This is a genomic window from Polaromonas sp. OV174, assembly GCF_900112285.1.
Classification (GTDB): domain Bacteria; phylum Pseudomonadota; class Gammaproteobacteria; order Burkholderiales; family Burkholderiaceae_C; genus Polaromonas.
In genome coordinates, this window is the sequence record NZ_FOKZ01000001.1 from 1 (window position 1) to 55,755 (window position 55,755).

54 protein-coding genes and 1 other RNA gene (1 of these 55 only partly in view) are annotated in these 55,755 nt (G+C 61.2%); 38 read left to right on the top strand and 17 right to left on the bottom strand.

Features of this window, described 5'->3' with window-relative positions; all coding sequences use genetic code 11:
• Positions 1-425: 425 nt before the first annotated feature.
• The 19 genes from BM160_RS00005 to BM160_RS00095 all read left to right on the top strand — a co-directional run bounded on the left by BM160_RS00005 (position 426) and on the right by BM160_RS00095 (position 20,582).
• On the top strand, positions 426-1,778 hold the full coding sequence (locus tag BM160_RS00005) for an oligosaccharide flippase family protein (RefSeq protein WP_177218860.1): 1,353 nt from the start codon (positions 426-428) through the stop codon (positions 1,776-1,778).
• Positions 1,779-1,781: 3 nt separating this feature from the next.
• Entirely contained in the window at positions 1,782-2,438 is a 657-nt protein-coding gene (locus BM160_RS00010; RefSeq protein WP_091998429.1) for a class I SAM-dependent methyltransferase, read from the top strand.
• Positions 2,438-2,620 carry a hypothetical protein gene (locus BM160_RS00015; protein WP_091998431.1) on the top strand — a complete coding sequence of 61 codons (183 nt, stop codon included), beginning with the start codon at positions 2,438-2,440 and terminating at the stop codon, positions 2,618-2,620. The genes BM160_RS00010 and BM160_RS00015 overlap by 1 nt, the downstream gene beginning before the upstream one ends.
• Positions 2,620-3,447: a glycosyltransferase family 2 protein gene (locus BM160_RS00020; protein WP_218156566.1), complete on the top strand. Its 828-nt coding sequence runs from the start codon at positions 2,620-2,622 to the stop codon at positions 3,445-3,447. Before BM160_RS00015 ends, BM160_RS00020 begins: the two co-directional genes overlap by 1 nt.
• Complete coding sequence (locus BM160_RS00025; RefSeq protein WP_091998438.1) at positions 3,444-4,253, top strand: glycosyltransferase family 2 protein; 810 nt, start codon at positions 3,444-3,446, stop codon at positions 4,251-4,253. The genes BM160_RS00020 and BM160_RS00025 overlap by 4 nt, the downstream gene beginning before the upstream one ends.
• A complete protein-coding gene (locus BM160_RS00030) occupies positions 4,241-5,020 on the top strand; it encodes a glycosyltransferase (RefSeq protein WP_091998441.1) in 780 nt (259 codons plus the stop codon). The genes BM160_RS00025 and BM160_RS00030 overlap by 13 nt, the downstream gene beginning before the upstream one ends.
• 8 nt (positions 5,021-5,028) lie before the next feature.
• On the top strand, positions 5,029-5,964 hold the full coding sequence (locus BM160_RS00035; RefSeq protein WP_255368480.1) for a UDP-glucose 4-epimerase family protein: 936 nt from the start codon (positions 5,029-5,031) through the stop codon (positions 5,962-5,964).
• Positions 5,961-6,521 carry a sugar transferase gene (locus BM160_RS00040; RefSeq protein ID WP_091998447.1) on the top strand — a complete coding sequence of 187 codons (561 nt, stop codon included), beginning with the start codon at positions 5,961-5,963 and terminating at the stop codon, positions 6,519-6,521. The genes BM160_RS00035 and BM160_RS00040 overlap by 4 nt, the downstream gene beginning before the upstream one ends.
• Before the next feature lie 149 nt (positions 6,522-6,670).
• On the top strand, positions 6,671-8,635 hold the full coding sequence (locus BM160_RS00045) for a polysaccharide biosynthesis protein (RefSeq protein WP_091998450.1): 1,965 nt from the start codon (positions 6,671-6,673) through the stop codon (positions 8,633-8,635).
• A 99-nt stretch (positions 8,636-8,734) separates the two neighbouring features.
• On the top strand, positions 8,735-9,646 hold the full coding sequence (gene argB, locus BM160_RS00050; RefSeq protein ID WP_091998453.1) for an acetylglutamate kinase: 912 nt from the start codon (positions 8,735-8,737) through the stop codon (positions 9,644-9,646).
• 171 nt (positions 9,647-9,817) lie between these two features.
• Entirely contained in the window at positions 9,818-10,468 is a 651-nt protein-coding gene (slmA, locus tag BM160_RS00055; protein WP_091998456.1) for a nucleoid occlusion factor SlmA, read from the top strand.
• Positions 10,469-10,686: 218 nt separating this feature from the next.
• Positions 10,687-11,382 (top strand): TetR/AcrR family transcriptional regulator, encoded by a 696-nt coding sequence (locus tag BM160_RS00060; RefSeq protein ID WP_091999363.1) that lies wholly within the window; start codon positions 10,687-10,689, stop codon positions 11,380-11,382.
• Positions 11,383-11,442: 60 nt separating this feature from the next.
• A complete protein-coding gene (locus BM160_RS00065; RefSeq protein WP_091998459.1) occupies positions 11,443-13,239 on the top strand; it encodes an acyl-CoA dehydrogenase C-terminal domain-containing protein in 1,797 nt (598 codons plus the stop codon).
• Between the two features lie 152 nt (positions 13,240-13,391).
• Entirely contained in the window at positions 13,392-15,833 is a 2,442-nt protein-coding gene (locus BM160_RS00070) for a 3-hydroxyacyl-CoA dehydrogenase/enoyl-CoA hydratase family protein (protein ID WP_091998462.1), read from the top strand.
• Positions 15,834-15,945: 112 nt separating this feature from the next.
• Positions 15,946-16,455: a DUF4442 domain-containing protein gene (locus BM160_RS00075; RefSeq protein ID WP_091998464.1), complete on the top strand. Its 510-nt coding sequence runs from the start codon at positions 15,946-15,948 to the stop codon at positions 16,453-16,455.
• Positions 16,456-16,490: 35 nt separating this feature from the next.
• A complete protein-coding gene (locus BM160_RS00080; protein WP_091998467.1) occupies positions 16,491-17,690 on the top strand; it encodes an acetyl-CoA C-acyltransferase in 1,200 nt (399 codons plus the stop codon).
• Between the two features lie 201 nt (positions 17,691-17,891).
• Entirely contained in the window at positions 17,892-18,719 is an 828-nt protein-coding gene (locus tag BM160_RS00085; RefSeq protein WP_091998470.1) for an acyl-CoA thioesterase, read from the top strand.
• A gap of 71 nt (positions 18,720-18,790) precedes the next feature.
• Complete coding sequence (locus BM160_RS00090; RefSeq protein WP_177218862.1) at positions 18,791-19,570, top strand: enoyl-CoA hydratase; 780 nt, start codon at positions 18,791-18,793, stop codon at positions 19,568-19,570.
• Between the two features lie 184 nt (positions 19,571-19,754).
• Positions 19,755-20,582, top strand: a complete 828-nt coding sequence (locus BM160_RS00095) for an SDR family oxidoreductase (RefSeq protein WP_091998475.1) — start codon at positions 19,755-19,757, stop codon at positions 20,580-20,582.
• Positions 20,583-20,678: 96 nt separating this feature from the next.
• Here the strand turns inward: BM160_RS00095 and BM160_RS00100 are convergent, their stop codons facing one another.
• Both BM160_RS00100 and BM160_RS00105 read right to left on the bottom strand, forming a co-directional pair.
• Positions 20,679-22,088, bottom strand: a complete 1,410-nt coding sequence (locus tag BM160_RS00100; RefSeq protein ID WP_091998478.1) for a phospholipase D-like domain-containing protein — start codon at positions 22,086-22,088, stop codon at positions 20,679-20,681.
• A gap of 71 nt (positions 22,089-22,159) precedes the next feature.
• On the bottom strand, positions 22,160-23,671 hold the full coding sequence (locus BM160_RS00105) for an L-piperidine-6-carboxylate dehydrogenase (protein ID WP_091998481.1): 1,512 nt from the start codon (positions 23,669-23,671) through the stop codon (positions 22,160-22,162).
• A gap of 257 nt (positions 23,672-23,928) precedes the next feature.
• Here BM160_RS00105 and BM160_RS00110 point away from each other — a divergent pair, with 257 nt between their 5' ends.
• Together BM160_RS00110 and BM160_RS00115 are read left to right on the top strand one after the other, a co-directional pair.
• Positions 23,929-24,636 carry a TetR/AcrR family transcriptional regulator gene (locus BM160_RS00110; RefSeq protein ID WP_091998484.1) on the top strand — a complete coding sequence of 236 codons (708 nt, stop codon included), beginning with the start codon at positions 23,929-23,931 and terminating at the stop codon, positions 24,634-24,636.
• A 34-nt stretch (positions 24,637-24,670) separates the two neighbouring features.
• On the top strand, positions 24,671-25,165 hold the full coding sequence (locus BM160_RS00115) for a thioesterase family protein (protein ID WP_369821736.1): 495 nt from the start codon (positions 24,671-24,673) through the stop codon (positions 25,163-25,165).
• Here BM160_RS00115 and BM160_RS00120 read toward each other — a convergent pair whose 3' ends face one another.
• The 3 genes from BM160_RS00120 to BM160_RS00130 form a co-directional block, all read right to left on the bottom strand.
• Positions 25,166-26,452 carry a multifunctional CCA addition/repair protein gene (locus BM160_RS00120; protein ID WP_091998489.1) on the bottom strand — a complete coding sequence of 429 codons (1,287 nt, stop codon included), beginning with the start codon at positions 26,450-26,452 and terminating at the stop codon, positions 25,166-25,168. It lies immediately after the preceding gene.
• A 45-nt stretch (positions 26,453-26,497) separates the two neighbouring features.
• Positions 26,498-27,181 (bottom strand): glutathione S-transferase family protein, encoded by a 684-nt coding sequence (locus BM160_RS00125; RefSeq protein WP_091998492.1) that lies wholly within the window; start codon positions 27,179-27,181, stop codon positions 26,498-26,500.
• Between the two features lie 129 nt (positions 27,182-27,310).
• Positions 27,311-28,267, bottom strand: a complete 957-nt coding sequence (locus tag BM160_RS00130; RefSeq protein ID WP_091998495.1) for a complex I NDUFA9 subunit family protein — start codon at positions 28,265-28,267, stop codon at positions 27,311-27,313.
• 200 nt (positions 28,268-28,467) lie between these two features.
• On the opposite strand from BM160_RS00130, the gene BM160_RS00135 reads away from it, so the two are divergent.
• Positions 28,468-28,911: a hemerythrin domain-containing protein gene (locus tag BM160_RS00135; RefSeq protein ID WP_091998498.1), complete on the top strand. Its 444-nt coding sequence runs from the start codon at positions 28,468-28,470 to the stop codon at positions 28,909-28,911.
• Positions 28,912-28,976: 65 nt separating this feature from the next.
• On the opposite strand, the gene BM160_RS00140 is transcribed toward BM160_RS00135, so the two are convergent.
• Complete coding sequence (locus tag BM160_RS00140) at positions 28,977-29,423, bottom strand: acyl-CoA thioesterase (RefSeq protein ID WP_091998500.1); 447 nt, start codon at positions 29,421-29,423, stop codon at positions 28,977-28,979.
• A 43-nt stretch (positions 29,424-29,466) separates the two neighbouring features.
• On the opposite strand from BM160_RS00140, the gene BM160_RS00145 reads away from it, so the two are divergent.
• From BM160_RS00145 to rnk, 7 genes are all read left to right on the top strand, one after another.
• Positions 29,467-31,332 carry an ABCB family ABC transporter ATP-binding protein/permease gene (locus BM160_RS00145; protein ID WP_177218863.1) on the top strand — a complete coding sequence of 622 codons (1,866 nt, stop codon included), beginning with the start codon at positions 29,467-29,469 and terminating at the stop codon, positions 31,330-31,332.
• Between the two features lie 101 nt (positions 31,333-31,433).
• Positions 31,434-32,378 (top strand): LysR substrate-binding domain-containing protein, encoded by a 945-nt coding sequence (locus tag BM160_RS00150; protein WP_091998502.1) that lies wholly within the window; start codon positions 31,434-31,436, stop codon positions 32,376-32,378.
• 407 nt (positions 32,379-32,785) lie between these two features.
• The gene (locus tag BM160_RS00155; protein ID WP_091998505.1) at positions 32,786-33,685 is read left to right on the top strand and encodes a transporter substrate-binding domain-containing protein; all 900 of its coding nucleotides are present in this window, start codon (positions 32,786-32,788) and stop codon (positions 33,683-33,685) included.
• A 105-nt stretch (positions 33,686-33,790) separates the two neighbouring features.
• A complete protein-coding gene (locus BM160_RS00160) occupies positions 33,791-34,513 on the top strand; it encodes an amino acid ABC transporter permease (RefSeq protein ID WP_091998509.1) in 723 nt (240 codons plus the stop codon).
• A gap of 1 nt (position 34,514) precedes the next feature.
• Positions 34,515-35,183 (top strand): amino acid ABC transporter permease, encoded by a 669-nt coding sequence (locus BM160_RS00165; protein WP_177218864.1) that lies wholly within the window; start codon positions 34,515-34,517, stop codon positions 35,181-35,183.
• A 51-nt stretch (positions 35,184-35,234) separates the two neighbouring features.
• Complete coding sequence (locus tag BM160_RS00170; RefSeq protein WP_091998512.1) at positions 35,235-35,972, top strand: amino acid ABC transporter ATP-binding protein; 738 nt, start codon at positions 35,235-35,237, stop codon at positions 35,970-35,972.
• Positions 35,973-36,273: 301 nt separating this feature from the next.
• A complete protein-coding gene (gene rnk, locus BM160_RS00175; RefSeq protein WP_091998514.1) occupies positions 36,274-36,684 on the top strand; it encodes a nucleoside diphosphate kinase regulator in 411 nt (136 codons plus the stop codon).
• 67 nt (positions 36,685-36,751) lie between these two features.
• Here rnk and BM160_RS00180 read toward each other — a convergent pair whose 3' ends face one another.
• Genes BM160_RS00180 through BM160_RS00190 form a run of 3 tightly spaced genes read right to left on the bottom strand, consistent with a single transcriptional unit; the run spans position 36,752 to position 39,637 of the window.
• A complete protein-coding gene (locus tag BM160_RS00180) occupies positions 36,752-37,780 on the bottom strand; it encodes a DctP family TRAP transporter solute-binding subunit (protein WP_091998517.1) in 1,029 nt (342 codons plus the stop codon).
• 34 nt (positions 37,781-37,814) lie between these two features.
• Positions 37,815-39,113, bottom strand: a complete 1,299-nt coding sequence (locus BM160_RS00185) for a TRAP transporter large permease (protein WP_091998521.1) — start codon at positions 39,111-39,113, stop codon at positions 37,815-37,817.
• Positions 39,110-39,637, bottom strand: coding sequence for a TRAP transporter small permease (locus BM160_RS00190; protein ID WP_091998524.1), 528 nt, complete (start codon positions 39,635-39,637; stop codon positions 39,110-39,112). Before BM160_RS00190 ends, BM160_RS00185 begins: the two co-directional genes overlap by 4 nt.
• Before the next feature lie 203 nt (positions 39,638-39,840).
• On the opposite strand from BM160_RS00190, the gene pyrC reads away from it, so the two are divergent.
• The 4 genes from pyrC to htpX all read left to right on the top strand — a co-directional run bounded on the left by pyrC (position 39,841) and on the right by htpX (position 43,469).
• The gene (gene pyrC / locus BM160_RS00195; RefSeq protein ID WP_091998526.1) at positions 39,841-40,902 is read left to right on the top strand and encodes a dihydroorotase; all 1,062 of its coding nucleotides are present in this window, start codon (positions 39,841-39,843) and stop codon (positions 40,900-40,902) included.
• A gap of 9 nt (positions 40,903-40,911) precedes the next feature.
• Positions 40,912-41,703 carry an NYN domain-containing protein gene (locus BM160_RS00200; protein ID WP_091998529.1) on the top strand — a complete coding sequence of 264 codons (792 nt, stop codon included), beginning with the start codon at positions 40,912-40,914 and terminating at the stop codon, positions 41,701-41,703.
• A 17-nt stretch (positions 41,704-41,720) separates the two neighbouring features.
• Entirely contained in the window at positions 41,721-42,452 is a 732-nt protein-coding gene (locus BM160_RS00205; RefSeq protein ID WP_255368484.1) for a DUF3025 domain-containing protein, read from the top strand.
• Between the two features lie 138 nt (positions 42,453-42,590).
• On the top strand, positions 42,591-43,469 hold the full coding sequence (gene htpX / locus BM160_RS00210) for a protease HtpX (protein WP_091998535.1): 879 nt from the start codon (positions 42,591-42,593) through the stop codon (positions 43,467-43,469).
• A gap of 9 nt (positions 43,470-43,478) precedes the next feature.
• Here htpX and BM160_RS00215 read toward each other — a convergent pair whose 3' ends face one another.
• From BM160_RS00215 to BM160_RS00230, 4 genes are all read right to left on the bottom strand, one after another.
• Entirely contained in the window at positions 43,479-44,342 is an 864-nt protein-coding gene (locus tag BM160_RS00215) for a hypothetical protein (RefSeq protein WP_091999375.1), read from the bottom strand.
• A gap of 475 nt (positions 44,343-44,817) precedes the next feature.
• Positions 44,818-45,531: a ProQ/FINO family protein gene (locus tag BM160_RS00220; RefSeq protein WP_091998538.1), complete on the bottom strand. Its 714-nt coding sequence runs from the start codon at positions 45,529-45,531 to the stop codon at positions 44,818-44,820.
• 12 nt (positions 45,532-45,543) lie between these two features.
• A complete protein-coding gene (locus BM160_RS00225; RefSeq protein ID WP_091998541.1) occupies positions 45,544-46,167 on the bottom strand; it encodes a queuosine precursor transporter in 624 nt (207 codons plus the stop codon).
• Positions 46,167-47,828: an NAD(P)/FAD-dependent oxidoreductase gene (locus BM160_RS00230; protein WP_091998544.1), complete on the bottom strand. Its 1,662-nt coding sequence runs from the start codon at positions 47,826-47,828 to the stop codon at positions 46,167-46,169. The genes BM160_RS00225 and BM160_RS00230 overlap by 1 nt, the downstream gene beginning before the upstream one ends.
• An 81-nt stretch (positions 47,829-47,909) precedes the next feature.
• Here BM160_RS00230 and rnpB point away from each other — a divergent pair.
• Positions 47,910-48,263: RNase P RNA component class A (gene rnpB / locus BM160_RS00235), an RNA gene on the top strand.
• Positions 48,264-48,292: 29 nt separating this feature from the next.
• Here the strand turns inward: rnpB and BM160_RS00240 are convergent.
• Complete coding sequence (locus BM160_RS00240; protein WP_091998546.1) at positions 48,293-48,832, bottom strand: Rrf2 family transcriptional regulator; 540 nt, start codon at positions 48,830-48,832, stop codon at positions 48,293-48,295.
• Positions 48,833-48,989: 157 nt separating this feature from the next.
• Between BM160_RS00240 and nhaR the strand changes: the two genes are divergently transcribed.
• The gene (nhaR, locus tag BM160_RS00245; RefSeq protein ID WP_091998549.1) at positions 48,990-49,904 is read left to right on the top strand and encodes a transcriptional activator NhaR; all 915 of its coding nucleotides are present in this window, start codon (positions 48,990-48,992) and stop codon (positions 49,902-49,904) included.
• A gap of 27 nt (positions 49,905-49,931) precedes the next feature.
• Here nhaR and BM160_RS00250 read toward each other — a convergent pair whose 3' ends face one another.
• The 3 genes from BM160_RS00250 to BM160_RS00260 all read right to left on the bottom strand — a co-directional run bounded on the left by BM160_RS00250 (position 49,932) and on the right by BM160_RS00260 (position 53,165).
• Positions 49,932-50,447 carry a DUF2127 domain-containing protein gene (locus tag BM160_RS00250; protein ID WP_091998552.1) on the bottom strand — a complete coding sequence of 172 codons (516 nt, stop codon included), beginning with the start codon at positions 50,445-50,447 and terminating at the stop codon, positions 49,932-49,934.
• A 44-nt stretch (positions 50,448-50,491) separates the two neighbouring features.
• On the bottom strand, positions 50,492-51,361 hold the full coding sequence (locus BM160_RS00255) for a basic amino acid ABC transporter substrate-binding protein (protein ID WP_091998557.1): 870 nt from the start codon (positions 51,359-51,361) through the stop codon (positions 50,492-50,494).
• 169 nt (positions 51,362-51,530) lie between these two features.
• Positions 51,531-53,165, bottom strand: a complete 1,635-nt coding sequence (locus BM160_RS00260) for an MBL fold metallo-hydrolase (RefSeq protein WP_091998560.1) — start codon at positions 53,163-53,165, stop codon at positions 51,531-51,533.
• A 96-nt stretch (positions 53,166-53,261) separates the two neighbouring features.
• Here BM160_RS00260 and dapF point away from each other — a divergent pair, with 96 nt between their 5' ends.
• The 3 genes in view from dapF to BM160_RS00275 are tightly spaced (at most 38 nt apart) and all read left to right on the top strand, a layout consistent with a single transcriptional unit that may run on beyond the window.
• Positions 53,262-54,134 carry a diaminopimelate epimerase gene (dapF, locus tag BM160_RS00265; RefSeq protein ID WP_091998563.1) on the top strand — a complete coding sequence of 291 codons (873 nt, stop codon included), beginning with the start codon at positions 53,262-53,264 and terminating at the stop codon, positions 54,132-54,134.
• A gap of 7 nt (positions 54,135-54,141) precedes the next feature.
• On the top strand, positions 54,142-54,828 hold the full coding sequence (locus BM160_RS00270) for a DUF484 family protein (protein WP_091998565.1): 687 nt from the start codon (positions 54,142-54,144) through the stop codon (positions 54,826-54,828).
• A gap of 38 nt (positions 54,829-54,866) precedes the next feature.
• Positions 54,867-55,755: the 5' portion of a tyrosine recombinase XerC gene (locus BM160_RS00275; RefSeq protein WP_091998568.1), read on the top strand. The gene runs 110 nt beyond the window's last position; only the first 889 of its 999 coding nucleotides appear in the window; the start codon lies at positions 54,867-54,869; its stop codon lies beyond the right edge, outside the window.

The window sequence follows — 55,755 nt, forward strand, 5'->3', positions numbered from 1 at the left end:
CTCAGCCATTGGCATTCAATGGCCGGCCGATGCCGTGCCACAACTCTCGGCCAAAGACATGCTGGGCAAGTCGCTGACAAGTGCTGAGGTTTTTGCTTGAATATTTGGCCCTTGAGTCTTGCTTGAGGAAGGCGTTGTGCGACACTTTGGCCCAGCCTGTCGGGCTGGAGGAGGTGTTCAGGTTGCCAAACGAACTGCGCATGTGGGCGGTGCCAGCATCACGAATAGAATTGATGTTGCGCTTCTTGGCCTGTGATAGCGAGCGCTTGTCCTTGAGTCGCGGATTCGGGCCGAGTCAAGGTTGAAACGGCGCTTGCAAGGCCCAGCGACCGTCTCGATGAGGGCAATGCACGCTCTCCCCGTGGCAGACGGGGCCCGGTGGGGCGACCGATTGGTTTTGTCGTTCATTCTCATAAATTTAGATCTTGATTCGCTCCGCCCCAATTCCCGCGCTATATAAATCAGCTGTCTGGTCTTTGTTGGGCAATGTGCTGCCTATGTTTGCGGCGCTGGCTGCCGTGCCGTTTCTCATGCATTACTTGGGGCAGGAGCGTTTGGGCGTGCTGTCTCTGGTGTGGGTCATCGTCGGCTATTTCAGCTTTCTGGACATGGGCTTGGGCCGGGCGGTGACTGTGACCGTGGCGTCTTGTCGTCACGGCGGCGAGTTGGGGCGGGTTGATGAGCTGCATGTCGTGGGCACCGCTGCTGTGTTGCTGGTCTGCGTTGGCAGCGCCATGGCCTTGCTGGTAGGCTTGGGCATCGCGGTTTGGGGCGTGCCGGTTCGTTTGTCATCGCCAGCATTTCTTGAAGAGGTCAAGCAGGCTTTGCTTTGGATGCTGCCAAGCCTGCCCTTGCTGCTGGTGTCATCGGCTCTTCGGGGTCATCTGGAAGGGGCCGGGGCGTTCCGATCATTGAATCTGCTGCGTATCCCGACGGGTGTGATGTTGGTGGCAGGCCCATGCCTGACAGCGCTTTATTCGCCAGACCTCGTTTGGGCCTGTGCCAGCATTCTGGCGGTACGGCTGGTGCATGTGTTTGTCTTGCTGTGGTTGGTTGCACGGGAGATGGGGTTTCGTTTTCGGGACTTTGCACGGGCACTGGTGCGCGCAAGCGGTGTGGCCTGGCTGCGGCAGTTGCTGTCTTTTGGTGGGTGGGTGACCGTGAGCAATATTGTGGGCCCCGTGATTGTTTATGTGGATCGCTTTGTCATCGGTGCGGTTCTTGCCGCGAGTTCGGTGGTGATCTATGCCGTGCCGTTTGACGTGGTATCGCGCTTGCCCGTGCTGGTCGCGTCTTTGTGCAGCGTGTTGTTGCCTGAGTTGGCGCGCCTGTCTCGGAGCGTTTCAAATGAACCGGGAAATATTCACCTGCTTCGCCGTCTGGTAAGGCGCTCCAGCATGTTCAGCGCCTGGGTGGTTGCCGCGGTGGTTGTGATCGGTTGGGTGGCAACGCCCTGGGCCTTGCGCTGGTGGGTGGGGGCGGCTTTTGAAGAGCAAGCCACGCAAATCACTCAATTGTTGTTGCTGGCATTTGGCGTCAATGCGTTGGCCCAGATTCCGTTTACGGCGCTGCAGGCTGCGGGGCGAGTGCGCGCAGTTGCTTTATTGCACATGGCTGAGCTTGTGCCGTATGGGGCAGTGGTGTTTTTGGCGATTTCCTGGTTGGGCATCGCGGGGGCGGCCTGGGCGTGGTTGCTGCGAAGCGTCATAGACTATGCCGTCTTGGCCTGGATGTGGCACCGCCATTCCGCCCGGTTGAAAGCTGGTATCACGGTTTAATTCATGCAAAGCTACATTGACAAGTCAGCCGATTATTTTGCGCATGCACGCAAGGAAATAGTCCCGTTGTTGCCGCCGCAATGTGGCCGGGTGCTGGAGATCGGATGTGGATCGGGGGCTACGCTTGGCTGGTTGCGGCGGGATCACCGGGCATCCAGCACTGTCGGGGTTGAAATTTCCGAGGCGGCAGCCCAGTGCGCCAGAGCCCATGCGGATGAAGTGCATTGCCTTGATTTCGAGCGTGTCGAACTTCCGGTAGCAAACAGCCGGTTTGACGTGATCTTGTGCTTGGATGTTCTGGAGCATATGGTTAATCCCTGGCTGGTAATCGATCGCTTGGTTTCCCGATATCTTGCGCCAGGCGGCACGTTGATTGTGAGTTTGCCGAATGTGCGGCATTACAGCGTGGTGCTGCCATTGCTCTTTCAGGGGCGATGGGACTATCAGGATGCGGGCCTGCTTGATCGGACGCATTTGCGTTTCTTTACGCGTGACACGGCTGTTGGACTGCTCTCACACTCCCTGCTGGGGGCCGTTCACTGCACGGCGACCGGTTTTGACTGGCCCTCGCGCAAAGGGATCTTTAATACTTTGACGGCGGGTGTATTCAGGGAGTTTCTGACGTACCAGTATTTTTTGGCCGTGCACAAAAAAGATTGATGGCCACGCTTGAAAAAAAATATCTGGACCTGCTGTGTCTGGTGGCGACCAAGGGGCAGGGCTGGCACTTTGGCGTTTGCTTTTCGCTTTCGCGCCTGCTGACGGAGGGGCTCGCCTTTGCTTCCTGGCACCTGGTCGAGAAACGGGCTTGGCATTTCAATCCCGGATTTAGGGCTGCATGATGAAGCGCGTAGACGTGGTCGTACTGAACTGGAATGGCTGGCAAGATACCCTTGCCTGTCTTGTCTCCTTGCAGCGGCAGGATTACCCCTATTTCAATCTGCTGGTCGTCGACAACGGTTCGACCGATGGTTCGGTTGAAGAAATCAAACAGGCCATGCCAGCGCTTGAGTTGTTGCAAACCGGGGCCAATCTGGGCTTTGGCGGCGGCTGTAATGCCGGTATCAAGCTTACACTGGCCCGTGGCGCAGACTATGTCTGGTTGATTAACAGTGATGCCACGGTGGATCCTGGTGCGCTTTCAGCCCTGGTTCGTGTCGCTGAGAAAAACCCGGCGCTGGGCGCGGTCGGTTCCGTTTTGTATGAGGCGGACCAGCATGACCGGATTCAGTTGTGGGGTGGCGGCACCGTCAACCTTTGGCTGGGTCGATCACAACACCGTACATCCCCGGGGCCGCTTGATTTCATCTCTGGGGCTTCGGTGTTGCTGCGGCGGGAGGTTCTTGAAGAGGTCGGCTTGTTCGATCAGGCGACCTTTTTCATGTATTGGGAGGATACCGACCTCGGTTTTCGCTTGCGCAGGGCGGGTTGGCAACTGGCTGTGGCTGACGACTCGCGGGTGTGGCACAAGCAGTCGGCAAGTTTGGGAAAGCGCAGTCCTGTGCTGGATGCTTATTTCACCCGATCAGGTGTGCGCTTTCTCAGACGCCATGCCCCGGTGCCATCTATCGCCATTGCACTCCTTCTAGGCAGGATGATGGCAAAACGGATGCTCATAGGCAGTTTTGGTCGCGTCAGGGCGGTGTTCAAAGGGTTTCTTTCCGCATGACGACTGTACCAGTTTCTGTAGTCATCCCTTGCTACCGCTGCGTCAGGACCATTGAGCGGGCGGTGGCCTCTGTTGCGGCGCAAACGGTGCTGCCGTCGGAGTTGGTTCTGGTCGATGACGGCAGTGCGGACGACACCCGAGCCATGTTGAATGACTTGCGCGACAGACATCAACCGGGCTGGATTCTGCTCGTTCTGCTGGATCAAAACGTGGGCGCGGCGAGTGCACGCAATGCGGGTTGGGCCGTAGCGAATCAACCGTATATTGCGTTCCTGGATTCGGATGATGCCTGGCATCCGAGAAAAATCGAGATTCAGCATGCGTACATGAAAGAACATCCCGATGTCGTGCTGTGCGGCCATGGGTATCGGCGTCTTAACCCAACCGCACTGCCGGATTGGAACGTGGTTCAGGGCGATGTACAACGGATTCGGAAATGGGCGATGATTCTATCCAATCCCTTCGTAACGCCTTCAGTCATGGTGCGGAGCGATGTTGGGCAACGTTTCGTCGAAAAACAGCGCTATATGGAAGACCATATGCTCTGGCTAAAAATCATCTGCAGTGGTGGTCGCGTCGTCAAGCTGGGTACTGAATTGGCTGCTATCTACAAGGAGCCATTTGGTGTAGCTGGATTGAGTGCTCAGGTTTGGCTGATGGAGCGAAGCGACTTGGGAAATTATCGTCGTCTCTATGACGAGAATTTTATTAAGGGCTATCAGCTTGCTATCCTTGATATTTACTCGATATTGAAGTATGTGCGTAGGTTGCTCATCTATGGGGGCTATTTGCGATGGAAAAAATAGATTGCGATAGCACAACAGATATTTCTATCTCTATAGTTAGTCATTCTCAGATGGGTCTGGTCGTCCAACTTCTGGTTGATATAGAGGAGCGTTGCAGGGATTCGAACTTCGAATTGATACTCACGCTTAATGTGGACGAAACGTTGCCATTCACTCTGGACCGTTTCTCGTACCCGATAAAGCTGCTGCGTAACGCGACCCCCATGGGTTTTGGTGCCAATCACAATCAGGCATTCATGCATGCGACGGGGCGATATTTTTGTGTAATGAATCCGGATATCCGTCTGAGTAGTAACCCGTTCAACGCTTTGCTCGCATGCCTTGAGGGTTCATCTCTTGGCGTGGCGGCGCCGCTTGTGCTGGGGGCCGATGGTGAAGTGGAGGATAGTGCCCGCCGTTTTCCGGTTCCGCTCAAAATACTGCGCAAGGCCTTGGGTCTATACGTGGGTCCTGACTATGTAATAAAAGAAGCGCCAATCTTTCCTGATTGGGTGGGCGGGATGTTCATGGTGTTCCCACATAGCATCTTCGAGAGACTGGGTGGGTTCGATGAGCGTTATTTCCTTTACTATGAAGACGTGGATATTTGCGCCCGGCTGAGGTTGCTGGGTTATGACGTGGTGGTATGCCCGCTAGCCAAGGTGACTCATCACGCGCAGCGCAGTAGTCATCGAAGTTTCAAGTATTTACGCTGGCATGTTCGAAGTATGGCGCGCTTCTTTCTTTCATCTGTGTACTGGCGATTGCGGTCCCGCCCCCAGTTATGAAATTTCTCATGACCGGCGCGAATGGTTTTGTGGGGAAACCGCTGTGTGCCGAATTGTTCCGGCACGGGCATGCGGTACGTGTGGCATCACGTTCTGCTCATGCTCAACTCTATGATTTTGAGCAGAAGATAGTGGGCTCGATAGGCCCTGAGACGGAGTGGTCCGCAGCGTTAAGTGATCTGGATATAGTGATCCACCTGGCCGCTCGGGTGCATGTCATGAATGATCCCGCGATCGATCCGCTCGCCGAGTTTCGCAAAGTCAACGTGGCGGGTACCTTGAACTTGGCTCGGCAGGCTGCTGCAATGGGGGTAAAGCGGTTGGTATTTTTGAGCTCGGTCAAGGTCAATGGCGAATACACGTTGCCTGGCCATGCGTTTACCGAGTCGGATCTACCCGCACCGCAGGATGCCTATGGCATAAGCAAACATGAGGCCGAGCTGGGTTTGAGGAAAATTTCCGCAGAAACCGGCATGGAGGTGGTCATTATTCGTCCACCGCTGGTGTACGGTCGCGGTGTCAGGGCCAATTTTGCGGCTCTCATGCGGGCCGTGCAGCAGGGCTGGCCCTTGCCTCTGGGGGCGGTACACAACCAGCGCAGCCTCGTGGCTCTCGATAATCTGGTTGATTTCATTGTGACCTGTTCAACCCATCCGCGGGCAGCCAACCAGACCTTTTTGGTGAGCGACGGACACGATCTGTCTACCACCGAGTTGGTGCGAGGTCTGGCGGATGCTACCGGCATGTCCGCGCGCCTGCTGCCGGTGCCTTTCCGGGTTCTGGAGGCCGGTGCGGCTTTTTTGGGCAAGCGTGGCGCGGTGCAGCGGCTGTGCGGTAATTTGCAGGTGGATATTTCCAGAGCACGCTGTCTTTTGGGTTGGGTTCCTCCCGTTTCGGTGGACGAAGGCTTGCGCCGTGCAGCGGCGGGGACGCAAAAATCATGAAAAGAATATTCGATCTGGTGCTGGCGATCTTGGCAGGCGTTGTGTTGTTGATCCCCGTTTTCCTGGTCGCGGTAGGGGTGCGCTTGACGTCCAAAGGCCCGGTGCTGTATTGGTCTGATCGGGTCGGGCGTAACAACAGAATTTTCAAAATGCCGAAGTTTCGTAGCATGCGCGTCGGCACACCAACTGTGGCCACGCATCTGCTGGCAGATCCCAAGGCGCACCTCACGCCGATTGGCAGCTTCCTGCGCAAAAGCAGCTTGGACGAATTGCCCCAACTGTGGAGCATTTTGGTGGGTGACATGAGTTTTGTGGGGCCTCGGCCTGCGCTTTTCAATCAGCATGACCTGATTGCCTTGCGCACCCGGCACCGGGTGCATGAACTGGTGCCTGGGTTGACGGGGTGGGCACAGATCAATGGGCGTGATGAACTGCCCATTCCTGACAAAGTGAAGCTGGATGTGGAATACCTGCAGCAGCAATCACTTTGGTTTGATAGTTGCATTCTCTGGATGACTTTTGTGAAGGTATTGCGCCGCGATGGTATTACCCATTGATGAATGGTGCGCCCGCCGTGAAAGCTTGTTAATGGCAGCTGCGGCGGCACCTGGGCGCAGCCGGGATATTTGTTGTGGGTCTGGCATCAGAATTGATGCGGGGCTGGTGCTAGAGGCCGGCAAGACGGCAAGTGAAATAAAAAGTAGAAATGTCATTCAATAAATCACTCGTGGATCCCTTGCTAGCGCTGCCACGTTCCATCAAACGCTTGATGGTGGTCACGCTTGATCTGGCGCTGGCGTTGGTTTCGGTATGGCTCGCCTTCTATTTGCGGATTGACCAGACGGGATGGCCTCAACTTCAGCAGAAGTATGTTTACCTGTTGGCGCCTTTGCTAGCATTCCCCTTGTTTGCGCGCTTCGGCTTGTACCGTGCGATCTTTCGCTACACCGGGCTGGCGGCCCTGGCCACTACCGCCAAGGCCGTAGGGGTGTATGGGGTCTTGCTCTTCATCGCCTTGCTGTTGTTCAAGTGGGGCGGTGTGCCGCGCAGCGTCGGGCTGATTCAGCCCATCCTGTTTTTGCTGCTGGTCGGCACCAGTCGTGCGTTGGCCCGGTTTTGGCTGGCGGGAGGGCCCGGCAAGTCTCGTCAGGCCGAGGGGCGTTTGCTTATTTACGGTGCCGGGGAGGCAGGGGTGCAAACGGCTTCTGCCTTGGGTATGACCCGCCAGTTTGTGCTACGGGGCTTTATCGATGACGACAGGGCCAAGGCGGGGCGAAGCATCAACGGCGTCGACATCATCGGCCCGGATGATGTGGCGGCTGCGGTAGAGCGCATGGGCGTGACCGACATTCTGCTGGCCATGCCGTCCCTGGATCGCGCGCGGCGCAATGAAATCATTGCCAGCCTGCGGGAGTTGCCGGTTCACGTTCGCACCTTGCCGGGTATGGGGGATCTGGCTTCCGGACGGGTGACGGTCCAGGACTTTCAGGAGCTGGACGTCGAAGACCTTTTGGGCCGCGCCCCGGTGCCGCCCGATTCCACCTTGCTGGCGCGCAACCTGGCCGGCAAGACGGTGCTGGTGACGGGCGCTGGTGGCAGCATAGGCGGCGAGTTGTGCCGCCAGATCATTCTGGAGAATCCGCGCCAGTTGGTGCTGGTCGAGCACAACGAGTTTGGCCTTTACACCATTCATCGCGAGCTGGAGGGCCTGTGCGCCGAGCATCGGTTGCCGGTGAACGTGGTCCCGTTGCTCGCCAGCGTGGGAAACTTTGGGCGCCTGAAGGAAATTTGCCTGCTTTACCGGCCGGTCACCGTCTACCACGCGGCCGCTTACAAGCATGTGCCGCTGGTGGAGAGCAATCCCGCCGAAGGCGTGTTGAACAATGTCTTCGGCACCCTGAACATGGCCCGCGCGGCCATGGAAAGCGAAGCCGCGCACTTTGTGCTGGTGTCCACCGACAAGGCGGTTCGCCCCACCAATGTGATGGGGGCCACCAAGCGCATGGCCGAGCTGGTGTTGCAGGCCCTGGCGGCCACCACCTCGGTGCGCTTTCATTTACCGGATGGCACGCAAAGCGCTGAATTTCGGAACAACACCGTGTTCTCCATGGTGCGTTTCGGCAATGTTCTGGGCAGCAGTGGCAGCGTGGTGCCGCTGTTTCGCAAGCAGTTGCGCGATGGCGGCCCGCTGACAGTAACTCATGAGGAAGTCACCCGCTATTTCATGACTATTCCCGAGGCGGCTCAATTGGTGCTTCAGGCCGGAGCCATGGCCAGGGGCGGTGATGTTTTCGTGCTGGACATGGGCCAGCCCGTGAAAATCATTGACCTGGCGCGGCGGATGGCTCAACTCTCGGGTTTTACCTTGCGCGATGAGCGCAACCCCGAAGGGGATATAGAGATCAGGATCACCGGCTTGCGCCCTGGCGAAAAGCTTTACGAGGAGTTGCTGATTGGCGACAACCCTGAAAGCACCGCGAATGAGCGCATCATGAAGGCGCGGGAGGAGTTTTTGGCTTGGTCCGAGCTTGCTCCCCTACTGGTAGGGATGCGCCAAGCAGCCATTCAGGACGACGTGGCGGTGATCAAGCGTATCCTCATGCAACTGGTGCAGGGCTACAACCAGCAGCTTGCCAAGACCGATGAGACCCGTTTTTCCGTTGATGTGTAATGTGTCCTGGTGCCTGTACTTGGCGTTCTGCAGCGCATAACTGCAGCGGGTGTAATGGGGCACAATTCGCGCATTTCCATTTTCTAAGTTGTTGACACCATGACCCACCCAGCTTCCACTGACCCCGATCTCTCCCATGTGGGCCCCCGCGACAAAGCCGAAATTCTGGCGCAGGCGCTGCCCTATATCCGCAAGTTCCATGGCAAGACCCTGGTCATTAAATACGGCGGCAATGCCATGACGGATCCGGCGCTGCAGGCTGACTTCGCCGAAGACGTGGTGCTGCTCAAACTGGTGGGCATGAATCCGGTCGTGGTGCATGGCGGCGGCCCGCAGATTGAAGCGGCGCTGAACCGGCTGGGTAAAAAAGGTCATTTCATCCAGGGTATGCGCGTCACCGACGAGGAAACGATGGAAGTGGTGGAGTGGGTGCTGGCCGGCCAGGTGCAGCAGGACATCGTGGGACTGATCAATCAGGCCGGCGGCAAGGCGGTCGGCCTGACCGGGCGCGACGGTGGCCTGATTCGGGCGCGCAAGCTCAAGATGCCGGACATGAACGATCCCAATACCGAGCATGATCTGGGCTTTGTCGGCGACATCGTCAGCATAGATCCGAGCGTGGTCAAGGCGTTGCAGGATGATGCCTTCATTCCCGTCATCAGCCCGATCGGCTTTGGCGAAAACAACGAAAGCTACAACATCAACGCCGACGTGGTGGCGGGCAAACTGGCGACGGTGCTAAAGGCGGAAAAACTGGTGCTGCTGACCAATATTCCCGGCGTGTTGAACAAAGCCGGCGAGCTGCTGACCGACCTGACGGCGCGCGAGATTGACGGACTGTTTGCCGACGGCACGATTTCGGGCGGCATGCTGCCCAAAATTGAAGGCGCACTGGATGCTGCCAAAAGCGGCGTGAATGCGGTTCACATCATCGATGGCCGTGTGCCGCATGCCATGCTGCTGGAGATCCTGACCGACCAGGCCTACGGCACCATGATCCGTTCGCACTGAGTCTGACGAGCCCTGTTGCTCGGTTCTGGCAAGCCCTTGAACCGGAAGACTAGGCGCCCGGCCTTGGGCCATGGGTGAAGCCTGCCCGTAGCGCCTGGCGCTAGCGCTGGGCTGTGCGAGAATCATTTGCAACGATCCCCTGTTTTTTGAAACATTATTTGTCTGCCCCCTATGTCCGACCTGGTGTCTGAACCCGAACTGAGCCCGCCTGCCACACTGGCCGCCGCCGAGCCTGCGGCGCGCAAGCGCCCCAAGCCGGGTGAACGCCGGGTGCAGATCCTGCAGGCGTTGGCAGCCATGCTGGAGCAGCCGGGCGCAGATCGCATTACCACCTCCGCCCTGGCCGCCAGGCTGGAAGTCAGCGAGGCAGCGCTGTATCGCCATTTCGCCAGCAAGGCGCAGATGTTTGAAGGCCTGATCGAATTCATAGAGCAAAGCATTTTCACGCTCGTCAATCAGCTCGCCGAGCGCGAGCCCGATCCCAGGGCGCGTACCCGCAAGCTGGTGCTCATGACCTTGCAGTTTGGTGAAAAAAACCCGGGCATGACGCGCGTCATGGTGGGCGATGCGCTGGTGTTTGAAAACGAGCGCCTGCAAGAACGCATGAATCAGTTTTTCGACAAGCTGGAGTCCAGCCTCAAGCAAAGCCTGCGTGATGCGGCGGCAGCGGCCGGGGCGGCGACGCCCACGGTGGATGCACAGGTTCGCGCTTCGGTGATCGTGGCCTTCGTGGTGGGCCGTTTGCAGCGCTTTGCCCGCTCCGGCTTCAGGCGTTTGCCATCCGAGCATCTGGAAGCCAGTCTGGCAACGATTCTGGCCTGAGCCTGATCATTGGCGGTGGCTCCCTCAAGATGGGAGCGCCTTGAGACCTTCAAATTTTCGCCAGGACTCTGCTCCCGAGTCTGCGCAGGTGCAAGGGTTTACCCGTTTTCTGACTAGACCTGGTTCTCTATTTGTAGCGGTCTGATAGCGATCCTTGAATGTTTGGCCCTAAATTGAAGCAAAATAGAACGACCGTTCGTTTTATTTTCTTCGATGCCATGTCTACTCCTGAACCTTTTGTGAAAGCCGCCCGCACCCCGTCCGTGGGTGTGGCCGTGTCCAGGGGGCAGCAAAAAGGCCAGCAGACCAAGGCGGCCATCGTCGATGCGGCGTTGGGCCTGGCAACGCAGATAGGCCTGGAGGGGCTAAGCATAGGTGCGCTGGCCGAGGTCATGCATATGAGCAAGTCCGGCGTGTTTGCCCACTTTGGCTCGCGCGAAGAGTTGCAGATCTCGGTGATACGCGAATACCACCTCAGGTTCGAGGAAGAGGTTTTCTTTCCGGCCTTGCAGCAGCCGCGCGGCTTGCCCCGCCTGCATGCGATGTTTCATCACTGGATGAGCCGGACTTCGATTGAAATCGATTCTGGCTGTCTCTATATCAGCGGCGCTGTCGAATTCGACGACCGGCCCGGCCCGGTGCGCGATGCGCTGGCGGGTTCGGTGCGCACCTGGCTGGCCGCCATGTACCGAGCCGTGGTGCAGGCCAAGGAGGCCGGCCATTTGCAGGCGGACGCCGACGAGCAGCAGATGGCATTTGAGATTCACGGCCTGATTCTGGCGCTGCATTACGAGGCACGTTTTCTGAAAACGCCAGGTTCCATAGAGCGCGCCAATACCGGTTTTTCCAACATCCTGGCGCGTTACGGCAGTCCCGCCGCGCCCGCCAGTTCTTCTTCCCCTACTGCTGCTTAGTCGCCCATCGTTCAGGTGCAAGCGCTCCCCTTCAAACCGTCTTAACGCTAAAGGATTTCCATGCCCCAGTACAGCCCACCCCTGCGCGACATGCAGTTCGTCATGCACGAAGTGCTCAAGGTCAGCGATGAGTTCAAGGTCTTGCCCCGGCACGCCGACATGGATGCGCAAACCATCAACGCCGTGCTCGAAGAGGGTGGAAAATTTGCCACCGAGGTCATCTTTCCGCTCAACATCAGCGGCGACGAAGAGGGTTGCACACTGGACAAGTCCACCCACGAGGTGACCCCGCCCACGGGATTCAAACAGGCTTATGCGCAGTATGTGGAAGGCGGCTGGGCCGCGCTGAGCTGCGATCCCGACTACGGCGGTCAGGGCCTGCCCCTGGTGGTCAACCAGTGCTTTTACGAGATGCTGAACTCGGCCAACCAGGCCTGGACCATGTACCCCGGCCTGTCGCACGGCGCCTACGAAGCGCTGCATGCCCACGGCACCGAAGCGCAGAAAAAGCTCTACCTGCCAAAGCTCACCAGCGGCGAATGGACCGGCACCATGTGCCTGACCGAGCCGCATTGCGGCACCGACCTGGGCCTCTTGCGCACCAAGGCCGAACCACAGCCCGACGGCAGCTACCAGCTCACCGGCAACAAGATCTTCATCAGCGCCGGCGAACACGACATGGCCAGCAACATCGTGCACCTGGTGCTGGCGCGCCTGCCGGACGCGCCGCAAGGCAGCAAGGGCATCAGCCTGTTTGCCGTACCCAAGTTCAATGTCAATGAAGATGGCGCCATGGGGTCGCGCAACGGTATTTACTGTGGCGGCCTAGAGCACAAGATGGGCATACACGGTAACGCCACCTGCCAGATGGTGCTGGAGGACGCCGTCGGCACCCTGGTCGGCGCACCCAACAAGGGCCTGGCCGCGATGTTTGTGATGATGAACACCGCCCGCCTGGGCGTGGGCAACCAGTCGCTGGGCCTGACCGAGGTGGCTTACCAGAACGCCCTGGCCTATGCCAAGGACCGCATCCAGATGCGCTCGCTCTCGGGCGTGAAGGCCAAGGACAAACCGGCCGACCCCATCATCGTGCACCCCGATGTGCGCAAGATGCTGCTGACCGCCAAGGCCTACGCCGAAGGCGGCCGCGCGATGGCGATTTACTGCGCCATGATGCTGGAGCGCGAGCTCTACCACCCCGACGAGAAGGTGCGCAAGGATGCCGGCGAGATCGTTGCGCTGCTCACGCCCATCGTCAAGGCCTTCCTGACCGACAACGGCCATATCGCCACCAACGCCTGCATGCAGGTCTTTGGCGGCCACGGCTATATCAAGGAATGGGGCATGGAGCAGTTTGTGCGCGACAACCGCATCAACATGATTTATGAAGGCACCAACACCATCCAGTCGCTGGATCTGCTGGGCCGCAAGGTGCTGGGCAACAACGGCGCCACGCTGAAGAAGTTTGGCAAGCTGATAGGCGCGCTGATTGCCGAAGAAGGCGTGAACGAGAAGATGGCCGAGTTCATCAACCCGCTGGCCTACCTGGCCGACCAGATGACCAAGTTCACCACCGAACTCGGCTTCAAGGGTTTTCAGAATCCGGATGAAGTCGGTGCCGCTGCGGTGGACTATCTGCGCGTGGCCGGCCACCTGGTGTTTGCCTACTTCTGGGCGCGCATGGCGCAAGTCGCGCTGCGCGAAATTGCCGATGGCAATGCAGATCCGTTTTACCTGGCCAAGGTGCAGACCGCCCGTTTTTACTTCGCCAAGCTCTTTCCTGAAACCGCCACGCTGATGCGCACGGCGCGCAGTGGCAGCCAGGCGCTGATGGACACCGACGCGGCCCTGGCCTGATATTTAAGCTTTTTATGCCTCTAGCCCTTATGCAGATTGCGCAAGCAGCTATCTTTTTGATAGTTTCTCGGGCCGTGCTGCTGGGCGCCAGGCAGGCTGCTGGTGCGTAGCTCTCGAGCGGCAATCATTTAGACACTTGAAGAAAGAAATCCATGTCACCTTTATCTCGCTTCCAGGTTAAAAAAGTCGCCGTGCTGGGCGCGGGCGTGATGGGCGCGCAAATCGCCGCTCATCTGGTCAACTGCAAGGTGCCGGTGCTGCTGTTCGACTTGCCGGCCAAAGAGGGGCCGAAAAACGGCATCGTCAGCAAGGCCATAGAGGGGCTGAAAAAACTCAAGCCGGCGCCACTGGGCGTGGTGGAAGACGCTGCCTTGATCCAGCAGGCCAATTACGAAGAGCACATGGACCTGCTCCTGGGTTGCGATCTGATCATCGAGGCCATCGCCGAGCGCATGGACTGGAAGACCGATCTGTATCACAAGATCGCGCCCTTTGTGGCCGAGAACGCCATCGTCGCCAGCAACACTTCGGGCCTGTCCATCACCATGCTGAGCCAGGCGTTGCCCGAAGCCATCAAGCCGCGCTTTTGCGGCATTCACTTCTTCAATCCGCCGCGCTACATGGCTCTGGTTGAGCTGATCAACACGCCCACCACCGAGCCCAAGGTGCTGGACGACCTGGAAGCCTTTGTCACCAGCGCCATCGGCAAGGGCGTGATACGCGCGCATGACACGCCCAACTTCATCGCCAACCGTGTCGGCATCGCCGGCATGCTGGCCACCATCAAGGAGGCCGAAGCCTTTGGCTTGACGTATGACGTGGTCGATGACCTGACCGGCAAGAAACTGGGCCGCGCCAGCTCGGGCACCTTCCGTACCGCCGACGTGGTGGGCCTGGACACCATGGCCCATGTCATCAAGACGCTGCAGGACAACCTCGGTCCCGTCGGTGGCGGTGATACTGGCAAGGTCGAAGACCCGTTCTCGGACATCTACGGCACGCCGCCCGTGCTGGCCAAACTGCTGGAAGCCAAGAGCCTGGGCCAGAAAACCGGCGCGGGCTTTTACAAAAAGGTCGGCCGTGACATCATGCGCCTGGACCCGGTCAGCATGGAGTACGTGGCTGGCGGCGCCAAGGCCAACGAAGTGGTCGGCCGCATGCTGAAAAAGCCGGCCGGCGAGCGCCTGAAACTCTTGCGCGAAGCCGAAGGCGCGGAAGCGCGTTTCCTCTGGGCCATCTTGCGCGACCAGTTCCACTATGCCGCCGTGCATCTGGCCAGCATTGCCGAAACCGCACGCGACATTGACTTCGCCATGCGCTGGGGCTTTGGCGCCAAACAAGGGCCCTTCGAGCTGTGGCAAGAAGCCGGCTGGCTGCAGGTCGCCAACTGGATCAAGGAAGACATCGCCGCTGGCAAGGCGCTCAGCAGCGCGCCGCTGCCGGACTGGGTGTTCACCGGCCCGGTCGCCGCGGCCGGTGGCGTGCACACGCCCCAAGGCTCGTGGAGCGCCTCGGCCCAAACATTCATACCGCGCCGCAATCTGCCGGTCTATGAGCGTCAGTTCTTCCCCGAGAACGTTCTTGGCGCCAATGCGCCGGCGTTTGAAACTGCCGGCACCACGTTGCACGAAGACGACGCGATCCGCCTCTGGACGCTGGACGGTGATCAGGGCGACGTCGTGATCGCCAGCATCAAGACCAAGATGCACGCCATCAGCCCGGATGTGGCCGAAGGCCTGGCCCTGGGCGTGGAGCTGGCCGAGAAAAGCTACAAAGGCCTGGTGATCTGGTCCAACGACGAGATGTTCTCGGCCGGTGCCGACCTGCAAGCCATGCTGCCGGCCTTCATGATGGGCGGCGCCAAGGCGATTGAGGGCGCCGAGGCCGAGTTGCAAAACGTCATGCTCAAGCTGCGCTATGCCGCCGTGCCGGTGGTGTCGGCGATTCGCGGCCTGGCACTGGGCGGCGGCTGCGAAATGGCGGTCTATTCGGCCAAGCGCGTGGCGGCCATGGAAAGCTATATCGGCCTGGTTGAGGTGGGTGTGGGCCTGGTGCCCGGCGCCGGTGGCCTGACCTACATCGCGCGCCGCGCTGCCGAGAACGCCAGCAAGTCGACCAACAAGGACTTATTGCCCTTTCTGACCGAAGGCTTTACCGCCGCCGCCATGGCCACGGTGGGCACCGGTGCCATCGACAGCCGCAGGCTGGGCTATCTGCTCGACAGCGATGTGATTGTGCCCAACAAGGACGAGCTGCTGTTCGTGGCACTGAACGAGGCGCGTGCGCTGTTCAACTCCGGCTACCGCGCGCCGCACAAGCGCCCCTTCCCGGTGGTGGGCCGCAGCGGCCTGGCCACCATCAAGGGCCAGCTGGTCAATATGCGCGACGGCGGCTTCATCAGCGCCCACGACTTTCACATTGCCAGCCTGATTGCCAATGTGGTCTGCGGCGGCGACGTCGATGCCGGCACCCTGGTGACCGAGGAATACCTGATGACGCTGGAGCGCAAAGCGTTCTGCTCCTTGCTGGAGAATGCAAAAACTCAAGAGCGGATCATGGGCATGATGAGCACCGGCAAGCCGGTTCGGAACTGATGAGCACCCCTATCGGACGCTCACTGCGTGTAGCGCCTTTCCCCCTTGCAGGGGGCAACACCTGCGGCCCGGCTAAGCCGGTTCCGCGGCGTTTACTGGCTGGGGATGGATCATGAGTAACGACCATCAACCGAACCGGCTGGAGCGCCAACTGGAGCGGCTCGATGAAGTGCCGGCCTTTGCGCGGCCCTGGTTTCGCAGCGTGGTGCTGCGCCGCGCCGTCCCTTTCACCGGAACCGCCGGCCTGGATTTCATCGAGATGAGCCGCGAGCGCGTGGAGATCGGCATCAAGAATGAAAAGAAGGTACAGAACCACATAGGCGGCGTGCATGCTTCGGCCATGAATTTGCTGGCGGAAACCGCTACCGGCATGGTGGTCGGCATGAATGTGCGCGACGACTGTATTCCGCTGGCCAAGGAGCTGAAGATGGCATTTAAAAAACGCGCCACCGGCGCGCTGCGCGCCGTCGCCACGCTCACACCGGCGCAGCAGGCGCTGATGCAGGCCAGTGACAAGGGCGAAGTCAATGTGGCGGTCACCGTGCTGGATGAGGCCGGCGTGAACCCGGTCGAGTGCGAATTTGTCTGGGCCTGGATACCGTCCGGCCCGCGTAACAGTTGAAGCGCTCAGGCGCGAAAAAATCAAAGGAAACCATCATGGCCAAACAAGTCCAGGAAGCCTATATCGTTGCCGCCACGCGCACGCCCATAGGGCGCTCGCACCGCGGTTTTTTCCGCAATACCCGACCCGATGAGCTGCTGGTCCAGGCCTTGCAGGCGGCACTGGCCCAGGCGCCTACGCTGGACCCGAAAGCGATTGAAGACATCATCTGCGGCTGCGCCATTCCCGAAGGCCCGCAAGGCCTGAACATCGCGCGCATAGGCGCGGTGCTGGCCGGTTTGCCGACCAGCGTGGGCGGCATCACCGTTAACCGTTTTTGCGCCTCGGGGCTGTCCGCCATCCAGATGGCGGCCGACCGCATCCGTGTCGGCGAGGCCGACGTGATGATTGCCGCCGGCACAGAAAGCATGAGCATGGTGCCCATGTCGGGCAACTCGCCCTCGCTGTCGCCTGCCATGTTTGCCAATGATGAAAACATAGGCATCGCCTACGGCATGGGCCTGACGGCCGAGAAGGTGGCGCAGCAATGGAAGGTCTCGCGCGAGGCGCAGGACCAGTTCGCCTACGAGTCGCACATGAAGGCGCTCAAGGCGCAGCAGGCGGGTGAGTTCACCAATGAAATCACGCCGGTCCAGGTGACCGACCGCACGGCCAATCTGGACACCGGTGAAGTCATCGCCACCAGCCGCACCGTGAGCCTGGATGAGGGCGCGCGCCCCGACACCACGGTGGAAGGCCTGGCCAAGCTCAAGACCGTGTTTGCTGCGCGCGGCTCGGTCACGGCCGGCAACAGCTCGCAAACCTCGGACGGCGCCGGCGCCCTGATTCTGGCGAGCGAAAAAGCCGTCAAGGAACACGGCCTGAAACCACTGGCGCGTTTTGTCAGCTACGCCGCCAAGGGGGTGCCGCCGCACATCATGGGCATTGGTCCTATCGAAGCGATTCCGGCCGCCTTGCGTTATGCCGGTTTGCAGCAGGACGACATTGACTGGTTCGAGCTCAACGAAGCGTTTGCGGCCCAGTCGCTGGCGGTCATCAACACCCTGGGTCTGAACGCTGCCAAGGTCAACCCCATGGGCGGCGCGATTGCCCTGGGCCATCCGCTGGGCGCCACCGGCGCGATTCGCGCGGCGACGGTGATTCATGCGCTGCAGCGTCATCAGCTGAAGTACGGCATGGTGACCATGTGTGTAGGGATGGGACAAGGCGCAGCCGGCATCTTCGAACGCGTTTAAAGGCTAGCGAGCGGGCGATCTGCGGCGTTGCGGGTCCCGTCAGGAAATCCTCATGCACCTGAAGTGCACTCCGGTTTCCTGCCACCCGCGCCTTGCACCTCATCCTGCTCGCTACGCCCTTGAGTTTGACTGTTTCAATTCGGAGTCGGGTGCGTCACCTGTATGACTGTCCGAGCTGCTGTTTTACTTCACACTACGCTCATGGAACAACATCCTTTTGACCAGGCCCTGCGGCTCGAAGCTGCCGGTAGTGCGCAACCCGATACCTGGCTGGGTGCGAGCAGTGCGGCTTACTGGAATATGGTCGGCCCGTTTGGCGGCACCACGGCGGCCACGACCTTGCGGGCCATCTTGCTGCATCCGGCGCTGCTGGGTGAGCCTATCGCGCTGACCGTGAACTACGCCAGCGCGCTGGCCGCGGGGGCTTTCAGCGTCACGGCCAGGCCGGTGCGCACCAACCGCTCTACCCAGCACTGGATGGTGGCGCTGTCGCAAACCGACGCTTCCGGTGTCGAGGGCGTGGTGATGACGGCCAGCGCCGTGACGGCGGCGCGGCGCGAGACCTGGAGCGCCAACGACACGCCCATGCCGGCGCTGCGCTTTTCGGAGGCGCTGCCGCGCTTTGATTTCGCCACCTCCGAGTGGACCCAGCGCTATGACATGCGTGCGGTGTCTGGCCGCATCCCCGAGACCTGGGACGGCCGCGAGGACGACAGCCTGACCCGGCTCTGGGTGCGTGACGAGCCGCCGCGGCCGCTGGACTTTTGTGCGTTGGCGGCCATGTCCGATGTGTTTTATCCGCGCGTCTGGTTGCGCCGCGCCACCCGGGTGCCGGCGGGAACCGTCTCCATCACCACATACTTTCATGCCGACAGCCGGCAGCTGGCGCAATGCGGCGAGGGCTATTTGCTGGGCCAGGCCAGGGCCCAGGCCTTTCGCAACGGCTTTTTTGACCAGAGCGCCCAGCTCTGGAGTGCGGCGGGCACGCTGCTGGCCACCAGCAACCAGCTGGTTTACTACAAGGAATAGGCTGCGGTGGACAGGGCGACTTGGCGCCCGCACTGGCCTACACTTTGCACTTCAACACCGAACATTCCATCATGAGCACCTCCACCATTCCAGAAATCCTGACCCATGTTGACGCCGGCGTGATGACCATCACGCTGAACCGTCTGGAGCGGAAAAATTCCATCACCTCCGCCATGTATGGCGCCATGGCCGATGCGCTGGAATCGGCCAATCACGACGCGGCCGTGCGCGTGGTGGTGATTCAGGGCCACGAAAGCGTGTTTTCGGCCGGCAATGACATTGGCGACTTTCTGGGCAAGCCGCCGTCCACGCCGGACGCTCCGGTGTTCCGTTTTTTGCGTGGCATCAGCAGCTTTCCCAAGCCCATAGTGGCGGCGGTCTGCGGCCCGGCCGTCGGCATAGGCACCACCATGCTGCTGCACTGCGACCTGGTGTATGCCGGCGACAACGCGGCCTTTTCCATGCCCTTTGTGAACCTGGGTCTGTGCCCGGAAGCGGCATCGAGCTTTCTGGTGCCGCAGCTGATGGGTTACCCGCGTGCCGCGGAAGCCCTGCTGCTGGGTGAGCCCTTCATGGCGGAGAGCGCGCTGGAAATGGGGCTGATCAACCGCATCGTGCCGCCTACCGAGGCCAACGCGCTGGCCCAGCGACAGGCGCTCAAGTTGGCGGCCAAGCCGCTAGGCCCATTGATGGAGACCAAGCGCCTGATGAAAAAAGGCAACGCCGCCATTGTGGCCGAGCGGATGAGCGAAGAGGCCGCCAGCTTTGGCCGCATGCTGCAGGAACCGGCAGCGCGCGAAGCCTTCACCGCCTTCATGGAAAAGCGCAAGCCAGACTTCAGCAAAGTCTGAAGTCTGCGGCCTCAGGACGCCCGCGCAGCGGGGCTGGTGGTTTCGCCAAAAGCGCAAGCCAGACTTCAGCCAGGTCTGAAGTCTGCGGTGAGCGGTCAGTTTTTGAAATTTCAAGTAAAAAGGCCTGAAGCCTAGTTGGTATGAGCGGAGTCAGCTATTTTATTGATAGCAAAGGGAGTGCGTCATGAACCTGCAAGGCAAAACCCTCTTCATTACCGGCGCCTCGCGCGGCATTGGCCTGGCCATCGCCAAACGCGCGGCGGCTGACGGTGCCAACATCGTGATCGTGGCCAAGACCACCGATGTCAATCCCAAGCTGCCCGGCACCATTTACAGCGCCGCCGAGGAAGTGAAGGCGGCCGGCGGCCAGGCGCTGCCGCTGGCGGTGGATATACGCGATGAAGACGCCGTGCTCGCCGCCGTGGCCCAGGCGGTGCAGGCCTTTGGCGGCATTGACATGCTGGTCAACAATGCCAGCGCCATCAGCCTGAGTGACACCGAGCACACGCCTATGAAGCGCTATGACCTGATGAATGGCGTCAATGCCAGAGGCACTTATCTGTGTACCCAGGCCTGCTTGCCGGCACTGAAACAATCCGCTGCGGCTGGCCACAATCCGCATGTGCTCAGCATGTCGCCGCCGCTGTCCATGAAGCCGCACTGGTTTGAAAACCACACGGCCTACACCGTGGCCAAGTACGGCATGAGCATGTGCACCCTGGGCCATGCGGGTGAGTTCAGGAAATACGGTATCGCCGTCAACAGCCTGTGGCCGCGCACGGCGATTGCCACCGCCGCGCTGCAGATGAGTCCCGGCGTCGACATCGGGCTGTGCCGCAAGCCGGAGATTCTTTCCGATGCGGCTTATTTCATACTCACCAGCCCAAGCGCCAACACCGGCAACTTCTACCTGGATGATGAGTTGCTGGCTTCGCACGGCGTGACCGACCTGGAGAAGTATTCGGTGACGCCTGGCACCCGAAATTTTGTGCCCGATTTCTTTGTGGACTGACAGGCCAGCATGCGCGGCCATGGATGGTGGCCGCTGGGCAAGGAGTCCCGGCATCAAAAGGCCGCATTGACGAGTTGCTCGGCCCCGAGGCGCCATTTAAAGCTGGAAGGTCAGCCAGCGCATCAGGCCTTCGGAAAATTCACGCACCACGCCTGGGGGCCGCGCTATGAACAGCTTGGCTTGTGCACGCTGCCGCTCTATCCACTGCGCGAAGCGATGCACATCGGCCGACTCGAAAAAGGCAATCATCAACTCGTAGTTCAGGAACAGGCTGCGTTCATCCAGATTGGCCGAGCCGGCCAGCGCCAGTTCGTTGTCTATGACGATGGCCTTGGCATGAATCATTCCATCGACCAGCCAGACCCGCGCGCCCGCCGCCGCCAGCTCGCGCAACGCAGCAGGGCGAGCCAGGTCGGCCAGCCTGTGGTTGGAGTGGCGCGGCAGGACCAGATCCACGCTCACCCCGCGTCTGGCCGCCAGCGTCAGCGCCATCAGCAGCGTTGCGCCGGGCACGAAGTAGGGGGTGACGGCCAGGATTCTGGTTTGCGCGGTGAAGCAACTGGCAATCAGCAGTGAATACAGCGTGTCATCGGCCTGGTCAGGGCCGCTGGCAATCAGTTGCGCGCCCGTTTGCGCTGGAATGGGCGCGGGCAACTCTGGAGCGGCGTCAAGCGGGGGCGGCGCTTGCGTGGCAAAGCCCCAGTCCTGCTCAAAGCGCAGCTGGGCCTGCCGCGCCAGGTCGCCGTGCAAGTCAAAGCTGAGATCTATCCACGGCGTTTGCTTGCCTAGTGCGTCTGGGTCGCCGACAAAGTACTCGGCCGCCAGATTGCGACCGCCGGTCCAGAGGTGCTTGCCGTCGGCAATCACCATCTTGCGGTGATTGCGCAGATTGGTGCGACCGCGCAGCGGGGAGCGAAAGGGTGAGACGAACAAGGCCACTTGCACCCCGGCCGCCGACAGCCGTTTGAGCTTGGGGCGCCCGCCCAGATACATCCCTATGCCATCAATCAGCAACCTGACCCGCACGCCCTCCTGGGCTCGCCGTATCAGCAAGTCCATGACTTCATTGCCTAGCGCGTCCCGCCCCAGCAGAAAGGTGCACAGGTCGAGCTTGCTGCTGGCGCCCAGAATCACGGAGCGCAGTGCCTGCAGGGCCGCCAGCCCATCCTGATGAATGGCCAGCTGTTGATACGACGACGCGCGCGCCAGTCCCATGGCCGCGGCGAGATGCTGGAACCTGGCGGCCAGTGTGTCAGAGTGGCTGGCCTTGAAGGCTAGCGCTGGCGGGTGTGTGGATGGCGCGCGAGCAACTTTTCGGTTGCCGAAAAGCAGATAGAGCGGCAGTGCCAGGTAGGGCATGAACGCGAGAGAAACCACCCAGGCAATGGCGGCCGACGGGTGGCGGCGCTGGCGTCCGGCGTGCGTAGCCAGCACGTAAACGACCAGCCCTAATAGGGCGACGAGGCCGTGCAGCGTGAGTCCACGGCTCAGGAGTTCAGACGGCATGGCGCAGTTTGTATCGGGTGCTGCTTGCGCCTGGGCTCGAATCCATTGCTTTCATGGCTTGCAACAGCGGCCTAAATCTCGAAGCGAATGCCCTGGGCCAGCGGCAGGCTGTTGCCGTAGTTGACCGTGTTGGTGGCGCGGCGCATATAGGCCTTCCAGGCATCCGAGCCCGACTCCCGGCCGCCACCGGTTTCCTTCTCGCCACCGAAAGCGCCGCCAATCTCCGCGCCGCTGGTGCCTATGTTGACGTTGGCAATGCCGCAGTCCGAGCCGCGCGCCGAGGTGAACTGCTCGGCTTCGCGCAAGTCCTGGGTGAAGACCGCCGACGACAGGCCGTGCGCCGCGGCGTTGTTCAGGGCAATGGCCTCATCGAAGTCGTCATAGGGCACGACATAGAGAATGGGCGCGAAGGTTTCCTGCAGCATGGGCCCGGCCTGTTCGGCCAGCTCGACGATGGCGGGCCGCACATAGTGGCTTGGACCAGGAGCTGCCTCGCGCTGGCCGAAATGCACCTTGGCCTGGAGCGCTTGCGCGCTGGCCAGCGCGGCTTGCATGGCCTCGAAAGCGCGGCCGTCTATGAGTGGGCCGACCAGCGTGCCCTCGGCCAGCGGGTTGCCCACCGGCAGGCGGGCAAAGACGGCGACCAGGCGCTCCACCAGCGCCGGGTAGATGGAGCGGTGCACGATCAGCCGGCGCAAGCTGGTGCAGCGCTGGCCAGCGGTGCCGGCGGCGGCAAAGGCCGCGCCGCGCACCACCATTTCCAGATTGGCCGAGGGGCAGACGATGGCCGCGTTATTGCCGCCCAATTCCAGCAGCGAGCGCTTGAACAGACCAGCGCAGACGATCGCCACGTTCTTGCCCATGGCGGTGGAGCCGGTGGCGCTGACCAGTTTCACTTGCGGGTGGGCGACCAGCGCCTCGCCGACAGCACGCTCGCCTATCAGCAGCTCGCTCAGGCCCTCGGTTTCCAGTCCCAGCTCGCTGGCCGTGCGCAGCAGCAGACCGTTGAGCGCGATGGCCGACAGCGGGGTTTTCTCCGAGGGCTTCCAGGCCAGGGTATTGCCGCAGACCAGGGCCAGCGCGGCATTCCAGGCGAACACCGCCATCGGGAAATTGAAGGCCGAGATGATGCCGACCACGCCCAGCGGATGCCAGGTTTCCAGCAGCTTGTGGTCTGGCCGCTCGCTGGCAATGGTCAGGCCGTAGAGTTGGCGCGACAGGCCGACCGCGAACTCGCAGATGTCTATCACCTCCTGCACCTCGCCCAGGCCTTCCTGCAGGATCTTGCCGGTCTCCAGCGAGATCAGCCGGGCCAGTTCGGGCTTGTGGCGCCGCACCGTGTCGCCAAAGGCGCGCACCAGCTCGCCGCGTTTGGGCGCCGGCACATTGCGCCAGTGCAGAAAGCGCTGCTGCGCCCGGCTGAGCGCGGCATCGACATCGGCCGGGCTGCTGACCGCGATGCGCGCGAGCCGGCTGCCGTCAATCGGCGTGTGCACCGTTATGGCCCCGGCGGCCTGGCTGTCGAGGTCGGCGCTGAGGCCCAGGGCCTGCAGTAGGGATGAGACATCGTTGGCGTGCGTCATGGGGGAGTCCTTTGGGGGTGGGCACTAGCTTGGTGGGCCGTGAGGCGAGGGCTGGCGCGCTCAGCAACTGGCGCAGTCCGCGGCCCAGGCAGGCCATCAGGGTCATCTTCGATCAGTGTAATGTGCCGTGCGGCGAGTTGGCGCATTCGCGGCGGCGGGTGATTTCTTTCCGGCTGGACATTTTTTAAATGCACTGATCTTATTTTTGAAAAGCAAATGCTTGCTAAAAATGGTGGGTTTTGCTATGGTCGGCTTCCATGAAAAAGCCCGTTGCGCCTGGTCGCATTTCAGCGCTGGCCGTCGCGGCTGACACCATCACCGAAGCCCTTGTCGCCGATAAGCGGCCGCGCGGGCGGCCGCGCAAAACAGCCGATGAGCGCGACGAGGGCAATCGGCGTGTCGGTTTGCTCCATGCCGCCGCCAGGCTGTTTCGCGAAAAGGGCTTCGCGGCCACCAGTACGCGCGATATCGCCGCCGCTGTGGGCATGCGCAGTGGCTCGCCGTTTTATCACTTCGAAAGCAAGGGCGCGCTGCTCTACGCCGTGATGGAGCAAGGCATGCAAGCGGCCTTGCGGCGACAGGCGGCGGCGCTGCAGGTTGCTGAGTCCTCGGCGCCCGATGCATCGGCGCTGCTGCGTGTGCTGATACGCAACCATTTCGAGGTCTTGCTGGGCCCCGGCAGCGATTTCGTTCCGGTGACGCTGTACGAGTCGCGGTCCCTGACGGCGCAGCAGCGCGGCGCGCTGGCCAGCTTGCGCAGCGATTACGAAGGCGTCTGGGTGCCCGTGCTTGAAGCCTTGAGCGCGACCGGCCGGCTCAAGGGGCCGGTCAAGTTGGCGCGCCTGCTGATCCTGGGGGCGCTCAACTGGGCGGTGCAATGGTTTGATGCCAACAAGCCTGCCACGCTGGATGATTTGACCGACGCCGCCATGGCGCTTTTTGTGCAAGAACCGTCGTCGCCATGAGCGCGATATCAGTGAAATTTTCAACCCATTCATGATGACAAAAACACCTCTCACCCTGGTATCGCCGGCGCCCGAATTTGAAGCGGAGTTCGTCGCCGGCGTGACCGAGATTTTCGAAGAGCAGATTGCTTTCAACCAGCTACTGGGTTTGAAGATCACCTCATTCAGGCCGGAGCGGGTCACGGCGCGAATTGAGATGCGGCATGAACTGCTGGGCAACTACGCGCACAACCGCATTCATGGCGGCGTGATCAGTGCCGGACTGGACACCATGGCCGGGCTGGCCATCATGGCTGCCATTGGCGCTCGCCATATGGACGAGGCGCCGCAGCAGCGCCTGCAGCGTTTTTTCAAGCTGGGCACGATTGACCTGCGGGTGGATTATTTGCGCCCCGGTATCGGCAAGTCCTTTGAGTTGCGCGCCGAAGTGCTGCGCCTGGGCTCGCGGGTGGCGAGTACGCGCATGGAGTTTCTGGGCGCTGACGGCAAGCTGCTGGCGGTGGGGTCTGCCGCCTACATCGTGTCCTAGTCAGGGCTGGACTGGCGGCTCGGCGCCAAACCCCGCTTGCTGGCTCACGGCGGTCACCCGCGCCTGGTGAATCAGTTCGCCAATTTGCGGGCCGGTTTTTCCGTTGGCCTGGGCCTGGTCCGCGATGACATTTGTGGCCACCGATTGCGCCGCGGCCAGGGCTTGCAGCAAGCGCGGGCGCTGCGGATAGGGCGATTGCTCCAGGCCGAGACGGCCGCGTGCGTCGCATTCGCAGGCCAGCAACACCTCGGCAAAGCGCTGCGGCTTGCGCAAGGCGTCGCAACGCTCCAGCAGGCGCACCACGGCGGCCGCGTTGAACTCGGCGCTGCGGTGAATATTGCCGTGTTCTCGCGCCACCACGTCGGCCAGTTCGCGGCAGTCGGTGGGCACGCGCAGGCGCTGGCACAGGCCTTTGAGCAGGCGGGCGCTACGCTCTTCGTGGCCGATGTGACGGGGCAGCATGTCGACGGGCGTGGTGCCCTTGCCCAGATCGTGGCACAGGCAGGCAAAGCGCACGGCCAGGGACGTATCCAGCTGCGCCGCCATGTCCAGCACCATCATCAGGTGAATGCCGGTGTCGACCTCGGGGTGATACTCGGCGCGCTGCGGCACGCCCCAGAGCCGAGCGACTTCAGGCAGCAGCTTTTGCAGTGCGCCGCAGTCGCGCAGCACTTCGAACAGTCGCGAAGGCCGGCTGGTCATCAGGCCGCGCGCCAATTCCTGCCAGACCCGCTCGGGCACCAGCGCGTCGACCTCGCCGTCCTCCACCATGTGCTGCATTAGCAGCCCGGTCTCGGGCGCCACGGAGAAATCCGGAAAGCGGGCGGCAAAGCGGGCCAGCCGCAAAATGCGCACCGGATCCTCGCGAAAGGCCTCGGTGACATGGCGCAAGACCTTGTGTTGCAGATCGCGTTGTCCGCCGTAGGGATCGATCAGCGCCTCAAAATCGGGCTCAAATATGGCCTCGGCGCTTGCTGCACGGGCGGGAGCAGCTATTGAATTGATAGTTAAATCGCGCCGCGCCAAATCTTCTTCCAGTGTCACGTCGGGTTCGGCGTGAACCACGAAGCCGCGGTAGCCGCGGGCGGTTTTGCGCTCGGTGCGCGCCAGCGCGTATTCCTCGCGGGTTTGCGGGTGCAAGAAGACCGGAAAGTCCTTGCCCACCGCAACGAAGCCGCGCGCCACCAGTTGCTCGGGCGTGGCACCCACCACCACCCAGTCCTTGTCTTGCACCGGCAAGCCGAGCAAGGCATCGCGCACCGCGCCGCCCACCATGTAAATCTGCATGGCGGCAGTTTAGCGGCTCAAGGGCTGCAGTTCATGATCGCGGCTTCAGCGTTGCAGGCGGTAAGGCTCTTCAAAATCGCGGAAGTCGTTTTCCGCCAGCGCGCCGTCAATCCAGGCCTTGACGCCGGGCAGGGCGCTGAGGCGCTGGATGTAGTCCGTGATAGCGGCCGGTACCGGCAAGGCATAGCTTTTCAGGCGCATGCAGACCGGTGCAAAAAAAGCGTCGGCCGTGCCGAACTCGCCAAACAGCATGGGGCCGTGATAGGTTTGCAGCAACTCGCTCCACATGGCGACGATGCGCGCCACATCGGCGCGCACGGCGGGCTGGTCGCGCCAGATCAGCCGGCCGGCATCGGCCAGGTCGGCCTCTATATTCATGGGGCAGGCGGAGCGCAGCGCGCCAAAGCCGCTGTGCATTTCGGCGCAGATGCTGCGCGCCCGGGCCCGTGCCGCCACGCTTTGCGGCCAGAGCTGCTTGTCGGGGAAGCGCTCGGCCAGGTATTCGGCAATGGCCAGGGTGTCCCACACCAACAGGCCGTCGTCGTCCAGCACCGGCACCTTGCTGGCCGGGTTGACGCTGCCGATTTGTTTCCTGAATTCGGAGTGGGCGTCAAAGGAGTCAAAACGGATGTTGATTTCCTCAAAGGGAATGCCGGCCTGCTTGAGCAGCACCCAGGGCCGCATGGACCAGGAGGAGTAGTTTTTGTTGCCGATATAGAGTTTGAGCATGGGGGGGTCTCCAGAATCTGTTGGGGAGGATAGCAGGGGACTGGCGCTGCTACAGCGCCGCACTGCTGTCGGTGCTGCCAAGGGTGCGTCGGGGCTGCCGCTGGCCGGCGCAAGAGCCGGCCGGGCGTCTCAAAAGCGGCCGGCCATGGTGCGCTTGGCCATGAGGCCGCTGCGCGGACCACGTTCACCCAGGTAGGTGGGGGCAATGGCCTGCAGCGCGGCCGGCTCTATGCCCAGGGCCGGCAGGCCGGGCAGCTTGCCGCTGGCCACGTTGTCGGTGCTCATGGCGGCCAGGTTGTCGCGGCTCAGCAGCGGCGCGCCGGGCGCCAGCTCCATCAGCCTGGCCTGCAGCTGCGCCAGCGTGTCAGGTAGCGCGAGTATCGGCCGGCCCTTGCCGTCATTGACACCGGCGTAGCGGCCGGCCAGCGTCACCAACTGCCGCAGGCTGAAGATCTCGGGTCCGCAGGCTTCATAAATCTGGCTGCTCGGGGCGGGGCTTTGCAGGCAGCGCAGCACGGCGCTGGCCACGTCTTCGACCCAGACCGGCTGAAAGCGCGCCTGGCTGGCGGCCAGTGGCAGCAGCGGCACCCATTGCTGCAGCCGGGCAAAGGTATTGAGGAATTTGTCTTCGGCGCCAAAAATCACGCTGGGCCGCAGCACCGTCACGTCCAGCCCGCTGCTGAGCAGCACGGCTTCGCCGCGCGCCTTGCTGCGCTGGTACATGGAGGCCGAGCTGAGCGAAGCGCCCAGCGCGCTGATATGGACGATGCGGCGCAGGCCGCTGGCCTCGCAGGCGCGTGCCAGTTCCAGCGGCAGCTGCACATGGGTTTTGTCAAACGCGGCTTGCGAGCCGTGCAGTATGGCGATCAGGTTGACCACGGCATCGTGGCCGGCCAGCAGCGATGCCAGCGAGGCGCTGTCATGTACGTCGATCTCGACCAGGTCCAGCAGGGGGAATATTTGCAGGTGGCGCGCACTGTCCAGGCGGCGCGTGGCCACGGTCACGCGGCACTGCTGTCGGGCCAGTTTTTCGCACACATGGCGGCCCACAAAACCGGTTCCGCCAAGAAGCAGGACTTTTTCCATAAGTCCTAATTTAGCGCGTTTGCAGCGCTGTGCCTGCCAGCAATTGTTTTTCTGGCGATTTAAGGCTTTTGCGCATATGGAGCGGGCGCTTGTAGCTACTTAATCGATAGCAAATCAGGCACGCAACATCGGCGTCAGCCCATCGTCTCAGCCGTCATTGGCCTACAGGGCGCGGCGCCCATGGTTCGCATAATTCTTGAATGAATATCTTCGAAGCATTGCGTGTCAGCCACGAGACCCAGCGTACGCTGGCCGACCACCTGATCAAGACCCAGGGCAACAGCCAGGATAGGGCCTCGCTGTTCAATGAGCTCAAGCTTGAACTGGCGGCGCATGCGGCCGCCGAAGAGCGGTTTTTTTATGTGCCGCTGATCGCTCACGACATGACCCAGGAGCCCTCGCGTCACGGCATCGCCGAGCACCACCAGATGGACAAGCTGGTTGCCCAGCTGGAGACCATCGATTTCAGTTCAGCCGGCTGGCTGACCACGGCCAGGGAATTGCAGCACAAGATCCATCACCATCTTGAGGACGAGGAGCAGGCTGTTTTCCAACTGGCGGGAAAGGTGCTGAGTGAGGCCGAGAAGCTGTCGCTCGCCAAGGGCTATGAAGGGGAGTTCGTCTCGCAGCGAACCAAGGCCTGATGTCAAGCAAAAAGAGGCTTCGCCCCTTTTGTGATGTGCGTGTAAAGCTATTAAGTAAATAGCAATCAGGGGTGAGAAATCTTGCGTGGCTTGCCCGAATCGTCAATCGCCACATAGGTCACGCTGGCTTCGGTGACCTTGATGTAACGGCCCTGCGCAGCAAAGCGCTCGGCATAGACCTCGACCTGTACCGTGACCGAGGTCGTGCCAAGACGGGTGACGCTGGAAAAAAAAGACAAGATGTCGCCGACCCGGACCGGCTGCTTGAAGATGAACTGGTTGACGGCCACGGTGGCCATGCGGCCGTTGGCGTAGCGGGCTGGCAGCACCGAGCCGGCCAGGTCCACCTGGGCCATGACCCAGCCGCCGAAGATGTCGCCATTGGCGTTGCAGTCGCCGGGCAGGGGAATGACCTTGAGCACCAGTTCCTTGTCGGTGGGCAGGTGAACACTGAGGTTGTCCGCCCCGGCATCGGCGGGAATGCCCGTACGGGCGCTAGATTCGGAAGACATAGGCACAATCTGTAAGTTAGTACAAGCCTCACGATTGTCACCCATGCGCTCCCGAGCTTCTCCTGCCGACTCATCCCTGGCCGTGCCTCCTGTAACAACGGTTGGCGCCCGACCGGCGCCGGCCCCTGCGCGCTCGGACTGGGCCACGCTCAAGCGCCTGTTCCCCTATTTGTGGGAGTACAAATGGCGCGCCATGGCGGCGCTGGCCTTCATGCTGGGTGCCAAGCTGGCCAATGTGGGCGTGCCGCTGCTGCTGAAAAATCTGGTCGACACCATGAATTTGAAGCCCGGCGCGGTGCAGGCCGTGCTGGTCGTGCCCGTTGCCCTGCTGCTGGCTTACGGCCTGCTGCGACTGTCGACCACGCTGTTCACCGAGCTGCGCGAACTGGTGTTCGCCAAGGCCACCGAAGGCGCGGCGCGGCGCATTTCGCTGGAGGTGTTTCGGCATCTGCACGCTTTAAGCCTGCGCTTTCACCTGGAACGGCAAACCGGCGGCATGACGCGCGACATCGAGCGCGGCACACGTGGCGTGCATTCGCTGATCTCGTATTCGCTCTACAGCATCATCCCGACGCTGATCGAGGTGACGCTGGTGCTGAGCCTGCTGGCGATCAAGTTCGACGTCTGGTTTGCCGGCATCACGCTGATTGCGCTGGCCTTCTACATCTTCTTCACGGTCACCGTGACCGAGTGGCGAACCCAGTTTCGCAAGACCATGAACGAGCTCGACTCATCGGCCCACAGCCGCGCCATCGATTCGCTTTTAAATTACGAGACCGTCAAGTACTTCAACAACGAAGAGTTCGAGGCCCAACGCTACGACGAGAACCTCAAGCGCTACCGCCAGGCCGCCATCAAGAGCCAGAAAACGCTGAGCATGCTCAACGCCGGCCAGCAACTGATCATTGCGCTCGGGCTGGTGGCGATGCTGTGGCGGGCCACGCAGGGCGTGGTCGATGGTCACATGACCCTGGGCGACCTGGTGATGGTCAACGCCTTCATGATCCAGCTCTACATTCCGCTGGGTTTTCTGGGGGTGATTTACCGCGAGATCAAGCAAAGCCTGACCGATCTGGAAAAAATGTTCACCTTGATGGAGCGCGAGCGTGAAATTGCCGACGTCGCCGGCGCGCCGCCCTTGCATATAGACGCTTCGCCAGCCGTGCGTTTCGATAATGTCAGCTTTGCCTACGACCCCGCGCGGCCCATATTGCACCAGGTCAGCTTCGAGATTCCGCCCGGCAAAACCGTGGCGGTGGTGGGCTCCTCGGGCGCCGGTAAATCGACGCTGGCGCGTCTGCTCTACCGCTTTTACGATGTGCAGCAAGGCCACATCACGATTGCCGGGCAGGACATCAAGCAGGTCACGCAGGCCAGCGTGCGCCAGGCCATAGGCATAGTGCCGCAGGACACGGTGCTGTTCAATGACACGGTCGAATACAACATCGCCTACGGCAAGCCCGGCGCGACGCACGAAGAGGTGGAAGAGGCCGCCCGCGCCGCCCGCATCCACGATTTCATTGTGTCGACGCCGCTGGGCTACCAGACCATGGTGGGCGAGCGCGGCCTGAAACTCTCGGGCGGCGAAAAGCAGCGCGTGGCGATTGCCCGCACCCTGCTGAAAAATCCGCCGGTGGTGATTTTTGACGAAGCCACCTCGGCGCTGGATTCGGCCAACGAACGCGCTATCCAGAGCGAGCTGCGCACCGCCGCGCAGAACAAGACCACGCTGGTGATTGCGCACCGGCTCTCCACCGTGGTCGATGCCCACGAAATCCTGGTGATGGAGGCCGGCCGCATCATAGAACGCGGCAAGCACGCCGCCCTGCTGGTCGCCAACGGACGCTATGCCGAGATGTGGGCGATGCAGCAGGCCAGTGAAGGCGTTTTTGACGAAATCGGGGTCTAGGGCATGTGTGGCGGGCGCAGGCAGCTATAAAAAACGGAGTAATTTGGGCTTTCACGCAACTTTTTAGGTTTCATCCATAGGCCCGCGCAGATAATCGCCGCATGGAAACCAAATGGCTGGAAGATTTCGTCTCGCTTGCTGAAACCCGCAGTTTCAGCCGCTCGGCCCAATTGCGTCACGTGACGCAACCGGCTTTTTCGCGCCGCATTCAGGCGCTGGAAGCCTGGGCCGGTACCGATCTGGTGGATAGGAGTTCTTATCCGACGCGGCTGACGCCGGCCGGTGAAACGCTTTACAGCCAGTCGCTGGAAATGCTGCAAGGCCTGCAGTCGACCCGGGCCATGCTGCGCGGCCATACCTCGGCGGGGCAGGATTTCATCGAGTTTGCGGTGCCGCACACGCTAGCATTTACCTTTTTCCCAGCTTGGGTCAGCAGCCTGCGCGAGAAGTTTGGCCCGATCAAGAGCCGGCTGATCGCGCTCAATGTGCATGATGCCGTGCTGCGTCTGGTGGAAGGCAGTTGCGACCTGCTAATTGCCTACTACCATGAGTCCCAGCCTTTTCAGCTGGACCCGGCCCGCTATGAAATGGTGTCGCTGGGTCAGGAAGTGATGGCACCGTTTTCCCGGCCCAATGCCAGCGGCGAGCCCGAATTTTGCCTGCCGGGCCGCGCCGGTCAGCCGCTGCCCTATCTGGGCTATGCGCCAGGCGCTTACCTGGGGCGGGTGGTGGATTTGATCCTCAAGCAGTCCGCCACTGCCATCCACCTGGATAGAGTTTATGAAACCGACATGGCCGAAGGCCTCAAGGCGATGGCGCTGGAGGGCCATGGCATCGCCTTTTTGCCGCTCAGCGCCGTCAGAAAAGAACTGCGGGCCAAAAAGCTGGTCAGCGCCGGCAGCGGCCTGGAAATGACCATGGACGTGCGCGTGTACCGCGAGCGACCCAGCGCCAAGAAAACCCCCAGCAGCCATGCCGAGGCGCTTTGGTGCTATTTGCAGTCCTCTAGCAGCAAGGACAAGGCGGCGGGGAGTCCGTTTGTCTGAAACCAGGCAATAACCCTATGTGATTATAAAAGAAATGCATAATCCGCCGCTGAAACAGCATTTGCGTTTTTGAATCTGAAAATTTACAGTGTGTTACGTTCTGTTTTCGAGAGTGGCCGTGTGGCCAAGTCTGAACAAGCTGCTGTCAGCCCGGTGCTTGGTGAATTGACTGGAGCTGGCATAAAGACTGCTTGCACTGGTGTCATATAGTTCGGCTCTTTATGTATGCACCATTTTGGTGAAAGTCAAAAAAAAGAGTGCTTGTAGCTGTTTAGTGATTTACCCAGGGCGCCGATCAGTCCAGGCGGTCCTCAGTTCGAGAGACCGGGTAAACCTTGGCATGAGCTCGGTACCGACTCTCTAGAATAGATTTCGCCGTTTCGTTTAGTTTTATTACAGGAGATCTCATGAAATTTAAGTTAGTCGCTCTGTCCCTTGCCCTGTTCGCCAGCGGCGCTGCATTTGCTCAAGCTGCCGATACGCTCGCCAAGGTCAAGGCCTCGGGCGTTGTGACCATGGGTGTTCGTGACTCTTCGGGCGCACTGTCTTACACCCTGGGCGACGGCAAGTACACCGGCTACCACTACGAGATCTGCAGCCGTATCCTGGCTGATCTGGAAAAAGCCGCTGGCCGCAAGCTGGAAGTGAAATACCAGCCCGTGACGTCGCAAAACCGCATTCCCCTGGTGCAAAACGGCACGGTTGACATCGAGTGCGGCTCCACCACCAACAACCTGGCACGTCAGAAAGACGTTGCTTTTGTGCTGACCACGTTTGTGGAAGAAGTTCGTATCGCCGTGAAGGCCAGCTCCGGCATCACCTCGGTGGCACAACTCGGTGGCAAGACTGTGGCGACCACCACAGGCACGACGTCCGTGCAGACACTGCGCAAGAACAAGCGCGCCGCCGGCGTGGACTTCAAGGAAGTCTTCGGCAAAGATCATTCAGACAGCTTTTTGCTGCTCGAAACCGGCCGCGCCGATGCTTTCGTGATGGACGGTTCCATCCTGGCCGGCAACATTGCCACCGCCAAAAAGCCTGCTGACTTCAAAATCGTCGGTGAAGTGCTGAGCGTGGAACCCATCGCCATCATGATCCGCAAGGATGACCCTTGGTTCAAGCGCATGGCCGATGACACCGTCAAGGGCATGATCAAATCGGGCGAGATGAACAAGCTGTGGACCAAGTGGTTCTTGTCACCGATTCCTCCGAAGAACACCAAGGTGGGCCTGGCATTGAGCGCCAGTACCAAAGATGCCTGGGCTAATCCAAACGACAAGCCGATGGAATCTTACGTTCAGAAATAAGCGGACTAGGTAGTACATTCAAACCCCGCCGGACATATTGCTCTGGCGGGGTTTCTCGTTGACTGAATCAGAAAAACAATACAACAACAATTTGCTGGAGCCGTAATGACTTGGGATTGGCAGGTGTTCTTAAACGACGACGGTAGCGGTCGTACTTATCTGCAGTGGATGTTTGATGCTTGGGGCTGGACACTGGCTGTTGCCGGTTGCGCCTGGGTTGTAGCCATGGTGCTGGGCGCCATGATGGGAACATTCAGAACCCTGCCCAACAGCCCCTGGTTGGTGCGCCTGGGCAATGCCTGGGTCGAGCTGTTTCGCAATATTCCCCTGCTGGTCCAGATTTTCCTCTGGTATTTCGTTGTTCCCAAGCTGATTCCACCCATGAAGGAGGTGCCCGGCTTTGTACTCGTGGTGCTTGCGCTGGGCTTCTTTACCTCGGCGCGTATTGCCGAGCAGGTGCGTGCCGGCGTACAGGCCTTGCCGCGTGGCCAGCGCTATGCCGGAATGGCGATGGGTTTTACCACTGCCCAGACTTACCGCTATGTAATTTTGCCGATGGCATTTCGGATCATCATTCCACCACTCACCAGCGAATCCATGAATTTGCTGAAGAACTCCTCGGTGGCCTTTGCTGTATCGATTGCCGAGCTCACCATGTTTGCCATGCAGGCCCAGGAAGAAACCTCACGCGGTGTTGAAATTTATATTGCTGTGACGGCGCTGTACGCGATTTCAGCCTTTGCCGTGAACCGTGTCATGGCTTTTGTGGAAAAGAAATTGCAGATTCCAGGTTACATCGTGGCCGGAACCGCAGGCGGAGGGCACTGATATGTTGGGACTCGACCTGAGTTTTCTGAACTGGGAGATTCTCTCCAAGTTCGTCATGAATGGCTTCATTTTCAGCATCCAGCTGACGGTGATTGCCACCCTGGGTGGCATTGTGCTCGGTACCTTGCTGGCGCTGATGCGTCTGTCGGGTAAGCGGGTGCTCATGATTCCTGCGACGATTTACGTCAATGGCATGCGCTCCATTCCGCTGGTGATGGTGATTTTGTGGTTTTTCCTGCTGGTGCCAACCATCATTGGTAAACCGATTGGTGCCGAGCTCTCGGCCACAATTACCTTTGTGGCCTTTGAGGCGGCCTACTTCAGCGAAATCATGCGGGCCGGCATCCAGTCGATTTCGCGTGGCCAAGTAAATGCCGGACGTGCCTTGGGCATGACCTATGGTCAGAACATGCGGCTGATCATTCTGCCGCAAGCCTTTCGCAACATGATACCGGTGTTGCTGACGCAAACCATCATCCTGTTCCAGGACACCTCGCTGGTTTATGCCATTGGGGCTTATGACTTGCTCAAGGGCTTTACAACGGCGGGCAAGATTTACGGCCGGCCCGAAGAGGCCTATTTGCTGGCAGCGGTGGTTTATTTCGTGATGTGCTATGGCTTGTCCTTCATGGTCAAACAGCTGCAGCGCAGGACCGCCATCATTCGCTGAGAATTTTTTTACAAAATCCGATAAGTCACCGAGAGCAGACTGGAGAAGAAGATGATTGAGTTGAAAGAAGTTTCCAAATGGTATGGCGATGTGCAGGTTCTCAACAACTGCACGACTCGCATCCAGAAGGGCGAAGTGGTGGTGGTTTGCGGACCCTCAGGTTCCGGTAAATCGACGCTGATCAAGACCATCAATGCGCTGGAGCCTTTCCAGAAGGGCAAGATTTTTGTCGATGGCCAGGCGGTGCATGACCCCAAAACCGATCTGCCCAAGCTGCGCAGCCGAGTCGGCATGGTGTTCCAGAACTTCGAGCTGTTTCCACACCTGAGCGTGACCGAAAATTTGACGCTGGCGCAGGTCAAAGTGCTGGGACGCAAGCCTGATGAGGCCAAGGCGCATGGCTTGAAGTACCTCGATCGTGTGGGCCTGATGGCACACAAGGACAAGTTCCCAGGCCAACTGTCGGGTGGGCAGCAGCAGCGCGTGGCGATTGCCCGGGCTTTGAGCATGGATCCGATTGCCATGCTGTTCGATGAGCCGACCTCCGCACTCGATCCCGAAATGGTCGGCGAGGTGCTCGACTGCATGATGGGTCTGGCGCTGGAAGGCATGACCATGATGGTGGTCACGCATGAAATGGGCTTTGCCAAAAAAGTGGGCAGTCGCGTGATCTTTATGGACGTGGGTGGCCGGATTCTGGAAGACTGCTCCAAAGATGAGTTTTTCAGCCACCCTGAAAATCGCAAGCCTCGCACCAAAGAGTTCCTGAACAAGATTCTTCAGCACTGATAGGGGCAGCAGCGTGGGGCTTTAGCCCCTTCGCTCAGGCTCGGTGGTAGTATTGGCTCTCATGCCAACCACTTTGACATCCATTTCGTATGCCAATACCGATACGGCCCTTGCGGCCGTGGCGGTTTTTGCGCGCGCGGGATGCCCACTGCAGTGGCCGCATCAGCCGGTGGCACATTCCTGAGCCCGGCGATCCCTCACCCTTTCTTTCTATAGCGCTTCTCACTGGATCACCGGGCCTTGCATTTCACGCTGGCTAACCGGTAAGCCTGTTCCGGGTTTTTGATTCAGGAGATTATTCATGGCGACTTCCCCATCCTCTACACGCGTTCTGACCGAGCTCGATCACATTCGCATCAGCAACCTGTTGAAGCAGCCCGGCATGGCATTTGCCGACGAGCTGGAGTCGGTGATCGATGCTGCCGAACTGATTTCTTCCTACGAGGTGCCATCTCAACTGGTGACCATGAATTCCCAAGTGCGGATTGCGGACGGAAAAACAGGCGAAGAGCGTACCCTCACTCTTTGTTACCCTCAGGAAGCCGATCCCAATACAGGGCATGTGTCGGTGCTGTCACCGGTGGGAACGAGTTTGCTGGGACTCAGCGAAGGTCAGCTTGCGCGTTGGGCAACGCCTAACGGTAGCGAGGCATCGGCAAAAATTCTCAAGGTTGTTTTTCAACCGGAAGAAAGCGGAGACTACCTGCGGTAGTGAGGTGTTGCCGGATTCGAGCAAAAAAAAGCCCCGAATTCGGGGCTTTTTGCATTGGGGAGGAAGCTTATTTTTTGCGTGCCGCAATCGCTTTTTCGGCCGCCGTTACCAGTGGGGCTCCGATTTGGTTTTTCCACTTGTCATAGATAGGGCGAGTCGCCTTGACGAAGGCTTCGCGCTCCTGCGGACTCAATTGGGTCACGGTCACGCCGTGGCTGGCAATTTCCTTGAGTAATGGACGGTCGGCTTCGGCCAGGCCTTTGCGGGCAATGGCAATTTCCTGCTTGCCGGCATCAACGGCGGCCTGCTTCACGATGGCCCGGTCGGCTTCCGTCCAGGAGGCCCAGATATCCTTGTTGACCACAAAGATCAAAGGATCAGACACATAGCCCCACATCGTCACATGTTTTTGCGCCATGGTGTGCAGCTTGGCGGCGGTGTAAATCGCCATAGGATTTTCCTGTCCGTCCACCGCGCTGGTGGCCAGCGCCGGCTGCGCATCAGCCCAGCTCATCTGGGTCGGATTGGCACCCAATGCCGTGAAGGTGTCCAGGAACAGGGGTGAGCCGACGACACGGATCTTCAAGCCCTTGAGGTCTTCCGGCTTCTTGATGGCCAGCTTGGAATTGCTGATTTCGCGGTAGCCATTTTCACCCCAGGCCAGAGGCATGACGCCGGCCTTGTCGATGATCTTGAAGATGTCCTTGCCCACTTCACCCTGGGTCAGTGCATCCATGGCAGCGTAGTCGGGGAACAGAAAAGGCAGGGAGAAAAGGTTGAGTTCCTTGACCTGCGGAGACCAGTTGATGGTCGAGCCGACAGCCATGTCAATCACGCCCTGGCGGATGGCGCTGAATTCACGTGTCTGGTCGCCCTGGATCAGCGAGACGCCGGGGTAGAGCTTGATGTTGATGCGGCCCTGGGTACGCTCGCGCACCAGGTTGGCCCAGATTTCACCGCCCTTGCCCCAGGGAAAAGCGGGGCCCAGTACCAGCGACATCTTGTACTCGGGCTTGTAGGTTTGCGCCGGTGCGGCGGCCGTGAAGACCAGTGCGGTGGCGGCCAGGGCCAGGCCCAGGACGGTTTTGAATTTCATGACGAGAGTCTCCTTGGTAAAAAACAGTTTGCGCTCAGTAGCCCAGCTTGCGCGGCAGCCACAGGGCCAGTTCGGGAAAGGCAATCACGGCGACCAGCACCAGGAACATGGCGGCCAACATCCAGACGACCCAGCGCACGGTTTCTTCCATGCGCACATTGGCAATCCGGCAGGACACCATCAGGTTCACCGCCAGTGGCGGCGTGAACTGGCCCAGTGCTACCTTTAGGGTCAGGATGACGCCAAACCACACCAGATCCCAGTGGTAATACTGGGCAATCGGCAGCAGGATGGGGACGAAGATCAGGAAGATGGAGACACCGTCGAGGAACATGCCGACGATGATGAGCATCAGGATCAGCAGCGACAAAATGCCATATTCGCCCAGCCCTGAGTTGACGATGGCGTGCGTCAGCGGATCAATGATGCCCAGCGTGTTCAGTGAGTAGGCAAAGATGCCGGCCAGCGAGACCACCAGCAAGATCACGGCCGACAACTCGCCCGATTCACGCAGGATGGGGAACAGGTCGCGAATCGAGATGGTGCGGTGAATCACCATGCCGACAAACAAACCGTAAAACACCGCCACCACCGCCGCTTCTGTGGGTGTGAACCAGCCGGCGCGCATGCCGCCCAGAATCAGTACCGGCGCGGCCAGGCCCCAGACCGCATCGCGAAAGCTGGCCCAGAAGGGTGGGCGCGGCATGCTCGCTTCCAATGCGCCCATCTTGTGTTTGCGCGAGAGCCAGACGGCAGGCACGATCAGCGCCAGACCGGCCAGGATGCCCGGAATCATGCCGGCGGCAAACAATGCAGGCACCGACGCGCCCGGCACCAGCACCGAATACACAATAAAAGCCACCGAGGGTGGAATCAGGATATCGGTGGCCGCCGCGGCGCCCACCACGCTGGCCGAAAACGCCGCCGGATAACCGGCACGGTTCATGGCGGCAATCATCACGCCACCGACGGCCGCCGCACAGGCCGGGCCGGAGCCCGAAATGCCGCCCAGAAACATGGCGACCGCAATGGCCACCAGCGGCAGCATGCCGGGGCCGCGGCCGACGATGGCGACGGCAAAGTTGACCAACCGCAGGGCCACGCCGGAGCGATCAAAAATCGAGCCGACCAGCACGAACATGGGAATTGCCAGCAGCGGGTACTTGCCCAAGCCGGCGTAAAAATTCTGCGGCACCGCCAGCAGACCAAACCACTGGGCGTCGACGTTGGCCAGCGCAATGGCAGTGGCACCGGCCAGGCCGAGCGCCGCGCCAATGGGTACGCCCAGCAGCATCATGGCGATAAACGCCACAAACAAAAGAGTGGCGATCATGAGCGGCGTCCGCGGCGAATGAAGAGACCGGCGGCGCGCAATGCGATGCCTATGGAGAGTATGGGCAGCCAGATGGAATACCACCATTGCGGCACGCCAATGCCCGGCGAGGTTTCGCCAAAGCGGTAGTCGTCCCACACCAACCGCATGCTGAGCACGCCAATCAGCGTAAACAGCAAGGCGACCAGTACGGCGCCAAAGCGGGATAGCGCCCGGCGCCTGGCCATGGAGCCGCTGTCGGAGAAGTATTCGATGCGGATATGCCGGTCACGCGCCACGGCGGCCGAGCTGCCAACCAGCGCCAGCACGATCATCAGGAAGACCGAAAACTCTTCGGTCCAGGCAAAGGACTGGTTGGTGAAATAACGGGCAATGACATTGGCAAAGGTGATCAGCGCCAACACACCCATGACGATGACGGTCAGCCAGTCTTCAATCTTGAGTGGCACCTTGACGGCTTCATCGGCCTCGGCAGGCGTAGGTGAGGTATCTGGCGTAGGACCAGCGGGAGAGGGGAAAGACATGGAGATGGGCGCTGGTAGGGTTGAATAAGCGTTCGCCGCGCCGTCTGGGCTGCTGTGGGAGGGCTGCCGTTGGCGGTCTTGCGGGGCGCTCTGTATCCTAGCTTGAGAACATCGGCTTTGGCATCGGGACTTTCCTTATGCGCGTGGGGAAATGACGGGCGGCGGCCAGCAGTACAGCCGTCGCCGGTGCGACAATTCAAGGCATGACTTCAGCCACTCAAACCTCTGCCGCCACCCTGACTCTGACCCGCCCGGACGATTGGCACTTGCATGTGCGCGATGGCGACGCCCTGCAGACCGTGGTGCCGCATACCGCCGCGCAGTTTGGACGCGCCATCATCATGCCGAATCTGCGCCCGCCGGTGACCACCGCGGCCCAGGCCGTAGCCTATCGCGAACGCATCCAGGCCGCCGTGCCGGCAGGCGTGCAGTTCGAGCCGCTGATGACGCTGTACCTCACCGATAACCTGGCCGTAGACGAGATCAAGCGGGCCAAGGACGCCGGCGTTGTGGCCGCCAAGCTCTACCCGGCTGGCGCCACCACCAATAGCGATGCCGGTGTCACGGACTTGCGCAAGACTTACAAGACGCTGGAAGCGATGCAGCGCGAAGGCCTGCTGCTGCTGGTGCATGGTGAAGTGACCTCGCCCGACATCGACCTGTTTGACCGTGAGGCGGTGTTCATAGACACCCAGCTGATGCCGCTGCGCCGTGATTTCCCCGAGCTCAAGATCGTCTTCGAGCACATCACGACCAAAGAGGCCGCGCAATATGTGCGCGACACCGATGGCTTCACGGGCGCCACCATCACCGCCCACCACCTGCTGTACAACCGCAACGCCATCTTTATCGGCGGCATCCGGCCGCACTACTATTGCCTGCCGGTGCTCAAGCGCGAGACGCATCGCGTGGCTTTGGTCGAGGCCGCCACCAGCGGCAATGCAAAGTTCTTTCTGGGGACCGACAGCGCCCCACATCCGGCCCACCTCAAGGAGCATGCCTCGGGCTGTGCCGGCTGCTATACCGCGCATGCAGCCATGGAGCTGTACGCCGAGGCCTTCGATGCGGCGGGCGCGCTCGACCAGCTGGAGGCCTTTGCCAGTTTCAACGGCGCCGATTTTTACGGCCTGCCGCGTAACCAGGGCAGCATCACCTTGAAGAAGGAAAGCTGGCTGCCGCCCGAGAGTTTTGCCTTTGGTGAGGGCGAGCTGAAACCCCTTCGCAGCGGAGAATCGCTGCCCTGGAAACTGGTCGACGCCCGCTAAGGAGTTCCCATGGACCGCAAGCCCCGTGTCGCCCTGTTGATCGATGCCGACAATTCTCCGGCCTCCAAGATCGACCTGATCCTCAATGAGCTGTCGACGTTTGGTGAAACCAATATTCGCCGCGCCTACGGCAACTGGAAAAAGAACGAGCTCAAGGGCTGGGAGGAGGTTTTGCACGAGCATGCCATCCGCCCTATGCAGCAGTTTGACTACACCAAGGGCAAGAACGCCAGTGACATGGCGATGGTGATAGACGCCCTGGAGCTGCTCTACACCGACCGGCCCGACGCTTTCGGCATCGTCTCGTCCGACGCCGACTTCACCCCGTTGGTGATGCATTTGCGTGCCAAGGGCGCTGCAGTCTACGGCTTTGGCGCGCAGAAAACACCCGAGCCCTTTGTCAACGCCTGCTCACGGTTTTTGTTCCTGGACAAGTTGCGGCCCATGGCCTCCGGTGATGCGCCATCCGGTGGCCGGGACGAGACGAGTGAGGCCAGTGAGGTGGACGAAGCGATCGCCGCCACGCCCTTGCGCGCCTCACCGACGCAGCTCAAGCAGGATGCCCGGCTGGTCCAGCTGCTGCGCAATGCGGTCCAGGCGGCCGCCGACGATGAGGGCTGGGCGCGGGTCGGCGCGGTGGGCACCCAGATCGCCAACCAGGCCTCGTTTGACCACCGCAACTACGGCTATGCCACGCTGACCAAGCTGCTGGTGGCGACCCAGCTTTTTGACATCGCGGACGAAGGCAAATCCACGGTGATGGTGCGCGACAAAAGGCAGTCCCGGCCTTCCCGGAATTGATGCATCCCGCTGCGCCGATGCCCCTGTTGCCGGTCGACTGGGATCAGCCCTGGCTGAATCCCTGGCGCGAATCCGGGCAACGCGTGGCGCAAGCCGTCGCGGCCGGTGCGCCGCTGCATGACGCGCTCAACGGTGAACTGGCTGCGCCGCTGCGCTTTGTGTCGCAAAGTGCACTGCCGCCCGGCGAGGCCTACGAAAGCTATATCTTCAATAAGGCGCAATGCCCGACCCGTGAAGGTCTCCACGACTTTTTCAACGGCCTGTGCTGGATGCGCTTTCCCCAGACCAAGACCCGGCTCAATCAGCTACAGGCTGCCGAGATCGCTGCTGCTGGCGTGACCGCCTTGCGTGGCCCGGTGCGCGACGCGCTCACGGTGTTCGATGAAAACGCGGCCTTGCTGTCCGCGCCGCAGCCGCTGTGGGATGCCTTGATTGCTCGGGACTGGCAGCGGCTGTTCATCGATCTGCGCCCACTCTGGCCGCAGGCCCGACTCGTGCTGTTTGGACATGCCTTGCTGGAAAAGCTGGTTTGTCCACGAAAACCGATCACAGCCCATGTGTACCGGGCGCAAGAAGCTATTGATTCAATAGCAAACCTGGATGCCTGGCTGGCCGCCGACTTGAGTGCCGACAAGCTTGCCGCCAAGCCGTTTACGCCCTTGCCGGTATTGGGCGTGCCCGGTTGGTGGGCAGAAAACGAGAACTTTTCCTTTTATGATGATTCCCTTGTATTTCGTCCGCGCCGATAAATAAAAGCAGCCAAGATCCCGTCGACCGGTTGAGCCGCATCAATCAGAGTGACTTGATTTGGCTCGATAAATCCCCATTTTCTGCAAAGAGTAACTTTCACTGCGGCCTTGAGCCGACGGTGATTCCACGGAGAATTCATGAAACGCATTATTTTGTTTTTGCTGACCAACATTGCTGTGGTGGCCGTGCTGGGCATTGTGGCCAGCTTGCTGGGGGTCAACCGCTACCTGACGGCCAATGGCCTGAACTTGAGCGCGCTGCTGGGCTTTGCGCTGATCATGGGTTTTGGTGGCGCGATTATTTCGCTGCTGATCAGCAAGCCTGTGGCCAAGTGGAGTTCTGGTGTGCGCGTCATCAACCAAGCCCAGAACGCTGACGAAGCCTGGATTGTTGAAACCGTGCGCAAGCTGGCCGACAAGGCGCAGATCGGCATGCCCGAGGTCGGCATTTTCGAGGGCGCACCGAATGCCTTTGCGACCGGTGCTTTCAAGAACTCCTCGCTGGTGGCCGTATCCACCGGTTTGCTCCAAGGCATGACGCGGGAAGAAATTGAAGCGGTGATTGCCCATGAAGTGGCCCACATTGCCAATGGTGACATGGTCACCATGACCTTGATTCAAGGCGTGATGAATACCTTCGTGGTGTTTTTGTCGCGGGTGATCGGCTATGCGGTCGACAGCTTTTTGCGCCGTGGCGACGACCGCTCTTCAGGCCCCGGTATTGGTTATTACGTCAGCACCATCGTGCTCGATATCGTGCTGGGTTTTGCCGCCGCCATCGTGGTGGCCTGGTTCTCGCGTCATCGTGAGTTTCGTGCCGATGCCGGCGCCGCGCAATTGATGGGTCGCAAGCAGCCCATGATGAACGCCCTGGCTCGCCTGGGCGGTATGCAGCCCGGCGAATTGCCCAAGACCGTGGAGGCCATGGGCATCACTGGCGGGATGGGTAAATTGTTTGCCACCCATCCGCCGATTGAAGAGCGCATCGCAGCGCTGCAAAGCTCGACAGAGCGCTGATTCGGCGCCTTACTTCACGAGCTGGCCGCTGGCGACTTCGATCGCCGAGCCGTCGGCCAGATTGATGCGGTAGATTTCGCGCGTCACATTGCCCGAGAAAGCCAGCTCGACGATGGAGACATTGTTGAAGGTGGTGTTGATGCCATCGGGCAGCACTTTGTTGAAGTCGTCGGCGACCTGCTTCATGGACGCTTGCAGTGCCGGGGTGAAGGGCGTCATGCTGTAGACCAGCGTGTTGTGCGGATTGTGGCTGCGCAGCTCTTTGCCATCCTTGACGACGTTGACGCCGCTCACTCCCACCGTTTGCACCAGCTCCTTGCCGGCATCGCCCATCTTGGCGTACACCGGACCGGTGACGCGCGGCAGCGGGCCGTCGCGCAGCGGGGCGAACGCGGCCGTAGCCGCGGTGTTAAAGGCCATCATGTCCTCGAAGCCCTGGCCGCTTTTGACAATGCCCAGATCCAGCCACCAGGGGCGGCCGGCATCCTTGGCGGCCTCCGTGGTGTAAAAGGTTTTGAGGGTGAGCTTGATGGGCTGGGGTGGCTTGGGCAGCGCCTTGAGCATCTTCAACGCTGTCGCGGGATCGGCACTGTGAATGTGAACGACGGTGACGTGGGGAAGGTTGAAGGTCTGAGCCTCGGCCTGCAGGCCCAGACGCAGCAAGTGCTGATTCAGCGGGTCGTTGATTTTTGCGTCAAGCACGGTGGTCACATCCGCCGGCAGGCGATACACCAGTCCATAGGTGGTTTTGTGTTCCCGAAAGCTGGTTTTGGCCAGGGAGCTGTTGTCTATGGCTGGCGTCGTCGCGCTACAAGCCGTCAGCAAGAGCATTGATAGTGCAGCGATGGGGAGCAAGCAGTTTCTTCGAATCATTTCAACTCCAATCAGTGAAAAAAAGAACTCAGACACATTCATGGCAGACCCGGTCTGCCGCCTCGCTAAGCCCTAAAGGCTGTGGGGCACAAGGATAGGAGGGCGGTGAGAGATGGTCAACTCATGCGGATCTGGCCACGAAGCGCGCTTGGGATGATCCGCCGGCGGCGGGTGCCCCCAGTTTTATGGCTCCATCCGCGAACGGGTTTGGCCTTGAAATGGCCATGTGTCCTGGGCGAGTTCCTAGCATCTCCGCGTTTCGTGTCATGCGCATGACACGCGTTTTTCCGCCACAGTCCATGGTCAAACGGCAGTTTTTTGTGAGGGCCGAGAACGCCTGCGGCGCGGCAGGCCGCGTGAGGCCAAGGTTTGAGCTGGGTGAAAAAAGCCGGCGTCAATCAGGCGCCGGCTTTTTCAGAGGGATTGCGGCACCAGTCCGTTGACCAAGCCTGGCCTACGGCGCCGCGGAGATGGTTTAAGCCGATTGTGAGGCTTGCGCCCGTGCCAGCGTGTGGGCCACTTCGTCGGGATTCATGCCGTACATGTCGGCAAACTCGGCCGCCGTTTTTCCGCTGGCCTCGAAGGCCTTGAGCAAGGCTTCACGTTTGGCCGCTTCCTTGGCGAGTTCGGAGAAGGCCATCTCCAGCAGCTCGTTGGAGGCTTCACCCTGGGTTCTGATTTGCAGCGTGTAGTCTTCGCGGCTCAGGCCAGAGGCCTCAATCGCCGTCATCAACTGGGCCAGCACATAGGGGCGCAGGTCGGCGTTGGAGCGTGCCTGGCGCCGGCGGAACACTTCCATGATGGCGTAGTGCACATGCTCGGGTGCCACGGGCTCGACCGCTTGGCCTTGCAGGTCATGACGGGGATGGCCGGCGGCCACGCTTTCGAGGTAGCGGGTGGAGCGGGCATGCAGGCCCAGTGCGATTTTCAGTTCGTCGCGCTTGAACAGTTCGGGGTGCTGCGCCAGCAAGTCCTGGAACACGCCCAGCTTGAGCGGCAGGAATTGAGCGCCAAACATGGTGGGGTAGAGCTCGAACAGCTGCTGCAGAACCGGGTGAACCTGCTGCTGTTGCTTGGCACGGGGCTGGTGTTGTGCCTGCCTGCGGCGGCGTGGGGCTGCGCCCTCTCGTGCGCGACCTGGTGCGTCATCGGGTGCGTTGGCAGGATTTGGGGTTGCGGTGTCGGTCATCGGTCGGTGCTATCAGGTTGAGTTTCGGGCTGTCGGGTAGGGTGGGCCCGCCAGCAGGTTTGAAGCCAGGGGCGAAGTATCCACTATCCCTGAGGTGGGGTGAGGGGCTGGTGAGTAGGAGCGGCCTATCAGCAGGCGAAAGGGCAGCAGCATCAGTACGCCGACGCCCAGCTTGACCGCCAGATCGCCGGCGGCCCAGCTGAGCCAGGGCGCCTCGACGCCGGCAAAGGCAATGCTCCAGAAAATGACGGTGTCCAAGGTTGCCGCCAGTAGCGTGGCAACCAGCGGTGCGCGCCACCAGCGGCCTTGACGCAGGCGGTTGAAAACCTGGATGTCCAGCAGTTGCGAGGCGATGAAGGCCAGGCCCGAGGCTGCGGCAATGCGTGCCGGAGCCAGCAGCAACGAGGCCAGTGCCGCCACCGCGAAGCCGACCCAGGCCACGCGCCGCGCCATGGCCGGGCCGAAGCGACGATTGACCAGATCGCTCACGAGGTAGGCCGCCGGGTAGCTGAAGGCGCCCCAAGTCAGCCAGTCGTTGATGGCGAACTGCACCAGAATGTTGGACGTCAACACCACCCCGGCCATGGCCAGGATGGCCACGGCAAGGCGGCCGGCCGAAGGAGGAGTCAAAACCATCAGACCGTGGCCGTTCGCTGCTGTTCGGCCGTCTGCAACAGGCTGCGGGCTACGGCCTCTGCCACCTTGATGCCATCGACCCCGGCGGACAAAATACCACCGGCATAGCTGGCGCCTTCGCCCGCAGGGTAAAGACCGCGCACATTCAGACTTTGCAGGTCCTCGCCGCGACTCATCTTGATCGGCGAGGAGGTGCGTGTTTCCACGCCTGTCAGGACCGCATCGTGGGAGTCAAAGCCCTTGATCTTGCGTCCAAAGGCCGGGAAGGCTTCGCGCATGGCTGCAATCGCATAGTCGGGCAGGGCAGTCGACAAGTCGCCAAGGGTGACGCCGGGTTTGTAAGAGGGGGTGATGCTGCCCAGCGTGGTGGACGGACGCCCGGCCACAAAGTCGCCGACCAGCTGGCCGGGCGCCTGGTAGTTGCTTCCGCCCAGCACATAGGCATGGGATTCGAGCTGGCGCTGCAGCGCGATGCCGGCCAGCGGGTCACCGGGATAGTCGCGCGGGTCTATGCCCACCACGATGCCGGCATTGGCATTGCGTTCGTTGCGCGAATACTGGCTCATGCCATTGGTCACCACGCGGCCGGCCTCGGAAGTGGCTGCCACCACGGTGCCGCCCGGGCACATGCAAAAGCTGTAGACCGAACGCCCGTTGCTGGCGTGGTGCACCAGTTTGTATTCGGCCGCACCCAGCGACGGATGGCCGGCATGGCGGCCCCAGCGCGCGCGGTCTATCAGGCCTTGCGGGTGCTCGACCCGAAAGCCGATGGAAAAAGGCTTGGCTTCCACATACACGCCGCGCGCATGCAGCATGGCGAAGGTGTCGCGTGAGCTGTGGCCCAGGGCCAGCACCACCTGATCGGCACGCAGCTCGTGGGTCTGGCCGCTGGCCTGGTCCAGCACCGTGAGTCCGCGTATGTGCTTGCCGCCTGGCCCTTCTTCAATCAGCACGTCAGTCACACGCTGTTCAAAGCGGATTTCGCCGCCCAGCGCGATGATTTGCTCGCGCAGGTTTTCCACCACCTTGACCAGCTTGAAGGTGCCGATGTGCGGGTGCGCTTCGTAAAGGATATCCGCGGGCGCGCCGGCCTTGACGAACTCATTCATCACCTTGCGGCCCAGATGACGCGGGTCCTTGATCTGGCTGTAGAGCTTGCCGTCAGAGAAGGTCCCGGCGCCGCCCTCGCCAAACTGCACGTTGGATTCCGGGTTCAGCACGTTCTTGCGCCACAGGCCCCAGGTGTCCTTGGTACGCTGGCGCACGGGCTTGCCGCGCTCCAGCACGATGGGCTTGAAGCCCATTTGTGCCAGCAGCAGGGCGGCAAAAATGCCGCAGGGACCGAAACCTATGACCACCGGGCGCAGTGGCAACGCTGCCGGAGCCTGTCCCACCGGGTGGTAGGCCATGTCGGGGCTTGGCATGATGTGCGGCTTTTCGGCATGCCGGGCCAGCACTGCGGCTTCCTGGCTGGCGTCGGCCAGCGTGACGTCGACGATGTAGACCTGCAGCAGCTCGGCCTTGCGGGCGTCGAAGCTGCGCTTGTGCACGTGAACAGTCTGTAGGTCGGCGGCGGCCAGGCCCAGGGTCTGGGCCACGAGGGCAGGGAGGGCGTCTTCCGCGTGGGCTAGTGGAAGTTTGAGTTCTGTCAGTCGAATCATGAGGGCTCGTGTTGATCAAGCAACCCGGCATTTTAAAGGGCTGGATTCCGGCGCCCCGGTCTCGGGGATAATAGCCCCCGTGAAGCCTGCCAGACCGCCGCTGGTGCAATCTTGGAAACAAGGCACTGGAGGAACGTCCGGACTGCACAGGACAGCGTAGGAGGTAACACCTCTCCACTGAAAGCCGCAAGGTATAAGGTGAGGATTAGAGCAACAGAGACGAGCCGATTCAGTTCGGGTGAAACGGGCAATCTCTACGCGCAGCAATACCAAATAGGCCAGCGTTGATGTGGTTCCGCGGAGCTGGCGGGTAGGTAGCACCGAGCCGGGTGGGCGACCCCCGGCCCAGATTAATGGCGGTCACACCGGGCCAGCCTTGCTTTCGGGCAAGGCTGGCCCGGCGCACAGAATCCGGCTTATCGGCGGGCTTCACACTTTTTTCTTGACCCAGGCAGGCCCTGGGTTCAGCGGCTCGCCAGCAGGGAGCCTCCCAGTGCAAACACCGAATTGGGCGCCGTGGTGCGCACCGGTTTCAGCTTGGGCGCGGCGTAGACCCCGCGTTTGCCTGGGCGGGCCTCGATGGTCACCCCCTTGGCGCGCTGCTCGCTCGCCAGTTGGCGCAGGTTGATGGACTGCATGTGCTCGACCATCTTGGCGTTCAGGTTCGCCCACAATTCCTGTGTCATCCACTCGCCAGCGGTTTTTTCCTGTGAACGGGGGCTTTCTTCCTTGCCCGGCGCATCGCCCTGGGATTCCACGGCCGCGACGATGTTGGCCACGGAAATAGTCTCTGCGGCCCGACCCAGGCAGTAGCCGCCGCCGGGGCCCCGGGTACTTTCCACCAGACCGCATTGGCGCAGTTTGCTGAACAGCTGTTCAAGGTAGGACAGCGAGATCTGATGGCGCAGCCCAATGTCTGCCAGCGAGACCGGTCCGGCATTGCCCTGCAGAGCAATATCGATCATTGCGGTGACTGAAAAACGGCTTTTGGTGCTTAAACGCATGTCAATTCTCCTTCTGCCAAAAATGACGTGATAAAGCCAACTATAGATGGCTTAATACTTCGTGTAAATTCGTATTTAAGATTGATTTATTTCGAAAAATACGATGTATTTGATGGGCGTCAGAAAATTCTTCGGACATCGCTATGGGAACTGAACCGTGAACTTCAAGCATTTGCATTATTTTTGGGCCACCGCCAAGGCCGGTGGCATCGTGCGCGCCGGTGAGCAACTGCACACCACGCCCCAGACCCTGTCGGGGCAGATCAAACTCCTGGAGGCTTGGCTGGGGCGCAAGCTGTTTCGCAAAAGCGGGCGCCAGCTTGAGTTGACCGAGGACGGGCGGCTGGCGCTGGGTTATGCCGACCAGATATTCACCTTAGGGGCGGAAATGGAGAGCGCCCTGCGGCGCTCGCGTGGTGGCCAGAGCGTGCTGAACTTTCGCGTTGGCGTGGCCGATTCAGTGGCCAAGTCCGTGGTCTACCGGCTGCTGGAGCCCGCTTTGGCTGTGAGTGAGCCGGTCCGGCTGATTTGCAGCGAGGGCAAGTTCCCTGATTTGCTGGCCCAATTGGCGCTGCACAGGCTGGATCTGGTGATGGCCGATGAGCCCATGTCGGGTCGCATCAGCATCAAAGCCTTCAACCACGCCCTGGGCAGCACGCCCATGAGTTTTTTCTGCACGCCGTCGCTCAAGGCCGAGCTCAAGGGCGATTTCCCCGCATGCCTGAACGACGCGCCCATGCTGATTCAGGGCGCCTCCTCATCGGTGCGCACGCAACTCGAAAGCTGGCTTGCCAAGCACCAGATTCATCCCCGCGTCATTGGCGAGTTTGACGACGGTGCGCTGATGAAGGCTTTTGGCCGCGAGGGCCGGGGTGTGTTCATGTCGGCCAGCGTGCTCGAGGCCGAGACGGTGGCGCAGTATGGGGTGGAAGTGATAGGCCGTAGCGACGAGATGGTGGAGGATTTCTTTGCCGTGTCGGTGGAGCGGCGCATCACCCACCCCTGCGTAGCGGCCATCACCCTGGCAGCTCGGGGGCAGCTGCTGCATAGCCAGAGCCGCCGCGGTGTCTGAAAACTCTCATGCTTGCCAGCAGGCGCTTCACCGGCTGTTCGGCGGGTTCTGCCCCTGCGCGGCCGGTGGGCGGTGTGGCCGGCGCCGCCACAGCTGAAACAACAAAAAGCCCACCACCAGCAGATTGGCCAGCAATACCGCGGCATTGATCAGCGTGGTGCGGTGCAGCAGGTGGCCGGCTTCCAGCGGCAGATACAGCGCCCCCGAAAGCGCTCCCAGCCATTCAGCCCAGATTTTCTCTTGCCACAATCCCCAGGCTTCCAAGAGACGCAGGGCTATGTAGCCCAACGCCAGCGGTGCCAGCGTGCGCAGGTTGATGGCCTGGAGCATGTCGGCATAGTGCAATAGCAGGCTGGGATAGTGCGTCTGGGGATCGAGGTGAAAGTGCCAAAGCAAGGCCAGGGCCAGCTTGTGCACATCGTGGTGCAGCAAATCCAGCAGGCCTATGCCGGCTGCCAGCGCTGCCAGGCCTTTCACTGCCTCGAACACTGCGATGGTGCGCAGGACACGCCGGCGTGCATTCAGGTGCTGCGGGCCTGTCATGGGTCGCTTGGCGCCGTCTCACTCGATCGGCGTGTTCTATGGCTTTACTTGGATGCGGCAGTGGCCGGGGCTGGTGCAAGCGCTGGCGTTGGCGCGGCGCCGAAATACTTGGTGTAGATCTGCGCGTAGCCGCCGTCGGCCTTGATGTCGGCCAGGCCCTTGTTGAGTTTGGCCAGCAACTCGGCGTTGCCTTTTTTCACCGCGATGCCGTATTGCTCGGAAGCAAAGCTGCTGTCGCTGACGGTCTTGAATTTCGAGTCGCTGTTGTTGTTCACATAGTTCACGATGACGCCGTTGTCGGCCACTACGGCATCCACGCCGCCGGCTTCCAGCTCCTTGAGCGCTAGCGGGGTGGATTCAAAACGCTTGATATTGGCGCTGTCCTTGCCTTGCAGCTTGGCGACGACTTCATCGCCGGTGGTGCCGTTCTGCACGCCGACCTTGAGCTTTTTCAGGTCGGTGAATTTGCTGATCTTTGAATCCTTTTTCACGGCGATCAGTTGTTGGGCATCGAAGTAGGGCTCGGAGAAATCCAGGGTTTGCTTGCGCTCGTCGGTAATGGTGATGGCCGACACCAGCAGGTCGCGGTCGCCTTGCGCGACCGAGTTGAAAATGCCTTCCCAGGGCGTGTTGATGAATTTCACTTCCATGCCGGCCTTTTGGGCGATGGCCTTGACCACCTCAATGTCGAAGCCGACGATCTCGCCTTTTTCGTTTTGCAACTCAAACGGTGCATAGGCGGCGTCGGTGCCCACCACATACACCCGGGCTGCCGGCGCGGGGGCGGATGCGGCGGGCGCGGGCGCACTCGCGGACGGGGCCGCTGGCTCCTGCTTGCCGCAGGCCGCCAGCACCAGGCCGGCCAGCAACATGCCGGTGGTCTGAAGAAAATGTCGGGTCGATAGGGAGTGCATGAAATACCTCGGCGATGTTGAAGTGAATGCTTGGCATGACCCCGGTCCAGACGGGCCGGGACGGCCAGGTTCATGAAGCTGTGAGAAAAAAGTATAAGCCCGGCTGGCGATGGGCTTGCCTGATAGAAACCCTTTGCGCTGGCCGCGGCCTGTTTGCCAGCCGGCAGCCTCAGTCTGCGCCCTGCATGAGCAAAATGCGATCCACATGCGCCTGCAGGGAGCGCCGGGCGACCGGCCACAGCTGCCGGGGCGTGTCCTCGTAAACCAGCGCCAGCCAGTCGTCGAGTGTGCCGTCGGGGCTGGCCTGCATGGCCGCCGCGACCTTGGCTTCGCGTTTGAGGCGGTGCGCCTTGAGTTGCGCAATGGCTTGCTGCGCGGCGCCCAGCGCGTAGCCATGGGCCGGCAGTATGAAGTCGACCTGATGCTCGTCGCAGGCCGCGTTCAAGGCGTCCAGTGAATCGAGGTAGGCGCTCATTTCGCCATCGGGCGGGCTGATCACCGTGGTGCTGCCGTTCAGGATATGGTCGCCAGAGAACAGCAAGCCGTCTTCCAGCAGCAGCAGGCAGAGGTGGTTGGCCGCATGGCCGGGTGTGAAAATCACCTTCAAAGTGTGCTCCAGCCCTTTGCTGGTAATCGTAAGTAGCTCCTTGTTTGATAGCACTCTGTCCGGCGTGAACTGTGCGTCGGCGCGCGCCGTGGCGGCGGAAGGCAGGCCCAGTATGGGCGGGCGGTTGGCGCACAGCGCCTGCAGCGGCCTGGCGCCGGGGGAGTGGTCGGGGTGCGAATGGGTGCAGACAATTGCTGCTATGCGCCCGCCAGTGGCCGCGTACAGACGCTGGATGTGGCCGGCGTCGTCCGGGCCGGGGTCTATCACGATGTAGCCGCTGTCGGCATCGCCCACGATGTAGCTGTTGGTGCCCGGCCCGGTCATCATGCCGGGGTTGGGCGCGGTCAGGCGCCTGAGGTTTTTCAGCAGCGCCACCGGTTGCGCCGTTTGCCAGTCGAGCGCATGGACGATCTGGCCGTCGGGACAGGTCAGCGTCAGTTCGCCATAAGGCGCCTCGTGCTCCATGTAACGCGCCTCTTTGCCGCCCAGCAGGCCGGCGCGCGGGCAGGAGGTCCAGAGCGGCAGCTCGCTTGCGCAAGCTCGCAGCACCGCGTCAACGTCGGCGTAATGCTGTAGCCGCTCCAGCGTGCGTATGGTCGGGAAGATGATGAAGAAGTTGCCGGCCTGGTGCCGCGCCAGCGCCTCGGCCGGGCGTACCCAGACCGGCTCGAACTGCTCGGCCTCGTCGGCCACCGGGCTCTGGCCCTCGGGCATGCGCGCCACCAGAAAGGGCACGTCAAAGCGGCGCGACAAATCGCGGTCGGTGACCCAGTGGGCCAACACAAACACCTGATCGCCGGCCAGCGTCAGGCCGCGGGCCTGGCACTGGGCCGCGAACGGCGCCTGGCGATCCAGCGCTGCGATGTCTGCCGTGCTGGCGTAACTGCCATCGGCATGGCGCGCCAGCAGCACGCCCAGCTCCTCAAAGCTTTCGCGAATGGCGGCGATGGCCTGCGTCAGGTGCAAGTCGCTCTGGCTGGCGCGGCGGGTGGACTGCGCATGCGCCGCGGCGTCCGTCGCATCAATGCCGCCGCCCGGAAAGACATAGGCGCCAGGCGCGAAGCTGGCCGTCATGGAGCGCCGCGTCATCAGCACTTCAATGCCCTGGGCCGTGTCGCGCAGCAGCAGCACGGTGGCCGCGGGGCGAGTGGGAGCAGGCTCGCGCTGGGGGTATAGGAGTTGGGAGGTTCTGGTCATGAAGAATAATTATGGCGATAAGTTTGGCGGGCTGCTTTTTGGGGCCAGGGGCAGCCAGATTGAATCGGCTGGTTGGGCTACGCGGATAATCCCCTGATGCGAATCCGATTTACCAAAATGCAGGGCGCGGGCAACGATTTCGTGATGCTCGACGAAACCCGCGCGCCGCTGGGCCTGACGACGGCGCAGTACCGTTTTCTGGCCGACCGCCACTTCGGCGTTGGCGCCGACCAGATTCTGTCGGTGCGGCCTTCGCCGGCGCCAGGCATAGACTTTGAATATGTGATCCACAACGCCGACGGCGGCGAGGTCGAGCAATGCGGCAATGGCGCGCGCTGCTTTGTGCGTTTTGTGCGCGAGCAGGGGCTCACCAGCAAGGACGCGGTCAGGGTCAAGACCCTGGGCGGCGTGATCGAGCCGCGCATGCAGCTTGACGGCCGCGTCACGGTGGACATGGGCGCGCCGGTGTTCGAACTGGCGCGCATTCCCTTTGATGCTGCCGGGATCACGCCGCAAACCGCAGCTTCATGGGAAAAATGGCCGCTAGCCCTTGATGGGTGTGCGCAAGGCGCTCCTCTTTTTGTAGCTGTTCTGTCCATGGGCAATCCCCACGCGGTGCAGCTGGTGGCCGACGTTGACACGGCGCCGGTGCTGCAGACCGGCCCGCTGATCGAGAACCATGTGCGCTTTCCAAGGCGCGTCAATGCCGGCTTCATGCAGGTGGTGTCGCGCGGCCAGATCCGGCTTAGGGTCTACGAACGCGGCGCCGGCGAAACCCTGGCTTGCGGCACCGGCGCCTGCGCGGCGGTGGTGGCGGGGATTCGGCTGGGCCTGCTGGATACGCGCGTCGATGTGCTGACGCGCGGCGGCCAGCTGACGATTGAATGGAGCGGCGAACTCGATGCCCCGGTCATGATGACCGGCCCGGCGACCACGGTGTTTCAAGCCGAGATCGATATTCCTGAATAATGCCGACATGAATCCCACTGAAAACCCCATCACCGAAGACGACATCGCCAACTTCCTGGCCAACACCCCCGATTTTTTTGAACGCCATGCGGAGCTGCTGGCTTCGGTGCAACTCTCGGGCGGCCACGGCAACCGGGCCGTCAGCCTGCAAGAGCGCCAGGCCAGCATGCTGCGCGAGAAGATCAAGGGACTGGAGACCCGGGTGGTCGACATGATTCGCCACGGCCAGGAGAACGTGACGATCGCCGCGAAGATGCAGGGCTGGACCCGCAAGCTGCTGCAGACGGCGCAGGCGCGCGAGCTGCCTGGTGCCATCGTGCAGGGGCTGACCAGCGAGTTCCAGATTCCGCAGGCGGCCATCAAGGTCTGGGGCGTGAATGGCATTTTTTCGGATGAAGGTTTTGCCAGCGGCGTCAGCAGCGATGTGCAGGCTTTCGCCTCCTCATTGAGTACGCCTTACTGCGGTGTCAACTCCGGCTTTGAAGCCGTCCAATGGCTGCCCGAGCCCGAGCTGGCCTTGTCGCTGGCGCTGGTGCCACTGCGCGCCGCCGGTTTGCCTATGGTTGGCCTGCTGGTGCTGGCATCAACCGACCCCCAGCGGTTTCATGAGGGCATGGGCACCGATTTTCTGGAGCAGCTGGGCGAGCTGGCCGGCGCAGCGCTGTCGCGCTTGCGTACGCAGGCGTCCGTCTGATTCTGGTCGGCCGCGCCAGCCTGCCAACGCATACTGCCATGACGCTATCCCCAGCGCCTGCCTGCGAGCCAGATCCGCTGGTGCTGCGCTATCTGGTGCATGTGCGAGTGGAGAAACGCCTGGCCGAGCGCACGGTGGTGCTGTACACGCTGGACTTGCAAAGGCTGCAAGCCCATGCCAGCGCGGCCGGTTTGGCGCTGACGGCGGTGCAGAGCAGCCAGCTGCGGCGCTGGGTGGCGCAAATGCACAGCGGCGGCCGCAGTGGCCGCGGCATTGCGCTGATCCTGTCGGGCTGGCGCGGTTTTTACACCTGGCTGGGCCGCGAAGGACTGGTGGTGGGCAACCCGGTGCGGGATGTGCGTGCACCCAAAGCCGCCAAGCCCCTGCCCAAAGCCTTGAGCGTGGACGAGGCGGTTCAGCTGGCCAGCTATCAGGCCGCTGGCGACGCGGCAGATCCGACGCTGGAAGCGCGCGACCAGTGCATCACCGAGCTGCTGTACGGCTGCGGGCTGCGCATAGGCGAGCTGGTCGGGCTGGATTTGCAGGCCAGCGCGCAGGCGCGTGGCTGGATCGATCTGGACGCCGCCGAGGCCCATGTGCTGGGCAAGGGCCAGAAGCGGCGCAGCGTGCCGGTAGGCCGCGCCGCCATGCAGGCCTTGCAGCGCTGGCTGGCGCTGCGCCAGCACTGGGCCGGCGCTGAGCCGGCGGGGCGGACGGCGCTGTTCATAGGCCAGCGCGGCACCCGGCTGACGCCGCAACACATACGCCTGCGCCTGAAGCAGCGCTCGCTACAGGCCGGCCTGGCGACGCCGGTGCATCCGCACATGCTGCGCCATTCCTTTGCCAGCCATGTGCTGCAGTCCAGCGGTGATTTGCGCGCGGTGCAGGAGTTGCTGGGCCACGCCAACATCACCAGCACGCAGGTCT

What these genes read in the sequence shown, in the direction of transcription:
- BM160_RS00140 (WP_091998500.1), bottom strand. Translation starts at nt 29,423, where the DNA reads ATGTCTTCCGAATCTAGCGCCCGTACGGGCATTCCCGCCGATGCCGGG.
- BM160_RS00260 (WP_091998560.1), bottom strand. Translation starts at nt 53,165, where the DNA reads ATGACCAGAACCTCCCAACTCCTATACCCCCAGCGCGAGCCTGCTCCC.
- BM160_RS00085 (WP_091998470.1), top strand. Translation starts at nt 17,892, where the DNA reads ATGGAACAACATCCTTTTGACCAGGCCCTGCGGCTCGAAGCTGCCGGT.
- BM160_RS00090 (WP_177218862.1), top strand. Translation starts at nt 18,791, where the DNA reads ATGAGCACCTCCACCATTCCAGAAATCCTGACCCATGTTGACGCCGGC.
- BM160_RS00215 (WP_091999375.1), bottom strand. Translation starts at nt 44,342, where the DNA reads ATGATTCGAAGAAACTGCTTGCTCCCCATCGCTGCACTATCAATGCTC.
- BM160_RS00120 (WP_091998489.1), bottom strand. Translation starts at nt 26,452, where the DNA reads ATGCAGATTTACATGGTGGGCGGCGCGGTGCGCGATGCCTTGCTCGGC.
- BM160_RS00015 (WP_091998431.1), top strand. Translation starts at nt 2,438, where the DNA reads ATGGCCACGCTTGAAAAAAAATATCTGGACCTGCTGTGTCTGGTGGCG.
- BM160_RS00070 (WP_091998462.1), top strand. Translation starts at nt 13,392, where the DNA reads ATGTCACCTTTATCTCGCTTCCAGGTTAAAAAAGTCGCCGTGCTGGGC.
- BM160_RS00205 (WP_255368484.1), top strand. Translation starts at nt 41,721, where the DNA reads ATGCCCCTGTTGCCGGTCGACTGGGATCAGCCCTGGCTGAATCCCTGG.
- BM160_RS00155 (WP_091998505.1), top strand. Translation starts at nt 32,786, where the DNA reads ATGAAATTTAAGTTAGTCGCTCTGTCCCTTGCCCTGTTCGCCAGCGGC.
- pyrC (WP_091998526.1), top strand. Translation starts at nt 39,841, where the DNA reads ATGACTTCAGCCACTCAAACCTCTGCCGCCACCCTGACTCTGACCCGC.
- slmA (WP_091998456.1), top strand. Translation starts at nt 9,818, where the DNA reads ATGTCCGACCTGGTGTCTGAACCCGAACTGAGCCCGCCTGCCACACTG.
- BM160_RS00200 (WP_091998529.1), top strand. Translation starts at nt 40,912, where the DNA reads ATGGACCGCAAGCCCCGTGTCGCCCTGTTGATCGATGCCGACAATTCT.
- BM160_RS00180 (WP_091998517.1), bottom strand. Translation starts at nt 37,780, where the DNA reads ATGAAATTCAAAACCGTCCTGGGCCTGGCCCTGGCCGCCACCGCACTG.
- BM160_RS00160 (WP_091998509.1), top strand. Translation starts at nt 33,791, where the DNA reads ATGACTTGGGATTGGCAGGTGTTCTTAAACGACGACGGTAGCGGTCGT.
- BM160_RS00095 (WP_091998475.1), top strand. Translation starts at nt 19,755, where the DNA reads ATGAACCTGCAAGGCAAAACCCTCTTCATTACCGGCGCCTCGCGCGGC.
- BM160_RS00165 (WP_177218864.1), top strand. Translation starts at nt 34,515, where the DNA reads ATGTTGGGACTCGACCTGAGTTTTCTGAACTGGGAGATTCTCTCCAAG.
- BM160_RS00080 (WP_091998467.1), top strand. Translation starts at nt 16,491, where the DNA reads ATGGCCAAACAAGTCCAGGAAGCCTATATCGTTGCCGCCACGCGCACG.
- htpX (WP_091998535.1), top strand. Translation starts at nt 42,591, where the DNA reads ATGAAACGCATTATTTTGTTTTTGCTGACCAACATTGCTGTGGTGGCC.
- BM160_RS00150 (WP_091998502.1), top strand. Translation starts at nt 31,434, where the DNA reads ATGGAAACCAAATGGCTGGAAGATTTCGTCTCGCTTGCTGAAACCCGC.
- BM160_RS00240 (WP_091998546.1), bottom strand. Translation starts at nt 48,832, where the DNA reads ATGCGTTTAAGCACCAAAAGCCGTTTTTCAGTCACCGCAATGATCGAT.
- BM160_RS00075 (WP_091998464.1), top strand. Translation starts at nt 15,946, where the DNA reads ATGAGTAACGACCATCAACCGAACCGGCTGGAGCGCCAACTGGAGCGG.
- BM160_RS00020 (WP_218156566.1), top strand. Translation starts at nt 2,620, where the DNA reads ATGAAGCGCGTAGACGTGGTCGTACTGAACTGGAATGGCTGGCAAGAT.
- rnk (WP_091998514.1), top strand. Translation starts at nt 36,274, where the DNA reads ATGGCGACTTCCCCATCCTCTACACGCGTTCTGACCGAGCTCGATCAC.
- BM160_RS00190 (WP_091998524.1), bottom strand. Translation starts at nt 39,637, where the DNA reads ATGTCTTTCCCCTCTCCCGCTGGTCCTACGCCAGATACCTCACCTACG.
- BM160_RS00030 (WP_091998441.1), top strand. Translation starts at nt 4,241, where the DNA reads ATGGAAAAAATAGATTGCGATAGCACAACAGATATTTCTATCTCTATA.
- BM160_RS00185 (WP_091998521.1), bottom strand. Translation starts at nt 39,113, where the DNA reads ATGATCGCCACTCTTTTGTTTGTGGCGTTTATCGCCATGATGCTGCTG.
- dapF (WP_091998563.1), top strand. Translation starts at nt 53,262, where the DNA reads ATGCGAATCCGATTTACCAAAATGCAGGGCGCGGGCAACGATTTCGTG.
- BM160_RS00035 (WP_255368480.1), top strand. Translation starts at nt 5,029, where the DNA reads ATGACCGGCGCGAATGGTTTTGTGGGGAAACCGCTGTGTGCCGAATTG.
- BM160_RS00045 (WP_091998450.1), top strand. Translation starts at nt 6,671, where the DNA reads ATGTCATTCAATAAATCACTCGTGGATCCCTTGCTAGCGCTGCCACGT.
- argB (WP_091998453.1), top strand. Translation starts at nt 8,735, where the DNA reads ATGACCCACCCAGCTTCCACTGACCCCGATCTCTCCCATGTGGGCCCC.
- BM160_RS00040 (WP_091998447.1), top strand. Translation starts at nt 5,961, where the DNA reads ATGAAAAGAATATTCGATCTGGTGCTGGCGATCTTGGCAGGCGTTGTG.
- BM160_RS00115 (WP_369821736.1), top strand. Translation starts at nt 24,671, where the DNA reads ATGACAAAAACACCTCTCACCCTGGTATCGCCGGCGCCCGAATTTGAA.
- BM160_RS00125 (WP_091998492.1), bottom strand. Translation starts at nt 27,181, where the DNA reads ATGCTCAAACTCTATATCGGCAACAAAAACTACTCCTCCTGGTCCATG.
- BM160_RS00255 (WP_091998557.1), bottom strand. Translation starts at nt 51,361, where the DNA reads ATGCACTCCCTATCGACCCGACATTTTCTTCAGACCACCGGCATGTTG.
- BM160_RS00225 (WP_091998541.1), bottom strand. Translation starts at nt 46,167, where the DNA reads ATGGTTTTGACTCCTCCTTCGGCCGGCCGCCTTGCCGTGGCCATCCTG.
- BM160_RS00010 (WP_091998429.1), top strand. Translation starts at nt 1,782, where the DNA reads ATGCAAAGCTACATTGACAAGTCAGCCGATTATTTTGCGCATGCACGC.
- BM160_RS00170 (WP_091998512.1), top strand. Translation starts at nt 35,235, where the DNA reads ATGATTGAGTTGAAAGAAGTTTCCAAATGGTATGGCGATGTGCAGGTT.
- BM160_RS00145 (WP_177218863.1), top strand. Translation starts at nt 29,467, where the DNA reads ATGCGCTCCCGAGCTTCTCCTGCCGACTCATCCCTGGCCGTGCCTCCT.
- BM160_RS00135 (WP_091998498.1), top strand. Translation starts at nt 28,468, where the DNA reads ATGAATATCTTCGAAGCATTGCGTGTCAGCCACGAGACCCAGCGTACG.
- BM160_RS00250 (WP_091998552.1), bottom strand. Translation starts at nt 50,447, where the DNA reads ATGACAGGCCCGCAGCACCTGAATGCACGCCGGCGTGTCCTGCGCACC.
- BM160_RS00060 (WP_091999363.1), top strand. Translation starts at nt 10,687, where the DNA reads ATGTCTACTCCTGAACCTTTTGTGAAAGCCGCCCGCACCCCGTCCGTG.
- BM160_RS00270 (WP_091998565.1), top strand. Translation starts at nt 54,142, where the DNA reads ATGAATCCCACTGAAAACCCCATCACCGAAGACGACATCGCCAACTTC.
- BM160_RS00025 (WP_091998438.1), top strand. Translation starts at nt 3,444, where the DNA reads ATGACGACTGTACCAGTTTCTGTAGTCATCCCTTGCTACCGCTGCGTC.
- BM160_RS00110 (WP_091998484.1), top strand. Translation starts at nt 23,929, where the DNA reads ATGAAAAAGCCCGTTGCGCCTGGTCGCATTTCAGCGCTGGCCGTCGCG.
- BM160_RS00100 (WP_091998478.1), bottom strand. Translation starts at nt 22,088, where the DNA reads ATGCCGTCTGAACTCCTGAGCCGTGGACTCACGCTGCACGGCCTCGTC.
- BM160_RS00105 (WP_091998481.1), bottom strand. Translation starts at nt 23,671, where the DNA reads ATGACGCACGCCAACGATGTCTCATCCCTACTGCAGGCCCTGGGCCTC.
- BM160_RS00230 (WP_091998544.1), bottom strand. Translation starts at nt 47,828, where the DNA reads ATGATTCGACTGACAGAACTCAAACTTCCACTAGCCCACGCGGAAGAC.
- BM160_RS00130 (WP_091998495.1), bottom strand. Translation starts at nt 28,267, where the DNA reads ATGGAAAAAGTCCTGCTTCTTGGCGGAACCGGTTTTGTGGGCCGCCAT.
- BM160_RS00220 (WP_091998538.1), bottom strand. Translation starts at nt 45,531, where the DNA reads ATGACCGACACCGCAACCCCAAATCCTGCCAACGCACCCGATGACGCA.
- BM160_RS00065 (WP_091998459.1), top strand. Translation starts at nt 11,443, where the DNA reads ATGCCCCAGTACAGCCCACCCCTGCGCGACATGCAGTTCGTCATGCAC.